This is a genomic window from Peptoniphilus sp. oral taxon 386 str. F0131 (assembly GCF_000090945.1).
GTDB classification, from domain to species: domain Bacteria; phylum Bacillota; class Clostridia; order Tissierellales; family Peptoniphilaceae; genus Anaerosphaera; species Anaerosphaera mikwangii.
Genome location: NZ_GL349422.1, coordinates 709,040 through 766,710, shown reverse-complemented (window position 1 = coordinate 766,710; position 57,671 = coordinate 709,040). Strand labels below are relative to the sequence as shown.

The 57,671-nt window shown below is 30.7% G+C and carries 65 protein-coding genes and 1 other annotated feature; of the genes, 6 read left to right on the top strand and 59 right to left on the bottom strand.

Going from position 1 to position 57,671, the window contains the following annotated elements; all coding sequences use genetic code 11:
• Positions 1-76 precede the first annotated feature (76 nt).
• On the top strand, positions 77-664 hold the full coding sequence (locus tag HMPREF0629_RS03690) for a TlpA disulfide reductase family protein (protein ID WP_009222029.1): 588 nt from the start codon (positions 77-79) through the stop codon (positions 662-664).
• A gap of 234 nt (positions 665-898) precedes the next feature.
• Here the strand turns inward: HMPREF0629_RS03690 and gpmA are convergent, their stop codons facing one another.
• From gpmA to HMPREF0629_RS03635, 12 genes are all read right to left on the bottom strand, one after another.
• On the bottom strand, positions 899-1,594 hold the full coding sequence (gpmA, locus tag HMPREF0629_RS03685) for a 2,3-diphosphoglycerate-dependent phosphoglycerate mutase (protein WP_009222028.1): 696 nt from the start codon (positions 1,592-1,594) through the stop codon (positions 899-901).
• 231 nt (positions 1,595-1,825) lie between these two features.
• The gene (locus HMPREF0629_RS03680; RefSeq protein WP_039856572.1) at positions 1,826-2,782 is read right to left on the bottom strand and encodes an ABC transporter ATP-binding protein; all 957 of its coding nucleotides are present in this window, start codon (positions 2,780-2,782) and stop codon (positions 1,826-1,828) included.
• Positions 2,775-3,782, bottom strand: coding sequence for an ABC transporter ATP-binding protein (locus HMPREF0629_RS03675; protein WP_036729264.1), 1,008 nt, complete (start codon positions 3,780-3,782; stop codon positions 2,775-2,777). Before HMPREF0629_RS03675 ends, HMPREF0629_RS03680 begins: the two co-directional genes overlap by 8 nt.
• Positions 3,783-3,790: 8 nt before the next feature.
• On the bottom strand, positions 3,791-4,750 hold the full coding sequence (locus HMPREF0629_RS03670) for an ABC transporter permease (protein WP_009222027.1): 960 nt from the start codon (positions 4,748-4,750) through the stop codon (positions 3,791-3,793).
• A complete protein-coding gene (locus tag HMPREF0629_RS03665; protein WP_009222026.1) occupies positions 4,750-5,676 on the bottom strand; it encodes an ABC transporter permease in 927 nt (308 codons plus the stop codon). Before HMPREF0629_RS03665 ends, HMPREF0629_RS03670 begins: the two co-directional genes overlap by 1 nt.
• A gap of 56 nt (positions 5,677-5,732) precedes the next feature.
• Positions 5,733-7,547, bottom strand: coding sequence for a peptide ABC transporter substrate-binding protein (locus HMPREF0629_RS03660; RefSeq protein ID WP_009222025.1), 1,815 nt, complete (start codon positions 7,545-7,547; stop codon positions 5,733-5,735).
• Between the two features lie 539 nt (positions 7,548-8,086).
• Positions 8,087-8,239 carry a YvrJ family protein gene (locus HMPREF0629_RS07745; protein ID WP_009222024.1) on the bottom strand — a complete coding sequence of 51 codons (153 nt, stop codon included), beginning with the start codon at positions 8,237-8,239 and terminating at the stop codon, positions 8,087-8,089.
• A 25-nt stretch (positions 8,240-8,264) separates the two neighbouring features.
• A complete protein-coding gene (locus HMPREF0629_RS03655) occupies positions 8,265-8,486 on the bottom strand; it encodes a DUF2922 domain-containing protein (protein ID WP_009222023.1) in 222 nt (73 codons plus the stop codon).
• Positions 8,487-8,507: 21 nt separating this feature from the next.
• The gene (locus HMPREF0629_RS03650; protein ID WP_009222022.1) at positions 8,508-8,732 is read right to left on the bottom strand and encodes a DUF1659 domain-containing protein; all 225 of its coding nucleotides are present in this window, start codon (positions 8,730-8,732) and stop codon (positions 8,508-8,510) included.
• Between the two features lie 108 nt (positions 8,733-8,840).
• Positions 8,841-9,614, bottom strand: coding sequence for an ABC transporter ATP-binding protein (locus HMPREF0629_RS03645; protein ID WP_009222021.1), 774 nt, complete (start codon positions 9,612-9,614; stop codon positions 8,841-8,843).
• Positions 9,615-9,617: 3 nt separating this feature from the next.
• The gene (locus tag HMPREF0629_RS03640; RefSeq protein WP_039856570.1) at positions 9,618-10,508 is read right to left on the bottom strand and encodes an ABC transporter permease; all 891 of its coding nucleotides are present in this window, start codon (positions 10,506-10,508) and stop codon (positions 9,618-9,620) included.
• A gap of 10 nt (positions 10,509-10,518) precedes the next feature.
• Positions 10,519-11,496, bottom strand: a complete 978-nt coding sequence (locus HMPREF0629_RS03635; RefSeq protein WP_039856569.1) for an ABC transporter substrate-binding protein — start codon at positions 11,494-11,496, stop codon at positions 10,519-10,521.
• Between the two features lie 56 nt (positions 11,497-11,552).
• Positions 11,553-11,778: a binding site (T-box leader), on the bottom strand.
• 142 nt (positions 11,779-11,920) lie between these two features.
• On the opposite strand from HMPREF0629_RS03635, the gene HMPREF0629_RS03630 reads away from it, so the two are divergent.
• Positions 11,921-12,337, top strand: a complete 417-nt coding sequence (locus HMPREF0629_RS03630; RefSeq protein ID WP_009222020.1) for a DNA starvation/stationary phase protection protein — start codon at positions 11,921-11,923, stop codon at positions 12,335-12,337.
• A gap of 49 nt (positions 12,338-12,386) precedes the next feature.
• Here the strand turns inward: HMPREF0629_RS03630 and nadE are convergent, their stop codons facing one another.
• From nadE to hflX, 3 genes are read right to left on the bottom strand one after another with little or no spacing between them, the layout of a single operon-like run.
• Positions 12,387-13,094 carry an NAD(+) synthase gene (nadE, locus tag HMPREF0629_RS03625; RefSeq protein ID WP_039856566.1) on the bottom strand — a complete coding sequence of 236 codons (708 nt, stop codon included), beginning with the start codon at positions 13,092-13,094 and terminating at the stop codon, positions 12,387-12,389.
• Positions 13,095-13,104: 10 nt separating this feature from the next.
• Positions 13,105-13,740 (bottom strand): YigZ family protein, encoded by a 636-nt coding sequence (locus HMPREF0629_RS03620; RefSeq protein ID WP_009222018.1) that lies wholly within the window; start codon positions 13,738-13,740, stop codon positions 13,105-13,107.
• Positions 13,733-15,034: a GTPase HflX gene (hflX, locus tag HMPREF0629_RS03615; RefSeq protein ID WP_009222017.1), complete on the bottom strand. Its 1,302-nt coding sequence runs from the start codon at positions 15,032-15,034 to the stop codon at positions 13,733-13,735. The genes HMPREF0629_RS03620 and hflX overlap by 8 nt, the downstream gene beginning before the upstream one ends.
• Before the next feature lie 115 nt (positions 15,035-15,149).
• Here hflX and HMPREF0629_RS03610 point away from each other — a divergent pair, with 115 nt between their 5' ends.
• Positions 15,150-17,999: a transglycosylase domain-containing protein gene (locus tag HMPREF0629_RS03610; protein ID WP_009222016.1), complete on the top strand. Its 2,850-nt coding sequence runs from the start codon at positions 15,150-15,152 to the stop codon at positions 17,997-17,999.
• Between the two features lie 3 nt (positions 18,000-18,002).
• Positions 18,003-18,158 carry a hypothetical protein gene (locus tag HMPREF0629_RS07995; RefSeq protein ID WP_009222015.1) on the top strand — a complete coding sequence of 52 codons (156 nt, stop codon included), beginning with the start codon at positions 18,003-18,005 and terminating at the stop codon, positions 18,156-18,158.
• Positions 18,159-18,228: 70 nt separating this feature from the next.
• Here HMPREF0629_RS07995 and HMPREF0629_RS03605 read toward each other — a convergent pair whose 3' ends face one another.
• Positions 18,229-19,593 carry an oxaloacetate decarboxylase subunit alpha gene (locus HMPREF0629_RS03605; protein ID WP_039856565.1) on the bottom strand — a complete coding sequence of 455 codons (1,365 nt, stop codon included), beginning with the start codon at positions 19,591-19,593 and terminating at the stop codon, positions 18,229-18,231.
• Between the two features lie 242 nt (positions 19,594-19,835).
• On the opposite strand from HMPREF0629_RS03605, the gene brnQ reads away from it, so the two are divergent.
• A complete protein-coding gene (gene brnQ, locus HMPREF0629_RS03600) occupies positions 19,836-21,113 on the top strand; it encodes a branched-chain amino acid transport system II carrier protein (protein WP_036729298.1) in 1,278 nt (425 codons plus the stop codon).
• Positions 21,114-21,148: 35 nt separating this feature from the next.
• Here brnQ and yqeB read toward each other — a convergent pair whose 3' ends face one another.
• Genes yqeB through HMPREF0629_RS03575 form a run of 5 tightly spaced genes read right to left on the bottom strand, consistent with a single transcriptional unit; the run spans position 21,149 to position 25,055 of the window.
• Positions 21,149-21,937, bottom strand: a complete 789-nt coding sequence (gene yqeB / locus HMPREF0629_RS03595; protein ID WP_009222012.1) for a selenium-dependent molybdenum cofactor biosynthesis protein YqeB — start codon at positions 21,935-21,937, stop codon at positions 21,149-21,151.
• The gene (locus tag HMPREF0629_RS03590; protein WP_009222011.1) at positions 21,927-22,502 is read right to left on the bottom strand and encodes an NTP transferase domain-containing protein; all 576 of its coding nucleotides are present in this window, start codon (positions 22,500-22,502) and stop codon (positions 21,927-21,929) included. Before HMPREF0629_RS03590 ends, yqeB begins: the two co-directional genes overlap by 11 nt.
• Positions 22,503-22,514: 12 nt before the next feature.
• Positions 22,515-23,213 (bottom strand): selenium cofactor biosynthesis protein YqeC, encoded by a 699-nt coding sequence (yqeC, locus tag HMPREF0629_RS03585; RefSeq protein WP_009222010.1) that lies wholly within the window; start codon positions 23,211-23,213, stop codon positions 22,515-22,517.
• The gene (locus HMPREF0629_RS03580; protein ID WP_009222009.1) at positions 23,213-24,088 is read right to left on the bottom strand and encodes a winged helix-turn-helix domain-containing protein; all 876 of its coding nucleotides are present in this window, start codon (positions 24,086-24,088) and stop codon (positions 23,213-23,215) included. The genes yqeC and HMPREF0629_RS03580 overlap by 1 nt, the downstream gene beginning before the upstream one ends.
• Positions 24,089-24,101: 13 nt before the next feature.
• The gene (locus HMPREF0629_RS03575) at positions 24,102-25,055 is read right to left on the bottom strand and encodes an XdhC family protein (protein WP_009222008.1); all 954 of its coding nucleotides are present in this window, start codon (positions 25,053-25,055) and stop codon (positions 24,102-24,104) included.
• A gap of 172 nt (positions 25,056-25,227) precedes the next feature.
• On the opposite strand from HMPREF0629_RS03575, the gene HMPREF0629_RS03570 reads away from it, so the two are divergent.
• Positions 25,228-26,052 (top strand): neutral zinc metallopeptidase, encoded by an 825-nt coding sequence (locus tag HMPREF0629_RS03570; RefSeq protein ID WP_009222007.1) that lies wholly within the window; start codon positions 25,228-25,230, stop codon positions 26,050-26,052.
• A gap of 18 nt (positions 26,053-26,070) precedes the next feature.
• Here HMPREF0629_RS03570 and HMPREF0629_RS03565 read toward each other — a convergent pair whose 3' ends face one another.
• The 38 genes from HMPREF0629_RS03565 to HMPREF0629_RS03385 form a co-directional block, all read right to left on the bottom strand.
• Positions 26,071-27,285 (bottom strand): NAD(P)/FAD-dependent oxidoreductase, encoded by a 1,215-nt coding sequence (locus HMPREF0629_RS03565; protein WP_009222006.1) that lies wholly within the window; start codon positions 27,283-27,285, stop codon positions 26,071-26,073.
• The gene (locus HMPREF0629_RS03560; protein WP_009222005.1) at positions 27,282-27,848 is read right to left on the bottom strand and encodes a class I SAM-dependent methyltransferase; all 567 of its coding nucleotides are present in this window, start codon (positions 27,846-27,848) and stop codon (positions 27,282-27,284) included. The genes HMPREF0629_RS03565 and HMPREF0629_RS03560 overlap by 4 nt, the downstream gene beginning before the upstream one ends.
• On the bottom strand, positions 27,845-28,552 hold the full coding sequence (locus HMPREF0629_RS03555; protein WP_009222004.1) for a pseudouridine synthase: 708 nt from the start codon (positions 28,550-28,552) through the stop codon (positions 27,845-27,847). Before HMPREF0629_RS03555 ends, HMPREF0629_RS03560 begins: the two co-directional genes overlap by 4 nt.
• On the bottom strand, positions 28,552-29,094 hold the full coding sequence (gene scpB, locus HMPREF0629_RS03550; RefSeq protein WP_115737012.1) for an SMC-Scp complex subunit ScpB: 543 nt from the start codon (positions 29,092-29,094) through the stop codon (positions 28,552-28,554). The genes HMPREF0629_RS03555 and scpB overlap by 1 nt, the downstream gene beginning before the upstream one ends.
• The gene (locus HMPREF0629_RS03545) at positions 29,084-29,806 is read right to left on the bottom strand and encodes a ScpA family protein (RefSeq protein ID WP_009222002.1); all 723 of its coding nucleotides are present in this window, start codon (positions 29,804-29,806) and stop codon (positions 29,084-29,086) included. The genes scpB and HMPREF0629_RS03545 overlap by 11 nt, the downstream gene beginning before the upstream one ends.
• Positions 29,791-30,426 (bottom strand): site-2 protease family protein, encoded by a 636-nt coding sequence (locus HMPREF0629_RS03540; protein WP_009222001.1) that lies wholly within the window; start codon positions 30,424-30,426, stop codon positions 29,791-29,793. Before HMPREF0629_RS03540 ends, HMPREF0629_RS03545 begins: the two co-directional genes overlap by 16 nt.
• Complete coding sequence (locus tag HMPREF0629_RS03535) at positions 30,420-31,730, bottom strand: pyrimidine-nucleoside phosphorylase (RefSeq protein ID WP_009222000.1); 1,311 nt, start codon at positions 31,728-31,730, stop codon at positions 30,420-30,422. The genes HMPREF0629_RS03540 and HMPREF0629_RS03535 overlap by 7 nt, the downstream gene beginning before the upstream one ends.
• Positions 31,730-32,533, bottom strand: coding sequence for a purine-nucleoside phosphorylase (locus tag HMPREF0629_RS03530; RefSeq protein WP_009221999.1), 804 nt, complete (start codon positions 32,531-32,533; stop codon positions 31,730-31,732). The genes HMPREF0629_RS03535 and HMPREF0629_RS03530 overlap by 1 nt, the downstream gene beginning before the upstream one ends.
• Positions 32,533-33,072 carry an NUDIX hydrolase gene (locus HMPREF0629_RS03525; protein ID WP_009221998.1) on the bottom strand — a complete coding sequence of 180 codons (540 nt, stop codon included), beginning with the start codon at positions 33,070-33,072 and terminating at the stop codon, positions 32,533-32,535. Before HMPREF0629_RS03525 ends, HMPREF0629_RS03530 begins: the two co-directional genes overlap by 1 nt.
• Position 33,073: 1 nt before the next feature.
• Complete coding sequence (gene recN / locus HMPREF0629_RS03520; protein ID WP_009221997.1) at positions 33,074-34,738, bottom strand: DNA repair protein RecN; 1,665 nt, start codon at positions 34,736-34,738, stop codon at positions 33,074-33,076.
• Between the two features lie 10 nt (positions 34,739-34,748).
• Positions 34,749-35,540, bottom strand: a complete 792-nt coding sequence (locus tag HMPREF0629_RS03515) for a TlyA family RNA methyltransferase (protein WP_009221996.1) — start codon at positions 35,538-35,540, stop codon at positions 34,749-34,751.
• A 1-nt stretch (position 35,541) separates the two neighbouring features.
• Entirely contained in the window at positions 35,542-36,399 is an 858-nt protein-coding gene (locus HMPREF0629_RS03510) for a polyprenyl synthetase family protein (RefSeq protein ID WP_039856562.1), read from the bottom strand.
• Positions 36,392-36,625, bottom strand: a complete 234-nt coding sequence (gene xseB, locus HMPREF0629_RS03505; protein WP_009221994.1) for an exodeoxyribonuclease VII small subunit — start codon at positions 36,623-36,625, stop codon at positions 36,392-36,394. The genes HMPREF0629_RS03510 and xseB overlap by 8 nt, the downstream gene beginning before the upstream one ends.
• Positions 36,618-37,880, bottom strand: a complete 1,263-nt coding sequence (gene xseA / locus HMPREF0629_RS07655; protein WP_009221993.1) for an exodeoxyribonuclease VII large subunit — start codon at positions 37,878-37,880, stop codon at positions 36,618-36,620. The genes xseB and xseA overlap by 8 nt, the downstream gene beginning before the upstream one ends.
• Before the next feature lie 36 nt (positions 37,881-37,916).
• The gene (gene nusB, locus HMPREF0629_RS03495) at positions 37,917-38,342 is read right to left on the bottom strand and encodes a transcription antitermination factor NusB (protein WP_009221992.1); all 426 of its coding nucleotides are present in this window, start codon (positions 38,340-38,342) and stop codon (positions 37,917-37,919) included.
• 2 nt (positions 38,343-38,344) lie between these two features.
• Entirely contained in the window at positions 38,345-38,725 is a 381-nt protein-coding gene (locus HMPREF0629_RS03490) for an Asp23/Gls24 family envelope stress response protein (protein WP_039856560.1), read from the bottom strand.
• A gap of 98 nt (positions 38,726-38,823) precedes the next feature.
• Positions 38,824-39,162 (bottom strand): CD1247 N-terminal domain-containing protein, encoded by a 339-nt coding sequence (locus HMPREF0629_RS03485; protein WP_009221990.1) that lies wholly within the window; start codon positions 39,160-39,162, stop codon positions 38,824-38,826.
• Positions 39,163-39,171: 9 nt separating this feature from the next.
• Positions 39,172-39,729, bottom strand: coding sequence for an elongation factor P (gene efp, locus HMPREF0629_RS03480; protein WP_009221989.1), 558 nt, complete (start codon positions 39,727-39,729; stop codon positions 39,172-39,174).
• Between the two features lie 68 nt (positions 39,730-39,797).
• A complete protein-coding gene (locus tag HMPREF0629_RS03475; RefSeq protein WP_009221988.1) occupies positions 39,798-40,763 on the bottom strand; it encodes a hypothetical protein in 966 nt (321 codons plus the stop codon).
• A complete protein-coding gene (locus HMPREF0629_RS03470; protein WP_039856558.1) occupies positions 40,760-41,224 on the bottom strand; it encodes a hypothetical protein in 465 nt (154 codons plus the stop codon). The genes HMPREF0629_RS03475 and HMPREF0629_RS03470 overlap by 4 nt, the downstream gene beginning before the upstream one ends.
• A 25-nt stretch (positions 41,225-41,249) precedes the next feature.
• On the bottom strand, positions 41,250-41,600 hold the full coding sequence (locus HMPREF0629_RS03465) for a hypothetical protein (protein ID WP_009221986.1): 351 nt from the start codon (positions 41,598-41,600) through the stop codon (positions 41,250-41,252).
• Positions 41,597-41,752: a hypothetical protein gene (locus HMPREF0629_RS08075; protein ID WP_218015360.1), complete on the bottom strand. Its 156-nt coding sequence runs from the start codon at positions 41,750-41,752 to the stop codon at positions 41,597-41,599. The genes HMPREF0629_RS03465 and HMPREF0629_RS08075 overlap by 4 nt, the downstream gene beginning before the upstream one ends.
• On the bottom strand, positions 41,719-42,024 hold the full coding sequence (locus HMPREF0629_RS03460) for a prepilin-type N-terminal cleavage/methylation domain-containing protein (RefSeq protein WP_009221984.1): 306 nt from the start codon (positions 42,022-42,024) through the stop codon (positions 41,719-41,721). Before HMPREF0629_RS03460 ends, HMPREF0629_RS08075 begins: the two co-directional genes overlap by 34 nt.
• Entirely contained in the window at positions 42,021-43,088 is a 1,068-nt protein-coding gene (locus HMPREF0629_RS03455) for a hypothetical protein (protein ID WP_009221983.1), read from the bottom strand. The genes HMPREF0629_RS03460 and HMPREF0629_RS03455 overlap by 4 nt, the downstream gene beginning before the upstream one ends.
• Positions 43,085-43,630: a GDSL-type esterase/lipase family protein gene (locus HMPREF0629_RS03450; RefSeq protein ID WP_009221982.1), complete on the bottom strand. Its 546-nt coding sequence runs from the start codon at positions 43,628-43,630 to the stop codon at positions 43,085-43,087. Before HMPREF0629_RS03450 ends, HMPREF0629_RS03455 begins: the two co-directional genes overlap by 4 nt.
• A gap of 2 nt (positions 43,631-43,632) precedes the next feature.
• On the bottom strand, positions 43,633-44,727 hold the full coding sequence (locus HMPREF0629_RS03445; RefSeq protein WP_009221981.1) for a ribonuclease E/G: 1,095 nt from the start codon (positions 44,725-44,727) through the stop codon (positions 43,633-43,635).
• The gene (gene radC, locus HMPREF0629_RS03440) at positions 44,714-45,436 is read right to left on the bottom strand and encodes a DNA repair protein RadC (RefSeq protein ID WP_009221980.1); all 723 of its coding nucleotides are present in this window, start codon (positions 45,434-45,436) and stop codon (positions 44,714-44,716) included. Before radC ends, HMPREF0629_RS03445 begins: the two co-directional genes overlap by 14 nt.
• The gene (locus HMPREF0629_RS03435) at positions 45,420-46,019 is read right to left on the bottom strand and encodes a nucleoside triphosphate pyrophosphatase (RefSeq protein ID WP_009221979.1); all 600 of its coding nucleotides are present in this window, start codon (positions 46,017-46,019) and stop codon (positions 45,420-45,422) included. The genes radC and HMPREF0629_RS03435 overlap by 17 nt, the downstream gene beginning before the upstream one ends.
• Entirely contained in the window at positions 46,016-46,528 is a 513-nt protein-coding gene (locus tag HMPREF0629_RS03430) for a Gx transporter family protein (protein ID WP_009221978.1), read from the bottom strand. The genes HMPREF0629_RS03435 and HMPREF0629_RS03430 overlap by 4 nt, the downstream gene beginning before the upstream one ends.
• Positions 46,525-46,893: a NusG domain II-containing protein gene (locus tag HMPREF0629_RS03425; protein WP_036729358.1), complete on the bottom strand. Its 369-nt coding sequence runs from the start codon at positions 46,891-46,893 to the stop codon at positions 46,525-46,527. The genes HMPREF0629_RS03430 and HMPREF0629_RS03425 overlap by 4 nt, the downstream gene beginning before the upstream one ends.
• A gap of 88 nt (positions 46,894-46,981) precedes the next feature.
• Positions 46,982-48,577, bottom strand: coding sequence for a CTP synthase (locus HMPREF0629_RS03420; RefSeq protein WP_009221976.1), 1,596 nt, complete (start codon positions 48,575-48,577; stop codon positions 46,982-46,984).
• A gap of 475 nt (positions 48,578-49,052) precedes the next feature.
• Positions 49,053-50,555: a glycoside hydrolase family 26 protein gene (locus tag HMPREF0629_RS03415; RefSeq protein ID WP_255263825.1), complete on the bottom strand. Its 1,503-nt coding sequence runs from the start codon at positions 50,553-50,555 to the stop codon at positions 49,053-49,055.
• A gap of 59 nt (positions 50,556-50,614) precedes the next feature.
• Positions 50,615-51,058: a ribose 5-phosphate isomerase B gene (gene rpiB / locus HMPREF0629_RS03410; protein ID WP_009221974.1), complete on the bottom strand. Its 444-nt coding sequence runs from the start codon at positions 51,056-51,058 to the stop codon at positions 50,615-50,617.
• A 12-nt stretch (positions 51,059-51,070) separates the two neighbouring features.
• Entirely contained in the window at positions 51,071-52,021 is a 951-nt protein-coding gene (locus HMPREF0629_RS03405; RefSeq protein WP_009221973.1) for a 2-hydroxyacid dehydrogenase family protein, read from the bottom strand.
• 12 nt (positions 52,022-52,033) lie between these two features.
• Complete coding sequence (locus HMPREF0629_RS03400) at positions 52,034-52,363, bottom strand: hypothetical protein (protein WP_009221972.1); 330 nt, start codon at positions 52,361-52,363, stop codon at positions 52,034-52,036.
• 148 nt (positions 52,364-52,511) lie between these two features.
• Positions 52,512-55,820 carry an S-layer homology domain-containing protein gene (locus HMPREF0629_RS03395; RefSeq protein WP_050747988.1) on the bottom strand — a complete coding sequence of 1,103 codons (3,309 nt, stop codon included), beginning with the start codon at positions 55,818-55,820 and terminating at the stop codon, positions 52,512-52,514.
• A gap of 11 nt (positions 55,821-55,831) precedes the next feature.
• Entirely contained in the window at positions 55,832-56,158 is a 327-nt protein-coding gene (locus HMPREF0629_RS03390) for a hypothetical protein (protein ID WP_036729374.1), read from the bottom strand.
• Positions 56,159-56,282: 124 nt separating this feature from the next.
• Complete coding sequence (locus HMPREF0629_RS03385) at positions 56,283-57,470, bottom strand: homoserine dehydrogenase (RefSeq protein ID WP_009221970.1); 1,188 nt, start codon at positions 57,468-57,470, stop codon at positions 56,283-56,285.
• Between the last annotated feature and the right edge of the window lie 201 nt (positions 57,471-57,671).

Here is a 57,671-nt window from a genome sequence, read left to right as displayed (position 1 = left end):
TTAGCCTTTAAAAACATTAAAATATTGTTAATATTGTAATTTTTGGGTATAACTATAAAAGTGAATGGAGGTATATATGAAAAAAATGAACAAAAAAATCTTTGGCATAGGTGTTCTTTCAGTTATGCTGTTAGTTAGCGGATGCAGTAACAAAACAACAAATTCTTCAAAAACTGAGAATTCAAATAAAGTAGAAATGAATTCACAATATGAAGAACTTGGATTCAGCAATTTCCAATTTAAAGGACATACTTTAACAGGAGACGATATTTCAAGCGATATATTCAAAGATTCAAAAGTAACAATGATAAATTTTTGGGGAACATTTTGCGGACCATGTAAAATGGAGCTTCCTCATCTTGCAGAATTAAGTAATGAATATTCAAAAGAAGAGTTTCAAATTTTGGGAGTAATAGCAGATACTTCTGACGGAGAAGATTTTAATATTAAAGACGCTAAAGAAATTGTCGAAAAAAGTAACGTTACTTTCCCTAATCTTTTAAACAGCAAAGAATTATCCGATAAGTACTTAAATAATGTTCAAGGTCTACCAACTACAATATTTGTAGACAAAGACGGAAACTTAATAGGAGACGTTTTAGTCGGAGCCAGAGATAAAAATACTTGGAAAGAAATTATCGACAAGGTAATATCAGAAAATTAAAACTGAAATAAAGCCCTTTCTCAACTGAATAGAGAAGGGGCTTTATTAATTAAAATCACATAAAGTTTAAGTTAATAATCAATGTATTCTTTGAATATAGCTGATCTCATCAAAAATCGAACTTTCATTTCTAATATGATACTTTTCATATTCATTTTCTATCCTGTGAAAACAATCAAATATTATTATACTATAAAAAACAGTTGCCCTACATTTAAGGACAACCGCTTTTATTTATACATCTTCCGTTAATATCTTTTTATTAATTACTTCTAATTTATCTGACAGTTCATATATTATAGGTTGTCCTGTTGCGATTTCCAATTTTGGAATTGCCTCATCAGAAATATTTTCCAAATATTTGCATAATGCACGTAATGAATTACCATGCGCAGCAACTAAAACATTCTTACCTTGCCTTAAATTCGGCGCAATGTGATCCTCATAAAACGGCATAACACGTTTTAAAGTAAGCTCTAAGTTTTCAGTTATCGGTATAAGTTTTTCATCCAACATTTTATATCTTCTATCTGATAAAAATGCTTTTGCTTGCTCTACTTCCATTTCAGGTGGAGACACATTGTAACTTCTACGCCAGATATGAACCTGCTCATCTCCATACTTTTGAATTGTTTCCGCCTTATTTAATCCCTGCAACGCTCCATAATGACGCTCATTTAATCTCCAACTCTTTTCCATAGGTATCCAAAGCTGATCAGACTCTTCCAAAATATATTGACAAGTTTTTATAGCACGTTTTAATACTGATGTATATGCAATATCAAAATCAATTCCCTCCACTTTAATTAACCTGCCTGCACTTTTAGCCTCATTAACTCCGTTTTCACTTAAATCAACATCCGTCCATCCGGTAAACAGATTAGCTAAATTCCACTCACTTTGACCGTGTCTTACTAAAACTAATTTCATCTAAGCATCCTCTTTCTCTATATATTTTTTATACATGGCATTAAGATTTTTCAACTAAGATTGTAATTCTATCTGTTATTATAATACTTTCTTAAATTATATCATTAATCTTTGGATTACTCCAATTATATTAAATTCTATTAGAGATATTTTTAATATACCTACAAATAAAAGGTTCTAAACCAACGCAACTAAGATTGGCATAGAACCTTTAAAAAAGGAGATATTAAGTTATTTCACTAAGTGACATGCTACAAAGTGGTTAGGCTTTACTTCTTTAAATTCAGGTTTTTCTTTAAAACACTGTTCTGTTGCTCTTGGGCATCTTTCTGCAAACGGACAATTTTCCTTAGGATTGATCGGACTTGGTACTTCTCCCTCAAGCACAATTCTTTTTCTCTCCCTTTGAATATTCGGATCTGCTATCGGTATTGCTGAAAGCAATGCTACAGTATATGGATGCAGCGGATTGTCATATAATTCATCTGAACTTGCAACTTCCATCATATTTCCAAGATACATTACCCCCACTCTATCTGAAATATATCTTACCATTGATAAATCATGGGCTATAAACAGATATGTCAAGTTCATTTTTTCTTGTAACTCTATTAACAAATTTACTACCTGTGCCTGTATCGATACATCAAGTGCCGATATCGGTTCATCGCACACAATAAATTTCGGATTTAGAGCAAGTGCCCTCGCTATACCGACACGCTGTCTTTGACCGCCTGAAAACTCATGTGGAAAACGTGAAGCATGTTCTTCAGATAAGCCTACCAACCTCAGTAGTTCAATTACTCTTGTTCTTCTTTCACTGTCACTTTTATACGTTTGATTTATTAAAAGCGGTTCTTCGACTATACTTTCAACTGTCATACGAGGATTTAATGATGCATAAGGATCTTGAAATATAAATTGAAAATCCTTTCTCCTCTTTTGCATTTCTCGTGCTGACAATTTAAATATATCCTGCCCATCAAAATACATCTCTCCTGCAGTTGGATTATATAGTCTTAGAATTGTACGTCCTGTTGTAGATTTTCCGCAACCGGACTCTCCTACCAACCCAAAGGTTTCTCCGGGATATATGTCAAAGCTTACATTATCTACAGCCTTTAATATACCGTCCTTTACCTTGAAGTATTTTTTTATTCCTCTTGCACTTATCAAAGGCTCAGTCATTATATCCCTCCTTATTTTGTGTCGGACACATTTCATGATATAACCAGCATCTACAAAAATGTCCATTTCCATGTTCTGTTACAGGCGGCATGTGTTCATCACAAATTTTCATCGCTTCATCACATCTGTCATAGAACGGGCATCCTTTTGGAGGAATGTACAAATCCGGTGGTGTTCCATGAATTGCATGAAGCTTGTCTTTTTTATTCATGTCAAGTCTTGGAACCGATGCCAATAACTTTTTAGTATATGGATGTTTAGTATTATAGAAAATATCCTCTGTAAGTCCTTCTTCCATTATTTGTCCGGCATACATTACCTCTACTTTATTACTCATATCAGCAACTACACCAAGATCATGCGTTATTAATATAATACTCATTCCAAATTCATCTTGTAATTTTTTCATCAAATCTAAAATTTGTGCCTGCACTGTTACATCAAGAGCAGTTGTAGGCTCATCCGCTATCATTAATATCGGATTCATTACCATAGCTATAGCAAGCATTACACGCTGACGCATACCACCTGAAAATTCATGCGGATATTGATTTATTCTCTTTTCCGCTTCAGGTACACTTACCATTTCAAGTATTTCTATGGCTCTTTTTTTTGCATCTGCTTTAGATATTTTTTCGTGTTTTAACAAGCCTTCCATTATTTGAGTCCCTACTTTCATTGTAGGATTTAAAGATGTCATAGGATCTTGGAATACCATAGAAATTTTCTTTCCTCTTAGTTCTTCCATTTCCTTTTCTGTCTTTGTTATTATTTCTTCTCCTTCAAATAATATTGAGCCGCCTTTATAAAATGCCGGAGGATCCGGGAGTAACTTCATTATCGAGTTTGCTGTAACACTCTTACCACAGCCCGATTCTCCAACTATTGCTACTGTTTTTGATTTTGGAACATTAAATGATATTCCTCTTACTGCTTCTACCTCTCCAAAGAAAGTTTTGAAGGATACCTGTAAGTTTTTTACTTCTAATATGTTTTCCATTTCCTACCTCACTTTCTAAGTCTTGGGTCTAGAGCGTCTCTCAGTCCGTCACCTAATACGTTAAATCCGAACATTATAAGTGAAATCATTAATGCCGGTAATAATATTTGATATCCAAGTCCAATTGCCAATACTTCAAGTCCGCTATTGGCAAGATTACCAAGTGACGGCAATGGATCTTGTAAGCCAAGAGATACGAATGATAATGTCGCTTCAGAAAATATTGCCCTTGGTATAATTAGTGTAAGATTTACAAGTATAGGTCCAAGTGTATTGGGAAGTATGTGTTTAAACAATATCCAATTACTTGTTGCACCCATAGACCTTGCTGCCATTACATATTCTGATTCTTTTAGAGATAATACCTGTCCTCTTACTAATATTGCTGTCGGTATCCATCCGGATATACTCATTGCAAGTATCATTACGCTAAGTGATGTACCTGAACCTTTTTTTGAAAAAACTACTGACAACAGTATTACAACCAATAGATACGGTACTGAATATATTATTTCCGCTATACGCATCATTATTGCATCTACTTTTCCGGAGTTCATCCCTGCAACTCCTCCATACAATACCCCTATTGTTATATTTACAAATGCCGCAAGAAAACCTATTAAAAGTGAATATCTCGCTCCATAAGTAACTCTTGTAAATAAATCTCTACCTAGCGAATCTGTTCCAAACCAATATTGTGAATTCGGTTTTACATTCATTTTTGACATATTGATTTTTTCGTAAGTCGTTCCACTAATCATTGGACCTACAATTGAAAATATAACCATTAAAATTATCAATATAAGACCTGCCATTGCAAGTTTATTATTTTTCAATCTTCTCCATACATCTGCCCAATATTTAATTGTCGGTCTTTTTATTCTTTCCGCATCAAGTAATGAACGATCTACTTTTTCAAACATTTCAGGAGAAGGTGTAAATGTATTTTCAACTATTTTTGATGTCATCAGTTATCTCCTCCCGCCAATTTGATTCTCGGATCAATTAGTACATATGCAATATCTACAAGTAGTATCATTGTAACTAATACCATTCCGTAAAATACTGTTGTACCCATTATAAGAGTGTAATCTCTGTTTGTTATACTATTTACAAAAAATCTTCCAAGTCCCGGAATTCCAAATATTTTTTCTATTACGAATGATCCCATTAATAAATCCGCCGTTATTGTTCCAAGAACAGATACTATCGGAAGAATTGAATTTCTAACTCCATGCTTTATTAATACGGCCGCTTTTGATATACCTTTACTCTTAGCTGTCTTCATATAGTCTTGTCCCAATACTTCAAGCATTGATGAACGCATAAGTCTTGCTATTTGTGCTGTAGGCATGAGACTTAGTGCGATAGATGGAAGTATTGAATGTTTAAATGTTCCCCAACCGCTTACAGGAAGTAAACCTCCCTTTGCAATATATTGTATTAAAAGTGTGCCCATTATAAATGATGGAACAGATATTCCTATTATGGCAAATATCATCGCTATATAATCCGGTGCTTTATTTTGATATAAAGCCGCAAGCGATCCCAATAACGGACCTACTATTAATGCAAGAATTAATGCTTGAAAGCCAAGTCTTGCAGATACGGGAAAACCTCTGGATATCATTTGATTTACTGTTTCTGTCTTTGATTTCATACTGTCACCAAAATCGAATTTTAGGACATTTTTGATATATATTAGATATTGTTGTGATATAGGCTTATCCAATCCATATTTTATTTCCAAATTCTTATATACCGACGCAGGCATCTTACCTTCTCTTTGCAACGGATTACCCGGTACGGCATGCATTAGGAAAAATGTAAGTGTTATTATAAAGAAAATGGTAAATATGGACATACCTATTCTTTTTGATATATACTTTAGCATAATAAATCCTTTCTTATAAAAGTAAAGAACCCCATTAGGGGTTCTATTAACTTTTTTTATTCACCAATTTCCGCAAAAGTTAGAACCGGATATTGAAGTATAGGTTTGTAGATTCCCTTAACATTTGATTTTACAAAGTAAGGTTGTGTATAGAAGTATATCGGAACTATCGGCATATCTTCCATTAGAACTTTTTCTGCTTTCTTCATTGCATCCATACGAACCTTTTGATCGGCAGATTGTCTTGCTTCATTAATCAAAGCATCATATTCAGGATTGTCATGACCTGAGTCATTCATTGCTCCGCCTTTTATAAATAAGTCAAGCATTGTCATCGGATCTGAATAATCTCCTACCCAACCTGCACGGCTTATTTCAAAATCATGAGCATGTTCACGAGCTATTTTTACATTAAAGTCTACATTTTCAAGTCCCAATTCTACTCCAAGAGTTTCTTTCCACATTTGTTGAACTGCTTGGGCTATTTTCTTATGACTTTCAGAAGTATTATAAAGTATAACTGTTTCGTCAAGATCTTCTACTTTTAATCCTAATTCATCTAAACCTTTTTGTAAAAACTCTTTAGCCTTTTCAGGATTATATTCCACTAATACTCCGTTTTCTTCTCTGAAGTCTTTTCCTTGATCATCTAATAATCCATAAGGTACAAATCCTGTTGCTGCAATTTGTCCACCCTTTGTAATATTATTTACAAGTGATTCTCTGTCAAGTGCATATACAAATGCCTTTCTGATATTTACATTTGTAAAAGGATTAACCTTTGCTCCCGGAGCTTCCTTAATATTGTTTAAATTATAATAGTAAGTTCCTACTTGTTTTCCTATAACAAGTTCTTCATTTTTTTCTTCAAATTTTTGTGCTACTACTTCTTGTGGTGGATCTACTAACATAGAATACTTGCCGCTGTCATAATTTTGCCAACAAGTATTGATATCTTCAAGAATATCAAATGTTATTCCTGCAAGTTTAACATCATCAGCTTTAAACCAATTTTCATTTTTAACAAGTTCAATAATGCTGTCATGTTCCCAAGTTTTAAGTGTAAAAGCTCCATTTGATGTGTAAAGTTCTCCACCGCTCTTTGCCCAGTCAGGATTTTCTTTAACTATCTTGGAATTTACCGGATATAAAGTATAAAATGCTGTTAAGTCTGCAAAATAAGGTGTAGGATTTTCAAGAACTACTTCCAATGTCTTTTCGTCCAGTACCTTTACTCCTACTTCAGCTTTCTTTTCTTCCAACCATTTTTCATATACCATTTGTGCAACTTCATCATCAGATTTTCCTGCAACATCAAGTCCTTGTGTATCTGCATCTGTAAATTTCACTTCATGGTCTACAATATCTGTGTCCTTTCCATCATTGTCTTTTACATAATATACGCCGGGTTTTTCAACTGTATTATATGCTTCTCCGCCTTTTACATAGTAAAGTTGATAAGCATATTCTGAAGCTGTTTCAGGATCTAATACCCTTAGCCACTCATAGGCAAAGTCCTCTGCTGTAACAGGATCTCCGTTAGACCATTTCATACCGTCTTTAATTTTAAAAGTATAAGTTAATCCGTCTTCTGATATAGTAGGCATCTCAGCCATACCATCTACAAGCTTTCCTTCCTTATCATAAGAAAGAAGTCCTGTATATAAGTGATTTAAAATCCAAGATTCATGTGTTCCTTGTGCAAGTGCAGGATCAAGTGAACCGGGTTCTGAGTGGTTTACAGTATATAAAATTTGACCTTCCTCAGCTGCTCCATTATCTCCTCCTGCTGTATTTCCTTTACCGCAAGCTGTCAGCAAAAATGAAAATACAACCAATAAGCAAATTAAACTGGTTAATTTTTTCTTCATCAATATCTCCTCCTGTTTTATTTTTTACAATATTAACATACTTTTTATAAAATTTCAATTAGTAAATTCATTAAACTATTGTTTTTATTTTTACATTTTAATAAATTTTGATTTGCCTAATTGGGTCAATAACAAACAAAAATCTTACATTTTCAGCTAATTATAGCCATTTATTTATACGACATAAATTTTAGATTATAATTGTATTATAGATATTTATTATATTAAAAATATAAGTATAGTAAAAAATGTATGTATATATGGTGTACATTTTATAAATTTCAAGTGTTTTTATACTATATACTTAATTTTAATTTTAAATTATAATATAAAAAATTTGGTTATTTAAAATTTAACTATTTATACTTTTCGCAAATACACCTCTGTTTTTTTGAAATTATGCATTATTTTTTTGCGATTGTAAAATTCTATTATTTTTTATGATAAATCAGAAAAGCTTATATCGTAAATTGATTATAGTATAATTTAAGCTATATTAATGCTCTAATTTTTGTATAAAAAAAAGAGCATACGCTCATTCATTTAATAAGGTTTTCAATACTATTACTCAGCTCATTTATACTGTTTGTAAGTTCACTCATTTTAGTTTCAATTCTGATTAACAAATAGCATGACACAACTATCGGAAATCCTGTGTTTGCAATTTGTGAAATAAGTTCATCTATACCCATATTTACCTCCTTATGTGAGTAAAGCTTACTTCAATAAATCAGTTGTTGTAAGCTCTCTGTAGTGAGCATTTTCAAGTTTTAAAAGATCTCCTTCTGTCCCTTTAAATACTTTACTGTCAATTATTGCATGCTCAATACTTGTAAGATCTGATTTTGTGATATTATCTCTAACATCATCAATGCTGAATTTTAAAATTTTCCCTTTTGTATCGGAAAATCCAATTTCTAATGTCTTTTTAACAGCCATGTTTTTCCTCCTTTCTCAAAGTTATCCTTCCACTATTTCGATTTCAACTATTTTCTTTACTGCCGTTTTTTCAAACTTCACAAGTCCGGCTAACTTATCTGCCACATCAGCTATATTTTCTATTGCAGCTTCCGTATTTAGATTTTTGAATGTTTTCGACTTTACTAAATCTTTACCGTTTGCAGATTTACCGCCGTTGAAATCAATTTTCAGCTTTGCTCCAAATGCTTTTTCTGTATAAGCCATTTTCTCACCTCCTCTATTATATAAATAGAATTTTTATTATATTTTTACTATTCATTTTTTAATTATTTTCTATATACATAAAAAAATAAGCAATGCATTGCTTATTTTTTATACTGTAGTTTTCAATTCTCTCTCTATGTTTTCATTGTATAACCTATTTAATTGTTCTTCAGTTATTTCAGATGATTTTATATCTAAGACTATCTTACCTTTGTTTAACATTATTATTCTGCTTGAATATTTAATCGCATGATTTAAATTATGAGTTATCATTAGAGTTGTTATCTTTTCTCTATAAATTAAATCTGCAGTTTTATCCATTACTATTTTTGATGTCTTGGGATCTAAAGCTGCTGTATGTTCGTCAAGTAACAATAAATCCGGTTTTTTTATTGTTGCCATAAGTAAAGACAAAGACTGTCTTTGTCCCCCTGACAAATACTTGACCTGTGTATTTAATTTGTCCTCAAGTCCTAAATCCAATTCCCTCAATTTTTTTACAATTAAATCTATATTTGTATTTTTGAGCAGCCTTTTAAATGAAAGTCTATCTCCTTTTTTTAATGCTATTGACATATTTTCAAGTATGCTAAGACTTGGTGAAACACCCTTTGACGGATCTTGGTTTACTTTTCCTATGTGTAATGCTCTTTTTTGTTCACTCATTTTTTCAAGCTCCAAGTCATTTAACCGTATAGTTCCGCTATCACTTTTTACGCTTCCGCTTATTATATTAAACAATGTACTTTTTCCACATCCGTTTGCACCCAATATAGCGGTACATTTATTTTTTTCCGCCTCTACCGAAAAATTTTCAAATATCCTACTTTCCTCAGGCATACCCAAATAAAATGTCTTGTTTAAATTTTTTATTTTTAACATTTTTTACCTCTCGTTATTAACCGATTTCTTAATTCTTTTTATCCGACCTGCTGATACATTATTATACGTAATAAAAAGTATTACTATAAATGCCGTTACCATCTTTAAATCACTTGAATCAAGCCCTACATGTATTGCAAGTCCGGATATTATTCTATATATTATTGCTCCTGATATAGCTCTTGTTGTTATTTTTATTTTTCTACTGTTTTTCAGAAATGTATCTCCAATTATTATTGATGCAAGAGCTGTAACTATTATTGTCGCTCCCATTTGTGAATCTGAAAATCCTTGGTATTGTGACATCAATGCACCGCTCAAGCTGACAAGTCCGTTTGAAATCATAAGGCCGATCATCGTATACAAATCGGGATTTTTACCGAGAGATTTGACCAATGATTCATTATCTCCTGTTATAACTAACATGTATCCTCTCTCCGTCTTTAAAAAATTGTCTATTATTATTTTTATAATCAAGACTATTGCAAATAATATTAAGCCTTTTGGAATTTTTTCAAATTTTACAAATAGATTATCAAAATCAAATAGTGCAACATTGCTCTTCCCCATAATCCTCAAATTTACAGAATATAAAATTGTCATTGTCAAAATTCCAGCAAGAATTGGTGCTATTTTCAGCTTTTTATATAGTAAAAATGTAACTAATCCTGCAATTAAACCGAATATAAAACTGAAAGTCATAGAAGTATATACTCCTAAACCGCTTGTTATCATCTTTGCAAATATAAATGCTCCAAGTGGAAATGTTCCTTCAACCGACAAATCCGCTATATCTAAAATTTTAAATGTAAATACCACACCCATTGAAAGTATTGCAAATATAAGTCCAACTTCAATTGATGCAAGTAATACAGAATTTAACCCTAAAAGCATTCTATTCCTCCTACTTTATTATCTGAGCATCTTTAAAAATTTCATTATTTAAATCAAGTTTTAAGGTTTTCGCCGTTTTTTCATTTACCACTTTATGATTTATCTCATTGTACTCCACAGGAATATTTTTTATATCTTCTCCACTTAATATCCTAATTGCAATTCTAGCCGCCTGAGCGCCATGACTTTCATAATTTATTCCCTCACTCATAAGCAATCCGTTCTTTACTTGTCCTTCTTCTGATGACAAGCTTGGTATATTATTTTTTAAAAGCTGCTCTGACAAAATCGGAACTGCACTTGCAACCGTATTATCTGTTATTGCAAACAGTGCATCAATATTATTTGACATAAATGCTATTGATGCGGGAATGTCATTTACTGTATTTATGCCGACCTTTACCAGAAAAATATTCTTTTCCTTTAATGCACTTTCAAGCTTTTCAACTTGAACCTGTGAATTTTGTTCTGATGTGTTGTATATTACTCCAAAAGTTTTTATATTCGGGTATATTTTTAAAAATTCTTCAATTTGCATTTTCGGATCTACATAGTCGGAAACTCCGGTTATATTTGCATCCGGACTTTCTATTGAATTAACTATTCCCGCTCCGACAGGGTCTGTTACCGCACTAAATACTACAGGAATATCCCTTACTACATTTTTTGTTGCTTGTGCTGCAGGAGTCGCTATTGCATAAATCAAATCAACTTTTTTAGAAAGCATTTCTTGAGCCAATGTTGTTGTCAAAGACATATCTCCATTAGCACTTTTTTCTATTATCTCCACATCTACATCATTTTTTTTAAGTTCTTCAATAAACCCATTTTCTGCTGCATCCAATGAAATATGATCTACATATTTTATGATTCCTATTGTATATTTTTTTGAGTCTGAAGTTTCTTTTTCAATTCCCTTTGAACTGTTTTTCCCATTACAACCTATAAGTAACAAACTTATTAATAATAAAACTACTATCTTTTTCATTTCTTCCCTCCTGATTTTAAAAGCATTTTTCACTCAAATAAAAAAGTCCTCCGCCCATATAGGACGAAGGATCGTGGTACCACCTATTTTCATAATCAAAAGATTATCTCTCAAAGTCATATAACTTATATCCCATGATAACGGAGGCCACCGTAACAGTCTACTGAAATTCTACTGTTAAGCTTTAGAGTGAATATTATATGTATTCCTTTATATCGGCTTTCACCTTCCCCGATTCTCTAAAATAAATTCCTACATTTTTCTCTCTGTCATTGCTTTTATATTTTTTATCATTTTAATGCTTTAAACCCATATTGTCAAGTACTGATTTTAAATAAATAAATTTATTTATGTTTAGTAATCTTATTAACGGGTAGATATTGCTTGTAAGGAACAATAATAAAATTTTCACAGGGGGTAATATATGAAAAATTTAGACAAATATTTAGCAAATCTTGCTGTAGGTAATATTAAACTACACAATTTACACTGGAACGTAACAGGATTCACTTTTAAGGCTGTTCATGAATATTTAGAAGCTCTATATGATGATTTTTTTGAAAAATATGATGCTATTGCAGAATACCAAAAAATGAATGGGGTATATCCTAAGGCAAGTCTAAAAGAATATCTTGAAATTAGTGATATAAATGAACTTGAAAGCAAAGATATAGATGCTAAATCTGCTGTTGAAGAAGCATTAAAACTTTTAAAACACATGAGAGAACTTGCAGAAGTTATTTCTGACGAGTCTGATGATTTTGTTCTTTCAAATATGATGGAAGATCACATCACAGGTTACAATAAACAAATTTGGTTTATGGAAAGTATGCTTAAATAATTTTATTTTTAAAGGGAAGGTCTTGACCTTCCCTTTTGTTATAATAATTTTATTTTTCGTATTTAACTGCAAATGCTCTTTTATGTTCTGAATTTTTGTGCATTTTTTCTATTCTATCTGCAATTTCAGAATCTATTTTTTCTCCTCTGATGTGTGCATTTAATTCTCCATAACTGAATCCCATTTCATCCTCATCGGTTTGATTTTCCCAAAGCCCTGCCGACGGTTTTTTGTCTATAATTTTTTCGGGTATGCCAAGTTCTCTTGCAAGATCAAATACTTCATCTTTTAAAAATCCCACAAGCGGCAATAAATCCGCACCGCTATCACCAAATTTTGTATAATATCCTATATAAAATTCAGATGCATTTGATGATCCGCACACCAAATATCCGAGATCTTGTGCATAATAATAAAGTGTCAGCATTCTAAGCCTTGGCTTTATATTTGAACGTGCCATTCTGTTCGAACTGAAGAATGAACTTTCAAGATATGTTTTATATGTGTCCGTCAAATCCACTTTTTGAATTTTTAAATCAAGCACCTCCGCAATAAGTCTTGCATCCTCTTCATCTTCATAGGCACTTTCACATGGCATTATAATTCCAAGCGATGTATCCGGAAATGCAAGTTTACTTACCGCCGCTATTACAGCAGAATCTATTCCACCGCTCATTCCAAATATAAGTCCTTTTGCTCCTGCTTTTTCTACATTTTCCCTAAGCCATAGTACAAGTTTTTCTACTTCTCTTTTCATTTTAATCCCTCTAATATAGTATCTTTCCGTCATTAAATGGTAATTTTTCTATTCCGAGTTTTTTTATTTCTATTGCAGCCGATGTTTCATTTATGAGATCTTCTATTATTTTATTGTCATTCAAATCACGATGCAATATTATTTTAACCTTGTCAGTATAATCCTCATTTAAAACCTTGTATCCGTTTTTTATCAGATAATTTGTTATTCCTCCATGAAAAGTATAATCATATTTCAATGACAACTTTTCATATTCTCTCATCTCAACTACAAGTGATGAATCAACTGCGATTTTTGCTCCCTTTGTATATGCACGAACAAGTCCTCCCGCTCCAAGCAGTATTCCTCCAAAATATCTTGTTACCATAACTAATACATTTGTAACATCTTCTTTTTTTAATACTTCAAGCATTGGGATACCTGCCGTTCCTGACGGCTCCCCATCATCATTGTATCTCTGTATAAGTTTATTTTCACCAATTATATACGCACTGCAATTATGCGTTGCATCTCTATGAATTTTTTTAATCTCTTCAATTTTCTTTACGGCTTCTTCCTCACTTTTAACTCTAAAGCCGTAACCTATAAATTTGGATTTTTTTTCTATAAATTCATCTGTTCCGTCTCTATAAAATGTTTTATACATAATCTACCACAAACTTTTTATATTTATTATATTCTTCAATAGTCAAAATGACCTTAAAAGAAACTCCCTCATTTAAATATTCCAGTTCTTCACACTTATGATTATCAAGTATCTCCGAAAGTACAACTGAATTTTTGTAATCTATCAACATTTTTACATGCTTAAATTTCTCCGGAAGATTTTCTTCAATAAATTTAAGAAGCTTATCCATATCATCATCAAATTTTGCAGAAATATATAATCTCTTATCTGTATACTTAGGATTGATTAATATATCCGAGCCTTCAAGCTTATCCATTTTATTGAATACCGTTATAACCTTATCGCCGTCAATTTTTAAATCTTTCAGGATATTCATTGTAGTTTCGTATTGAATTTCCAAATCATCACTTGATGCATCTATAACATGCAAAATTAAATCTGAATATTTAATCTCTTCAAGAGTTGATTTAAAAGCTTCTATAAGTTTAGTCGGAAGCTTTGATACAAAACCTACAGTATCAGACAATATAAATTCAATTCCGTTTGGAAGCTTTGCTCTTCTTGAATTCGGATCAAGTGTTGCAAATAACATATCCTCAACGTATACATCCTTTGAATCCGATACTTTTAATCTATTTAATATTGTAGATTTTCCCGCATTTGTATAACCCACAAGAGAAACTGTTGATATTCGATTTTCAAGTCTTTTACTTCTCATTGTATCTCTTGTCTTTTCAGATTTTTTCAGTTTTGCCTTTATAGTTTCGATTTCACGAAGCAATCTTCTTCTATCTGTTTCTATTATCTGCTCTCCCGGTCCACGAGTTCCTATTCCTCCGCCGGTTCTTGACCATCCTTGTATTCCTATGAGCCTTGGAAGCTGATAATTTAATTGCGCAAGCTGAACTTGAAGTTTTCCTTCATATGTTGAAGCTCTAAGTGCAAAAATATCAAGTATTAAATTTGTCCTGTCTAAGACCTTTACCTTTTTATTAAAAAAGTCACAGCCCTTATTAAAAGCATCTTCCAAATTTCTAAGCTGTACTCCCGACAGCTCATCATTAAATACAACCGCATTAGCTTCAAGTTTAGGTATCATATCATTAATTTCATTTACTTTACCTGAGCCTACAAGATATTTTGGAGAAAATTTGTCTATATTTTGAGTTACTACTCCTACAACCTCCGCTCCATCAGCTTTTACAAGCTCCTCCAATTCGCGAATAGATGTCTCAAGACTATTTGGATATGCTCCTATATCAGTACCGACTATTATTACTCTTTCCTTTTCTTTATCTTTTATATTTTCCATAACTATATTATATACTAAAACCTGATATTTTAAATATTACATTTATTTTAAAAGCTTAGATATTAAAAAATAGTAATTAAAAACATTAAATGATATAATAAGAATGGAGGTATTTATGGAAAAATTTAAATCTCTCGATAAAAAAAATAAATTAAAATTACTCTTATATTCAATTTTAATTTTGATTTCTTTTTTTGTTACTCTTATAAGCGTGACAATTTTAGATATTTTAAATGATGTTCCAAAAATGGATCTTAATAATCTTTCAAACAGCTTTAACCAAACTTCAAGCATTTATGATGAAAACGGAAAGCTACTTGAAAAAATTGAATCCTTAGAATACAGAACTATTGTCCCTATTGAAAAAGTTCCTAAACATATAAAAGATGCTTTTATTTCTATAGAAGATGAAAGATTTTATAAACACATCGGAATTGATTTTCAAGGTATTGCAAGTGCATTTATCGATAATATCAAAGCTGGAAAAATTGTAAGAGGCGGCTCTACAATAACCCAACAGCTTGTCAAAAATGTATATCTTTCAAATGTAAAGACTATAAACAGAAAAGTACAAGAAGCCTACCTTGCAATAGGTGTTGATAAAAAACTTTTAAAAGACGAAATACTTGAAGCATACTTAAACAGAATTAATTTAGGTCAAGGTTCTTACGGAGTTGAGGCTGCAGCTCAAACATATTTTTCTAAAGATGTATGGGATTTAAACTTGTCTCAAAGTGCTCTAATTGCAGGCATTACAAAATCTCCCGTTGAATATCCTCCATTTAAGAGAATACCTAAAGATTCCTATAAAGATGGTGAACTTATAGGAACAATGGATATAAACGGAGAACAAATGTATCTTGTACTAAATCCAAAAGCATTTGAAAGACAAAAAACAGTCCTTAAAAAAATGTATTCTCTCGGTTGCATAACCGAAACTGAATACAATGATGCATTGAAATTTGATATAGTGAGCTCTTTAAATCCGGGAATTAAAAAATATCACAGCATGAGTAGCTATTCGACGGACTATATCAAATCCGAAGCTGCAAAACTTCTTTCAAAATATTATAGTGTTTCTCAAGATGAAGCAGAACATAAATTATTTACAGGCGGATATAGTATATACTCCTCAATTGACGAAAATATACAACACGATTTGGAAAATATATATGTGAATTTTAAAGACTATTTAAATTCAAATACAAATTCAAATCACGGTGCAAAGGCTTTATCATTTACTCTTGACGGAACTGATAATATACTCGATGCAAATGGAAATATAGTTTATTTTCAAAGATATAATTTTTTTGATGAAGAGTTTAATTTTAAAATAGACAAGGAAAACTACAATATAAATTCAAAAGGAGACTTATCAATTACAAATTCTCTATTTAATACTGCAAGTAATAAATTGGATATAATTGATATCTACGAGATAAACTCAGATGAAAATTTACAAACCTACAACATAGGTTTTTTGAATATACCAAGAGATGTGTATGAAGAAAAAGCCGATTATATAATCATAAGCAGCGGTTTTTTAAAAAACAAATCTGATTTTTATAAAATTGATGCAAATAATAATCTCATTATCTCAAAGGAATATTACTCATACGAAAGTATTCCTACTCTTCAACCTCAATCAAGTGCAATAATTCTTGATAATGAAAGCGGTTATGTAAAAGCAATTGTTGGCGGCCTTGATGTGAACAGTAAAAACTTAAAAATTTATAATAGGGCTACTAATTCAGTTCGTTCTCCGGGTTCTTTAATAAAACCTGTAGTTTATTTAACTGCTCTTGAAAATGGATATACATTGGGTTCTGTAAAAGATGATGTGCCGATTTATATAGACGGAAATATGTGGCCATCTAATGACTATCCGGGTTTTGGCGGACTTTTGACATTAAGACTTGCATTGGAAAATAACTCAAATGTAATTCCGGTTGAATTTTTACAAGAAATGGGACTTGATAAAATGAAAGATACCCTAAAAAAATTCGGAATTATAAATTCAGCTAATGCTTCTAAAGACAATTTCATATCTCTTTCTGAAAATAAATACAAGTCAGATGAAAATTTAGATTCTCTTGCTCTTGGAAATATGCAAAGAGGTATTACAAATATTGATGCCGCACAAATATACAGAACTATTGCAACGGGCGGAGATACAAAAGATGTCAGCTCGGTAATCAAAATAGAAGATGCCAATGGAACTACAATAATTAACAACTCCACAAAAAAAACAGAAAAATCCTTTGACTCTACAAATTGCTACTTACTTACCGATGCACTTAGGACTAATGTAACAAGAGGTATTGCAAAGGGAGCCGGAACTTTGAAACTTGATATAGCCGGTGAAATCGGATTAAATAAATTTAATTCCGACTTATGGTTTACAGGATATAGTCCAAAATATACAATATCAACTTGGATTGGATGCGACTCTCCTAAAATAGAGCTTGATGCGGATTCAAAACTTATATTAAATTTATTTAAGCAAATTTCTCAAGATGTGAATCAGAACCTGCCCACTACAAAATTTGTAAAGCCTGATAATATTGTCGAAAAATATATATGTCAAAAAAGTGGAAATCTTGGTACAAAATTATGTGAAGAAGTTGATGCCGGATATATTGAAAAATATAAATCAGGAACCGAACCGACAAAATATTGTGATCAACACATAAAACTTTTAATTTGCAATAAGAGTAATCGTCTTGCAAGTGAATATTGTCCAAAAGAAGATGTGGAATATAAAATATTTTTTGAAAGACAACCCGCATACATCGCTTCGGAACGTGGGGGTATATATCCTGATGACTATGAATATGTTCCAAAACTTTATTGTAACTACCATGACGAAGATTGGTATAATAAAAACAAAGAAAAGAAAAAAACTAAAAAACAACAAAAGACAACAAAGGACAAATCTTCAAAATCTTCGTCTAAGAAAGGATAAGATATGATAAAAAAATTTATATATAAAACAGCCTCAAAGGCTATAAAAAACAAAATTAAAAATATGGACAATAAAAATAAAAGGAAGTTAAATCCAAAACACATTGCAAGAATTATATTCTTAGCATCAAGAATATCTCAAAGAAATAAAAATAAATAAAAAAGACCCTTCTTATCAAGTAATTTGATCAAGAAGGGTTCTTTTAATAGAGAATATTAAACTGAATAATTTACGAAATACAACTTACAATCTTGTTTTCATATTTGTTTTCTAAAAACTTCTTTCCAACCTCCGGAAATAGAGCGTAAGTTAAAACATCTTCATCACATTTTGCAAGATAACCTATTTCATCTCTTGCCTTTTCTAAACCGTTTTCTAAATAATCTGCAGGTCTTCCTGTAATTATTTCCTTATCTCCTATGATGGATTTTCTAAACTCATCATCTATTTCAACAGGACTTCTTCCATACAGTCCTCTTAAATAATCTTTGATTTCAGTAGGAACCATTTTATATCTTTGTCCAATAATTACGTTAAATGCAGCTTGTGTTCCAACCATTTGACTCATTGGTGTTACAAGAGGCGGAAATCCCAAATCAGCTCTTACTCTCGGAACTTCAGCAAGTACCTGTTCATATTTTTCAACTTGTTTCAATTGAGTAAGCTGTGAATATAAATTAGACAACATTCCTCCCGGAACTTGATAAATCAATCCCTTAGGATCTGTAGAAAGCATCTTTACAGGAAGAGTCCCATCTGCAATATATTTTTCCTTAACTTTAACAAAATGATTTGCGATTTTTTCAAGAACTTTTACATCAAGTGAGCTCTCATATCCTGCATCTCTTACTAACATATGCAACGCTTCAGTAGACGGTTGTGATGTTCCACCTGAAAAAGGAGATATAGCAGTATCTATTACATCAACTCCCGCTTCAATTCCCTTTAGGTATGTCAAAGATCCTATACCTGTTGTTTCATGAACATGAAGTTGCAACGGAATATCCACATTCTTTTTTATCTGACTTATCAAATCATATGCAACATAAGGTGTCAAAATTCCTGACATATCTTTTATTGCAATACTGTCTGCTCCCATCTTTTCAATTTGTTTACAAAGTTCTACATAGTACTCAATTGTATGCACGTTTGAAACTGTATAACAAATTGTAGCTTGAGCCTCGGCTCCAAACTTTTTTGTCGCCCTTATTGAAGTTTCTAAATTTCTCAAATCATTTAATGCATCAAAAATTCTTATTATGTCAACGCCATTTTTTATAGAAAGCTCAATAAACTTTTCAACTACATCGTCCGGATAGTTTCTATAACCAAGCAAATTTTGTCCTCTAAGTAACATTTGAGTCTTTGTATTTTTAAAATTTTTCTTAATATCTCTTATTCGTTGCCAAGGATCTTCATTTAAAAACCTTATACAAGAATCAAATGTTGCTCCTCCCCAACATTCAACAGAATAATATCCCGCTTTGTCAATTTCAGGAAGTATCTCCTCAAAATCAGAATACCTCATTCTTGTTGCCATTAAGCTTTGATGTGCATCTCTAAGCACTGTTTCCATAAATTTAATCTTCTCCATCTTTTTCATTCCCTATTTTTATAAATTTTTTTAATTTTTAATATTCCTTAATTAGTAAAGAACTTATTTTTATATTTTAAATAGTTTTATACTCAAAGTCAATAGAATTATTTAATTTTATCTATACCATATAGACGATTTTATATGATTAAAACTTTGAATTTTTTTCAAAAATTTCTATTCCATTTTTATGATTATCTGTTATAATGTTAAGAAATATTTTTAATTATAGGGGGGTTATTATGAAAAAACTTAATAACATAACGTTAGTATCTGGTCTCGCACTTTTTTCAATGTTCTTTGGTGCCGGTAATTTAATTTTTCCGCCAACTATCGGACTTGCAACTGCATCAGATTGGATAATCGCAATGATCGGCTTTTTAACTACAGGTGTGGGTTTAGTTATGATTACAGTTGTAGCTACAACCAAGGCGGGAGGTAGCATTAATAACCTCGCCGGAAAAGTTTCACCACTTTTCGCAAAAATTTTCAGTACTGCAATAATACTATGTATAGGACCCGGACTTGCTATTCCAAGAACTGCTGCAACATCTTATGAAATTATTCAAAGTTCCTTGATGCCAAACCTAAGTCCAATACTATCTTCAATTATATTTTTTGCTATTGTATTATTCTTCGTTGTAAATCCGATGAATATTATTGATAGAATAGGAAAAATTTTAACACCGATGTTGTTAATAGTATTGTTTTTAATAATTTCCAAGGGAATAATTTCTCCTCTTGGAGTTCCTACAGGTTCTAAGTCCGGCGCATTTGCCTTTTCATTTGAAGGCGGATATCAAACAATGGACGTACTTGCCGCACTTATTTTTACTACAATGATAATAAAAGGGTTTGAAAATAAAGGCATAACAGAAGTAAATCAATTAAATACCTTAACCATAAAATCAAGTTTTATAGCAGGATTTGGATTATGTATCGTATATGGAGGTTTAGTTTATATAGGAGCTACTGTAAGTTCACTCAACCTAAATGAACTTTCAAAAGTAGAACTGTTAACTTATATAACTCATACTCTTCTTGGAACAACAGGAAATGTACTTCTTGCTCTTGCAATGCTCCTTGCTTGTATAACTACAGCTATAGGTCTTCTAAGTACATCTGCGCAATATTTTACAGAGCTTACAAAAAATAAACTAAGCTATTTGGCATTTGTAATTATATTTACATTATTCAGTGCTTACTTTGCTGTTAAAGGAGTAGAAAATATAATCGCAATATCAGCTCCGGTTCTTGTTGCACTATATCCGGTTTCTATAGTTCTTGTAATTTCAGAATTCTTTAGAAATAAAATTAAATCTAAGAATTTCTATTACGGTGCAGTACTTGGAGCATTTTATCCTACAATATTGACAATACTTTCAAGCTTTGGAGTAAGTACAGATGCAGCTTCAAAATTATTTATCGGAATACCTGATGTATATGTAGCATTTAACTGGATTCTACCGTCAATAGTATTAGCTTTTGTATTTAATCTATTTGGTAAAAAATCGAAATAAAACAAAAAACAAGCAATAATATATTTGCTTGTTTTTTATATTTTATTTAACATTATAGCTTCGAGAACTGCACCCCCTACAGCTCTTGCCTTATCAGATATTGTATTGTAATTCGTATCCGTTCTTGGATCTACATCTCCTATTTTCATTCCTGTAAATACAATTGAATTATTTCTTATAATCCCCCTAAGAACTCCTCCAAGCTTAGATCTGATTTCTTTTCCGTCTACAGTTGCAACAATTTCTCCTTCTTTTACGACATCTCCTATGTCATATCTGTTTTTTATAATTCCGTTTCCGGGTGAGTATAGCACTCTCTGTGTAGTATATCCCATTATATTCCCGGGATTTCCGGTATTTTTCTCAGCAAATCCGTCAAATATAAGTCTGCCTAAATTATGCCCTCTGTTTGTTTCAATTACAATATCAACATCTACTCCTGCACAAAATCCGGGTCCCAATGCAATTGTTCGATCTGCCATACTTTTATTTGTTCCGAGATTCTTTTTAGCAAGAATTGCATCTACCAAAAAATTCGCTTTTAATTCTCTTAATATTTCACAATTCGGATCTATTTTTATCGGAACTATATTTTTATTCCAACAATCCTCTATCTGCTCTATAGTTGAAACTTTTTTCGCAACAACATCCTCAACGCTATGTTCTCCTGCATAAATTGCATCTGATAATGCAACTGTTCTTCTTATTGCAGTAGGTCTTTCTACTTCAAGAATGACAACTTTAAATCCCGTTCTATATAACTTTTGTATAGAGCCTGTTGCAATATCTCCTCCGCCTCTTACAACTACAATATTATTTTTCATATTTCACCGCTATCCTATAATCTTCTTTATCATCAATATCAAAATATTCATATTCTCTTTCGATAAGTACTCCTTGTGAATTTTCCTTATCTATTAATTTAACTCCTCCCTCGTCAAAAGAAAGTTTTAATAATTCATCTTTGTATTTTGTAGGAAATATAACCGGAGTTCCCATTTTATTCCCATATACGGGATATGTTATGAGTTTATTATTTTTTTTGAATTTTGATACTATTTCATCTATTGTCTCAACACTTAAAAATGGTTGATCACATACAAAAAACATATATCCATCTACATTTTGAGTATTACTTATTCCTATTTTTATAGACTCGCTCTTGCCCACAATTGCATTCTTATTTTTATATGCTCTAATACCTTTTTCTTGAGAATATCTTATAATTTCCTCATCATTGCTGACTATTATTTTATCTTTAAAGTCATATTTATAAATCAAGTCAACTGTATATTCAAAAATTTTTTTATTATTTATATTTAATTTCAACTTATTTTCACCCATTCTGCGTGAAAATCCGCTTGCCATAATTATTGCACCGAGTTTCATACTACCACCAACTTATCCGTACCTAAAATTAATATCTTTATTATATTTTTCTAAATAAGATATTAAATCTCTTGCTTTATCCCTATCTTCATTACTATTACACTGGTTAAAAAATATATATTTTTCTCCAATAGCTCCTTTAAAAATTCCATCCTTACTTTGAATTATATTATTTATTACATTAAATGTAAGCTTTGACTTAAATCCAAATTTCATTTTAAATATCTCGGAATTAAATATTAAACTATCATCCACTTCTGTATCAACATATTTTATCGGAATTATTCCTATAGTTTTATTAGTCCCCGCTAAAACAACAGGTTCATGGTCTCTCCATGCTTTAAGCGGTAAACGTTTTGAACCGTCAGATTCTATTAATATATAGTCAAAATACTCGGCTATCTGATTTAACATTTTCTCATCTATGGAATTTATCTTTCCGTTTAAAATCCCATTGCCGGCAACTGCAAGGCTAAATTCTTCTCTATTATTTAAAATATTTCTAATATCTTCAAAAAACTTTTCACCTTTCTCCAAATTATCAGGAACCCCTATTTTTGTAGATGTTGTAACTAAAACTTTTCCATTATCTTTAAGTTCTCTTGCTAATTTAAAAATAGTAGTTGTCTTCCCGCCGCTGCCATTAAATGAAATTATATCTTTTTTCCCAACATCAAATAATTGTTTTAGCATTCCATCATCTCTTTTCATCAAATGTAAAAAATCTCTTCAAAATTATTTATTATATATGGCTTTGTTCTCTCTAAAAACAGTTCATACTTTTTTAAAAAAGCTTTACCCTGCGCAGTAATTTTACTTTCTCCACCACCGGAACCGCCTGATTTTCTATCTACAACCGTAAAACCAAGTTCTTTTTCCATAGTATTTATCATATTCCATGCTTTTGAATATGATATATTCATTGCACTTACAGCAGCCTTCACAGATCCTGTATCTTCAATCAATTTTAAAAGTCTTGATGTGCCGGGTCCGAAAAACTTCTCATCCCTCGCTATTGTAAGCTTTATTTGGCATCTTAGAGGTGTTTCCTCAAATACAATATCATTTTGATTTTTCAATATATCCCTATCGTCTAAATCAACAAAATTCCAATCAACTCTAATTCTTTGAAAACTCTCTATTAAAAAATTATTCTTTACATCAATTTTAGGAAATTCTTTTAACGGAAGTAATGCAACATTCCCCTGCATATTTTTATAGTATCCTATTGCAAAAGTTCCATAGCTAAGCAATTTTTTTATACTGTCTATACTGAATAAATTTGACCGTACAGATGTATATAACACTCTGTCATATTCTTTATTTATATTTTTCATAGCATATATTTCACTTTCAAATTCACTATGCTTTTTATAATTTTCATCGTATATCAGTATTGCATCGCTTTTTTCAAGTTCAGATGATATATCTGCATAATTTTCCCCAACTAATATATATACATCATCAACCCCTGCCGATTTTATCGCATATAAAATTTTTCTTATATTTGATATATTTTTTAAACTCTTAAGTGCAAGCTCACTTCCCTTTGGACTTCTTGAATTTATTAAAGCACAAGTTTTCATCTTAATCCCTCCACTATCTGTTTCTAAATTTTTCTATTATCTGAGCAGCTATGCTTATTGATATTTCTTCAGGTGTTTGTGCACCTATACTCAATCCTATCGGAGAATGTATTCTATTTATCAAAGATTCATCGTACTTTCCCCTAATACTGTTAAACATAATTTCCGCTTTTTTCCTACTTCCTATTATCCCTATATAGTAAGGTTTTTTTTCAAGCATCTTAACTAAAATTTCTCTATCCGACTTATGACCTCTTGTCAATATACAAACATAATCATTTTCTGTTATTTCTAAATTTTCTAAATCAAAATAATTTAACAGTATCCTTTTTGAATTTGGAAAGTCCTCTTCTTTTAAAAACTCCTCTCTGTCTTCAATAACTATTGTCTCCAAATTCAAATAATTTAGAATTGGAACCAATGCCTTTGAAACATGTCCCCCACCAAAAATAAAAACTTTAAATTTATCTTCAATTTTAATTTTGAAATCGCATTCTATTTTCTCATTTATTCCACTTCTTGTAAATTGACAGACTTCGTCTTCAATTTCTACTGAAAATCCGGCATTCCCCTTAGTCGAATATAATAAATTGACATCTTTATTTTTATACTCTTCTATTATTTTTAAAAAATATTCTCCTGCAAGAAAATCATCAGGTGATACATATTCAAAGTGAATTATATTTACTCCCCCACATATCATACCTATGCTCTCCGCATCATTATTTGTGAGTACGTACTTATGATTGTCACTCTTCTCATCTAAAATTAATTTTTTTGAAAATTCAATAGCTTCATATTCCGCCACTCCGCCACCAATGGTTCCAATGTCAAGTCCTCTTTCAGTAACTATCATGGAAGTTCCCTCTTCTCTCGGTGATGAACCGTTTTTATAAATTATAGTTGCAATTACAAACGGAGTCTTATAAGAAAACAACTCCGACGCTCTATTAATCAATTCAATCATTTTTTATCCCCACTTAAACATACTATTTTAAATACAATACACTACTTATAAGTATAACAAATTTGAAATTTTTTAAAAGTTTTTTTGCAAAGATATACGTTTGATTTATAATGATAGATTTTAAAATACTATTATGATATTATGATGTAAACTAATATAAGAGGAGATTATTATGAAATGGCAGGGAAGAAAAAAAAATAAAAATGTAATAAAAGGTTCAAGAGTTCTAACACCGCTTGGAGGCGTCGGGCTTTTAATTTTAATGATAATTTTCTATCTACTTGGAGGTAATCCCTTGGAAGTTTTAAATAACACCGATTCATCATCTATTTCAATTGAGGAAAATACAGAAGTAAATAAAAAGTTGGAAAATTTTTTAAGTGTAATCCTTACAGATACAACAGATATATGGAATGAAATTTTTAACCGAAACTCTCTTACTTACAGAGAACCTAAACTAGTACTATATAATAGTTCAATTCAAAGTAAATGCGGAAACTCAACATCAAATATGGGACCTTTTTATTGCCCGAAAGATGAATCAATTTATATTGATGTAAGTTTTTATAATGATTTAAAATCTAAGTACAATAAGCTCGGAGAATTTTCATTCGCATATGTTCTTGCTCATGAAGTAGGTCACCATGTCCAAAAACAGCTTGGAACGTTGGAACAAGTATGTGAACTGAAAGATCAGCTGCCCGAAAAAGAATTTAATAAATATGTTGTGAAACTTGAACTTCAAGCTGATTATTTTGCAGGTGTATTTGCACACTATGTGCAAAATGCAGGATATTTAAAAGAAGATGATATTAAAGATATTATAAATGCCACAGAGAATGTCGGAGATGATAGAGTACAACAGCAAACTGTAGAGAGTGTTATTCCTGATACATTTACCCACGGAACAAGTGAGCAAAGAATACAATGGTTTAAAAAAGGTTTAAAATATGGTGATATTAATCATGAAAATATATTTAATGATTCTGAATTATAAAAAAGGCACTGTCGTGCCTTATTTTTTTCCTGCATTTACTCCTGCTATATATCCCGTTGAATTTGCTATTTGCATATTAAAGCCACCCGTAAAAGCTTCAACATCTAAAACCTCTCCACAAAAATAAAGTCCTTTTACTTTTTTAGATTCCATAGTTGAAGGATCTATTTCTTTTACGGAAACTCCACCACTTGTAATAATAGCTGCATTTATATCCAATAGCCCCTTATAAGTAAGCGGCATTTCTTTAATGCTGTGTACAAGCTTATTTCTATCTGCTCTTGTAACTTGATTTACCGTCATGCTTTCATCTATATCGGCAATTTTTAAAATCACAGGAACTAATTTTTTTGGAAGCAACTCAAACAATGCATTTTTTATTTCCTTATTTTTAAACTTTTCAAAATCCCTCAATATTCTGCTATCAAGAGTCTCAAAATCAAGTGCAGGTTTTAAATCCAAATAGAGTTTAAATTTATTCATTCTGTTTATTTTACTTGATGTTCTTAAAACAATGGGACCTGTTATTCCAAAATGAGAAAATAACATTTCACCAAACTCCTCGCTTATTACTTTGCCATTTTGTTTTACCGACAACGATACATTTTTCAGAGATATACCTTGCAAGTCATCCAAAAATTCGTCTGATAATTCAATCGGAATCAAAGCCGGATATAATTTTTCAACATTAATATCAAAATCTCTTGCAAATTTATATCCATCTCCGGTAGAGCCTGTTGCCCTATAAGAATATCCACCTGTTGCTATAATTAATGAATCAAACTTTTCTTCAAAATTATCATTTATTATAAAATATTCTAAATTTTTTTTAACTGATTTAACCTCACTATTTAATCTGACGTCCACATTTCTATCTTTTAACATCTTTATATAGGTTGCTATTACATCAGATGATTTATCACTGCTTGGAAAAATTCTCCCTCCACGCTCACTTTTCATTTTTAGTCCATAACTGTTAAGCAGCTTTATTAAATCTAAATTTGAAAATGAATAAAATGCAGAATATAAAAACTTTTCATTTCTTGGTACTTCTTCAAAAAATTCAGAAATTTCTTTTTCATTAGTAATATTGCATCTACCCTTGCCTGTTATAAATAATTTTTTACCAAGCTTTTCATTTTTTTCAAATATTGTTACATTATTTCCCTCTGCAGCAAAATATGCCGCCATCATTCCTGAAGGGCCTCCACCTATCACAGCAATATTTTTCATTTTCTCACTCCTATTAAATATACAATCGGAGGATTGTTTTGTTGATTAAAAAATTCTCTCTTTTCAACCATATATTCTTTCTGTTCCAACTGAGAGAGAAATTTTTCAAGTGCAGCTCTCTCTTCAAAAGAACCCTCATGACCTAAATATGATACAACAATTATAATTCCGTCTTTAGAAATACTATTAAGTCCTCTTTCTATTGAAAGTATTGTGCTATCCGCCTCTGTAACTACTTTTTTGTCCGATTTAGGTAAATATCCTAAATTATATATTATAAGTGAAATAGGCTCTTTTATATAATCAAATACCTCAGTATGAGATTTATTAAATAATTTAAAATTCTCATAACCTTTGGATTTTAAAAGCTCCATTGTAGAATTAATTGCTTCTTCTTGAATATCACATGCATATAAAAAACCCTTGATACCTATCTTATCAAGAAGCTTTAAACTATCGTTACCTCTTCCGCAAGTGGCATCAAGGCAAACTTTGCCAACAATATTTGCATTTCCAATTATATCATCTACTATCTGTCTATAATTATATTTTACTAAACTCATTTTAATCTCTTTAAATAATTTATCTCATCCTCTGTTAAATACCTAAAGTTTCCTATTTCTAAATCTCCAAGTTCTATATCACCAATTGATATTCTCTTCAATTTTTTTACGGGATGATTTATCTTGTCAAACATTAATTTAACTTCATGATTTTTTCCCTCATGAATTATTACCTCTATGATTGAATCCGCTTCAAAACTCTTTAATATTTTAACTTTTGCGGGAGAAAATTTTTCAGCTCCCACTTTTATTCCTTTCCTAATCATATCAAGTTCTGTTTTTGTCGGCTTACCCTCAACCGTTGCAATGTATGTCTTATTTATTTCATTCTTAGGATGCGTTAATTTATTTGTTATTGCTCCGTCATCTGTCAATATTATAAGTCCCGTTGTATCAATATCAAGTCTTCCGATTGGATATAATCTTGTAGAGCCGTCTATTAAATCAACAACTGTTTTTCTATCTTTTTCATCTTTTACAGTGGATACTATTCCCATAGGTTTATTTAATGCAATATAGGTATTCTCTTTTATAATTTTAAGCCTTTTATCATCAAGATATACCTTATCCTTATTTTCATCTACGACATATCCAAGCTCGGTAACAATTTTACCATTCACTTTTACACGACCGTCTAAAATATACTCTTCCGATTTTCTTCTCGATGCAGCTCCCGAATGTGCCATATATTTTTGTAATCTCATTATTCCTCCAAAAAAGTCATCTTAATTTGTTCATCTTCCTCTATTTCAGGTAACTCCTCTAACGATGAAAGTCCAAATTTTTTCAAAAATTCATCTGTTGTAATGTATATATTCGGTCTACCTATTTTTTCAAGTTGCCCTGAAATTTCTATAAGTCCAAGTTCAGATAGAGCTTTAATTGTAGAATCGCATTTGACTCCTCTGATTTCTTCCACTTCAAGTTTTGTAACAGGTTGTTTATATGCAATTATAGATAATGTCTCAAGTGCTGCATTCGATAAGTTCTTTTTATTTTTTCCACTTACGAATTCACTTATATAATCATAATTTTCAGGCTTTGTACTAATTTGATAACTGTCATTTAAAATTACAAGTCTAAGTCCGCTATCAGCTTTTTCATACTTCTCTTTTATAATTTGAAGTAAACCTCTAATTTTATTTTGAGACTGTCCAATAACTTTTGACAGCTCTATTACGCTAACCGGCTCTGCCCATGCAAATAAAATTCCTTCAATTATTGAAATTATTTTTTCATCTTCCAAAATCATCTCTCCTAATAATTTCTATATCAGAATAATTTCCGGTTTGTCTTGCCGACACCCTGCCAATTTTAATAAATTCAAGCAACGATAGAAAATAAGCTATTATCTCCGCCTTAAAACTATATTCTCCCAAAAGTTCAGAAAATAAAAATTTGTCTTTACTTTCAAGATATTCAAGTATTATTTCATTTGCTCTTTGAACCGGAAATTCTTCAGGTGCTATATTGGTAACAGATGCAGTCTTATTTCTCTTTATGATATTTTGAAGTGCCTTGTGTAAATTTTTAACATTACAATTATTTAAAAATTCCAACCTGTCTATATCTGAAAAATCTTCCTGTAACTTATAAAATGCCTTAAGTTCATATTTTTCAGACTCTCTAAGTTTTTCTGAAACTTCTTTATATTTTTCATATTCAAGTATTTTTTGAACAAGTTGCTCTCTCGGATCTTCTTCGTCAATCTCTTCATCATCAAGTTTTATTTTAGGCAGTAACATTTTTGACTTTATTTCTAAAAGTGTAGATGCCATAACTAAAAAATCACTTGTGAGTTCCATATTTAATTCCTTAACAGCTGCTATATATGCTAAAAATTCACTTGTAATAATATGAATCGGTATATCATAAATATCTATTTCATTTTTTCTGATTAAATCAAGCAAAAGTTCCATCGGACCTTCATAAACTTTTAAATTTACATTATATCCCATATATTTATTCCAATTGTTACTAATTCATTTAAAACTTTCAGCACTATTGGTGCTATTATTTTATTTACAACTCCAGTCATCAATAATGCTACAAGTATAATATACAAATACTTTTCATATTTATAAAACATATATTCCAATTTAGAAGGTAACAAACTTGCAATTACCTTTGAACCGTCAAGCGGCGGAAGCGGTACAAGATTAAAAACTCCAAGCATAACATTGTACCATAAAATTTCTGCAAATAGAGGTTCAAGCCAATTTTTATTAATCGCCGCACCTACAAACAGTATGGAAAATATAAATGCCAATATAAAATTTGCTGCAACTCCCGCAAGTGAAACTATAATGGTTCCAATTTTTCTATTTATTTTAAATTTAAACGGATTTATAGGCACAGCCTTTGCCCAGCCAAATCTTAAAATAACCATCGAAATAAGCCCTATAGGATCTATATGATTTATAGGGTTAAGAGATAATCTACCATCAGTTTTAGCTGTATCATCCCCAAGTAAATATGCTGCATATCCATGCGCTATTTCGTGCGGTATTATTGCAATTAAAAGAGCTATTATAGTAAATAATACACTCTTTAAATCTAAATTTGAAAAATTTAACATTTTTGAATTTCCTCAATTATAATTTTATATGCTTTACTATTTTTTTCTCCAAGCTTATATGCTTCTTTTATTCCTGCAACAGCTTTATCTATTTGTTCTTTTCTCTCCGTATATATTGTTGCAAGCGGATCTCCTGCTTCTACATAGTCATCTATCTTCTTGTTAAGCACAATGCCTGCTCCAAGATCTATTTCAGATTCCTTAGTTTCACGCCCTGCTCCTAAATTTTTAGAGATTTCTCCTATTTCAAGAGCATCTATTTTTGTCACATACCCGGATTTTTCTGAAAAAACTTCTCTCTTTCTAGATGACAACTTGAACTTTGAAGTATCATCTACATAACTTACATCTCCACCTTGCATTTCTATAAACTCTCTAAATTTTTCAAATGCAAGTCCATTTTTGATATTTTCTTCTAATAAAATTCGAGCGCTTTTCTCATCATTGCATTTATTAGCTAATACAAGAAGCTTTGCCCCAAGGCTTAGACACAAATCTTCTAAATCTTTAGGTCCTCTTCCCTTTAATGTATCTATCGCTTCAATTACCTCTAATGAGTTTCCGACAGCAAGTCCAAGCGGTTCGTCCATATTTGTTATTACAGCTACTGTCTTTCTGTTAAATTTCTCTCCAAGGTCTACCATCATTTTTGAAAGTTCTCTGGCATCTTCCACATTTTTCATAAAAGCACCTGAGCCGACTTTTACATCAAGTACAAGGCAATCTGCTCCTACAGCTATTTTTTTACTCATAATAGAACTTGAAATAAGACTTACATTATCTACCGTTGCCGTTGTATCTCTCAGAGCATATAACTTTTTATCGGCGGGCGTTATGTCACTTGTCTGCCCACAAATTGCCATTTTAATTTTATTTGTATTATTTATAAATTTTTCAATTGAAAGGTCTATACTCATTCCGGGAATTGACTCAAGTTTATCAAGAGTTCCTCCCGTATGTCCAAGACCTCTTCCACTCATTTTTGCAAATGGAACCCCGCAGCTTGCCACAAGCGGTCCTAAAATTAAAGATGTGGTATCCCCTACACCGCCTGTTGAATGCTTATCAACTTTAATTCCATCTATCGGGCTTAGATCTATAGTATCTCCGGAATTAATCATAGCATTTGTCAAATAATACGTTTCTTCTATATTCAAACCTCTGAAATAAATTGCCATAAGCAGTGCTGATATTTGATAATCAGGTATTGTTCCATTAGTATATCCATTTATAAAATATTCTATTTCTTCTTTATTGAGCTCTAAACTCTGTTTTTTCTTCTCAATAATATCGTATATATTCATTAGATCACCTTTATCACTTCTCTTACATATTGCGCAAATTTATCTTTTATCTTATTAGACACCTCTATTACTTCTTCATGATTAAGCGGTTGTTCCAATATCCCTGCCGCCATATTTGTTATACACGAAAAACCAAGTACATCTACTCCTCTATGCCTTGCGATTATAACTTCAGGTACTGTACTCATTCCAACAGCATCCGCTCCAACTATCGCAGCAAGTTTTACTTCTGACGGAGTTTCATAACATGGGCCTGTAAACCACATGTATACTCCCTCTTTAATATCTAAGTCAATATTTTTTGCAACTTCTTTAGCTTTATCTCTAAGCTCCTTTGAATAAGTGTATGTCATATCCAAAAATCTCGGTCCCTTATCGTCTTCATTTTTACCTATTAACGGATTTACACCAGTATAATTTATATGATCTTTTATCAGCATAATATCGGAAGGTTTAAAACTCTTATTTACTCCGCCGGATGCATTTGTAACTATCAATTTTTTTATTCCAAGTTCACATAATACCTTCATAGGATAAACTGTTTTATCTATGCCTTGTCCTTCATAATAGTGAATTCTACCTTGCATCGCAACTATAAACTTATCTCCAACATTTCCAAAAATCAACTTTCCGCTGTGTCCAACTACTGTTGAATTTGGAAAACCCGGTATATCTTCATAATTTATTGCAAACTTATTTTCTATTGTATCTACAAAATCTCCAAGTCCTGAACCTAATATTATTGCAATTTCAGGATTAACTTTAATTTTACTCTTTATATATTCAACTGATTTTTCTAACATTATTCATCATTCCTCATTTCATTATAAATTAATATTCCCGCTATTGTTTTAGCGTCCATAATTTCTCCAAGTTTTATCATCTTTAAAGCCCTGTCAAACGGAACTATTTCTAAATCTATAAATTCATCCTCATCTAATTTTTGTTCCTCAAATTCAAGATTCTCAGCAGAAAAAATATACATTTTTTCTGTACAAAATCCCGGTGATGAATAAAATTCCGTCATATATTCAACTTTATCAGCATGATATCCTGTCTCTTCTTTCAATTCTCTAATTGCTCCATCAATGGGGCTCTCATTTATCTCCAAAAGTCCTGCCGGAACTTCATAAATAACCTTTTCTATCGGTTTTCTAAACTGCTTTATCATTATAATTTCATTGTTTGAAGTTACAGGAACTATTACGACTGCAGGCGGATGTTCTATTATTTCCCTTTTAGAATATTTTTTATCCGGAAGCTCAACTGTTTCTACTCTTAAAGATAATATCTTTCCATCGTAAATTCTATCAGTTTTCATCGTTCTTTCAGTTTTATCCATCTTATTTCTCCTTATTAAATAGCATTTCTCTTGCAGCCGAGATAGTTGCGTCGGAAATCATAAACCCTCCAATTAATCTTGCTAATTCCATCTCTCTCTCATTATAATTCAGCTTCCTTATTCTTGATGTGGTTTCATTAATTCTCTCAAGTTTTTCTATTAAATAATGAGTATCTGCAAGTGAAACTATTTGAGGCAAGTGTGATATTACGATAACCTGTCTGTCTTTTGCTAATTTTTTTATTTTGTTTCCAACTATCTGAGCGGTACGACCACTTATTCCCGTATCAATTTCATCAAATATCAATGTTTGTATATCATCTTTTTGTGCAATAATACTTTTAAATCCGAGCATTATCCTGCTCATTTCTCCTCCGGATGCAGTATCTGTAAGTGATTTAAAATCTTCTCCCGCATTCGTAACTATCATAAATTCAATATCATCTATTCCATCTTTTGATATTTCCTTTTCTCTGAAGTCTATTTTGAACCTTGCATTTTTAATATTTAATTCTTTTAGTTCTTCTGCTACTGTATGTTCAAGAAACTTGGATACACTTTTTCTGTTTTCAGATATTTTTCTTGCAATATCAAGCGCTTGATTATTAACAAAACTTATTTCATCCTCAAGCTTTTTTATTTCATCATCAAAATTTTCAAGGAAATGAAGTCTGTTTTCAACCTCCTCAAGGAAAGAATATATATCCGATATTTTATTTCCATATTTTTTCTTTAACGTATTTACCGTATCAATTCTATTCTCTAAAAATCTAAGTTCCTCTTCACTATATTCCAAAGAACTTAAATATTTTTCAATTGTATAGGAAATATCTTTTATCCTGTATCTGATATCTTCAAGTTCGTCATAACAATCTTGCATGTTTTTATCGTATTTTATAATAAAATTCAAATTGCCTATTACACTATCGAATAAATCTTCTATATTAGCTTGGTCATAACTGCTATTTAAAATAGCTGTTGCAGATTGCGCTTGCCTTGAAATTTCAGAAATATTATTTATAATTTTATACTTGTCATCAATAGTCTCATCTTCTTCAGACAAGTTTGCATTTTTTATTTCTTCTGCTTGATACTTTAAAAGGTCTATTTCTCTATCTCTATTCTTATTTTGTGATGATTTAATTTTAAAATCCTCTTTTAATTTATGTAATTGTTCAATTAATATTGTCAAATTATTTAAAAGTTCAATATGACTGTCATCGCCAAATGAATCTATTAATTTTCTTTGATTTATATTATTCATAAGTGAAATATTTTCATGTTGAGCAAATATATCTATTAATTTTGATGTTATTTGAATTAAAACAGAACCCGTAATCGTTCTACCGTTTATTTTAGTAATAGACGGTCTATCTATTCTTATTTCTCTAGATATCACTATCAAATCATCATTATCTATATCGTATTTTTCTAATTCAGTTTTTAAAATTCCATCATTTGAAAAAATAGCCTCTATAAATGCAAATTCTTTTCCCGATTTTATTACATCTTTACTTGCTCTTGCGCCCAATACCATTGAAAGTGCATCTATTATTATAGATTTACCTGAGCCTGTTTCTCCTGTAATTACATTTAGTCCTTTTTCAAACTCAACTCTTAAATCTTCAATTATGGCAAAATTTTTAATACTAAGTTCAAGTAACATATATATTCACCTATATTTGAGTACTTTCTTTTAAAAGCTCATCTAAATTATAATCTAAATCTTCATTTTTTGACTTCTCGCAATATATTAAAAATTCTATGTTCCCGGTAGTTCCCTTTATTGGAGAAAAGGTCAAACCGCAAATTCTAAGTTCCAATTTTTTTGCAAGGGAAATTATCTTTTCTAATACTTCTCTATGAACCGATTGATTTTTTACAATACCTTTCTTCCCAACCTTTTCTTTTCCCGCCTCAAATTGAGGTTTTATTAGTGCAACAAGTTGCCCGTTATCCTTCAATAATTCTGTTGCCTTCGGAAGGACAAGTTCTAATGAAATAAAGCTTACATCTATTGATATAAAATCAATTTCATCTTTTATAAGTTCAGTATCAAAAAGTCTTATATTTGTTTTTTCCATTGAAATAACTCTATCATCAACTCTCAAACTATAATCAAGCTGATTATATCCAACATCTATTGCATAAACCTTTTTTGCTCCATTTAAAAGCATACAATGTGTAAAACCGCCTGTTGAAGCACCTATATCTGCACAAATTTTATCGTTCAAATCTATATAGTACATTTCTATTGCTTTTTCAAGCTTAAATCCGCCTCTGCTTACATATTTCTGAGAATTTGACTTTATAGTTACATTTGATTCTTTATCTATAAGCTCTCCTGCCTTCTCAACTCTTTGTGTTCCGATAAAGACTTCTCCGCTCATAATTAATCTTTTAGCTTTTTCTCTTGATCCTGTAAGTCCGTTTTCCACCAAAAATACATCAGCACGAATTTTTCCCATATTATCTTCCTCTGTTCATAAGAATTTTTGCAAACTCCTGTAACTCTGAAGTATCATATTGAAGAGAATTAATCTGTTCCTGTGCTCTTGCTGTAAGTCCTTCTATTCTTGATACAAGCTCATCATTACTTCTAAAATTTACCATTGTATTCTTTTCTTTTTTACTGTCTGCTTCTAAATCCAATATATCATCTCTTATTTGATATGCAATTCCTATACAGTTTGCATATTCTTCAAATGTCGCTATCTCTTCATCACTTGCACCTGCAATTATTGCTCCTGATACAATTGCTGCCTTAATTAATGCGGCAGTTTTAAGTTTATACATACTTTCACAAATATCAAGATTCATATTATAGCCATATTCCATATCTATTACTTGACCGCCAATCATACCATGTACTCCTGATGCGGTAAATATATACTTCATAGCCTTAATTGCTCTTTTTAACTCATCCATTTCATCATATTTATCAAGCTCTCTTGACATAACTTCCGCAGACATATTTAAAAGTCCGTCTCCTGCAAGTATAGCTATTGCCTCTGAATATACTTTGTGATTTGTAGGCTTTCCTCTTCTTAAATCATCATTATCCATAGCCGGTAAATCGTCGTGGATTAAAGAATAAGTGTGAATCAGTTCTATCGCAGTCGCAAACGGAAGAATCTTTGTAAAATCCTCACTTCCGCTAACTGACTTATATGCTAAAAGACTAAGCAACGGCCTGACTCTTTTCCCGCCTGATGAAAGAGAATAGGACATAGATTCATATACCTTTTTTTGATATTCATCGGCAGCCGTAAAACTCCTATATATTGAATTATTAATTAATTCTATAATTTCACTGTAATTATTCATACAAATCATCACCACTTTTAAATTCTCTTTCCTCTACTTCTGTTCCCTCTTGCATAAGTACTTTTACCTTTCCCTCATACTCATTTAATATTTTTGAACAGTATTTAAAAAGTTTGAGTCCCTCTTCATATTTGCTTATTGACTCTTCAAGTGATATATTATCAGACTCCAAATCTTTAACTATATTTTCAAGTCTTGAATATGCACTTTCATAACTTTCACTCATCTATACCACTCCCAACTTTTGTCTTACTAATATTTGCAGTTGCAGTCCCATCAGCAAAGCTTATTAGAACTTCATCCCCTACACTTAAATCTTTAACAGAAGACACTATTGCCCCAAACTTATTCTTTAAATAAATTCTCTGTGTAAACTTACTGCTCCTAAGCTTTTCTCCAATATTATACAAAAGATTTTTATTGATTGAAATTTTTTTGTTAAACTTCATATCAAGATTATTAAATGTCAATTCTAAATTTTGCTTTTTATATTTCACTTTATAAATAAGCTTCCATTTACTGTTCTCTAAATCAAGTTTTTTTAAGCTTTCTAATTTATTTGCATAAAATTTTTCAAACTTAATATTTAAAATTTCGCCTAATAAATCAATTCTACTTGTATTATCTTCAACTTTTTGCTGTAAAATTTTATCCAATCTATTTTTTAAAAGACTTAATCTATTTTCTAAATCTTCCTTACTCATAGATACCATTTCCGCTGCTGCAGATGGCGTAGGTGCTCTTAAATCACTTACAAAATCACTTATAACATAATCTATTTCATGCCCTACAGCGGATATTATCGGTATACTCATAGAATAAATTTTTCTGGCAAGTTCTTCATCATTAAAACAAAAAAGTTCTTCAAGAGATCCGCCACCACGACCTATTATAATTACATCAACAGGATTTTTTTCAAAATAATTAAGCCCTTCAATAAGCTGACTTGTCGCAAAATCACCCTGTACATTTGATGGATACAACAATATATCGACAGCAGGGTTTCTTCTTGAAAGTACATTTATTATATCTCTTATGGCAGCTCCTGTCGGAGAAGTTATAACACCTACTCTTTGCGGAAAATATGGAATTTTCTTTTTCTTTGACTCATCAAAAATCCCCTCTTTATAAAGAGATTCTTTTAATGATAAATACCTTTCATATAAATCGCCAAGACCGACTATTTTCATATCTCTTACATATAAATTTATTAATCCGTCTTTTTCAAAAATTGATACAGAGCCCTTTACTATTACACTATCTCCGTTTTTCGGACTGAAATTAATCGAACAAGCTTCACTAAAATACATAATTGCATTTATCTTTGCATAATCATCTTTTAATGAAAAATATAAATTTCCATTTGTATGCTTCTTAAAATTTGATATTTCTCCTTCAACAGTTACATCCGCTAAAAGATAGTCCATGGCAATATATTTCTTTATATATTTATTAAGTTCTCTTACTTTTATTGCATTCATTCCACTACACCATTAAATGAGAACCGAGAGCAAGGCTCACTGCTGCTCTCGTTGATTTTCCACATGCATACTTCTGTAAATGCTACCTAAAATTCCGTTAATAAACTTGGAAGATTCACTTGAACCAAATTGCTTTGATATTTCAACTGCTTCATTTATTGATACCTCTTCTGGAATATCATCTCTATATAAAATTTCATATATTGCAATCCTTAATACTTCCTTATCAACTTTTGCAAGTCTGTTTAAACTCCAGCCTTCAAGATGACTTTGTATAGTTTGATCAATATTTTCTAAATTTTTTATAATTTCAGGAATTGTGGAGTTAATATAATCTTTCTCCTCTTCCGAAAATTCAAAATTTTCTAAAAAAGTATTTAATCCGTCAGAAGAAAAGTCATCTGTTATATCCATTTGATATAGAACTTGCATTTGTCCTATACGTGCTTTCTTCCTACTCATTATTAAGCCCTTGCCTTCTCTTTTTCCGTTAAAGCTATTCCGCTTACATGAATGTTTACTTCTACTACATCAAGTCCTGTCATATTTTCAACTGCTTCTTTTACTTTTTCTTGAACATTTTTACAAATTTCAACTATATTTTTTCCGTAAAGAACGGTAATAAACATATCTATAACTGCTTCTTGTTCTCCAACGCTAACTTTTACTCCACGCGCAAGATTTTTAACTCCAAGCATATCTGTTACACTTGCCTTTAATGTAGATTGCATTTCAACTACACCTTCTACACCTTCAGTTGCAACAGCTGCTATTGTAGCAATTACATCATCTGCAATTTTGACATTGCCGTCACTCATTGCATCTACTAAATATTTTTCAGACATCATAACACCTCCGTATTCTGTATTCAATTATATCAAATAATGCCTTCATATTCAATTTATAACAAAAAAGGTCTCTTATACCAAGAGACCTTAATTAATTAGTCTTCAACTTCATCACAACAATCGCAATCTCCGTTGCAGCATTCGTCCAACTCGTCATAATATGAATCATCATCAAAATCGAAATCATCATCATACAAATCGAAATCATCATCATCAGATTCATCATATACATAATCTTCTAAGCTCGATAAATCTTCTTCTATAATGTCAACATACTCTTCAAGATCTTCTTGAGCATCTCTTATTTCTTCTGCCATTTCAGAAAGAACATCAATGATTTCTACTAAAAGTTTTCCCTCTTTAGAACTTTCATCAATTCCGTATCCATCTGCTAAACCTTCTAAATAAGCTATTCTGTTCAATATATTTTCCATAATATCCTCCTATACTCTTGACATATATTCTCCGGTTCTTGTATCTATTCTTATTTTATCCCCGGTATTTACAAACAAAGGTACATTCAATGTAAAACCTGTTTCAACTGTTGCAGGCTTAGTTCCGCCTGATGAAGTATCACCCTTAACTCCCGGTTCTGTTTGTGTAACTTCCAACTCAACAAAGTTTGCAGGTGCAACTCTAAACGGCTTTCCTTGATAAAAGTTAATAACTGCAACATCATTTTCTCTCATAAAGTTAAGAGCCTCTTCTACCATATCTTCTTCCATAGGAACTTGTTCATAAGTTTCATTATCCATGAAATAATATAAGTCTCCATCTTTATATAAATATTGCATTTCTCTTGTCTCTATTACTGCTTTTTCATATTTTTCAGACGGATTAAATGTTGTATCTTTTATTCCCCCGGTAAGTACTGATTTGATTTTTGTTCTTACAAACGCAGCTCCTTTTCCAGGTTTTACATGTTGAAAATCAATTACTTCATAAACATCTCCGTCCATTTCAAATGTAACACCTTTTCTAAAATCACCTGCTGTAATCATAATTTACCTCCTAAATTTATCTCTATACTTTATTATATCAATATGCGAACTACCTATCAAGACAAATGTTATATTTCAGGCAAACTCTTTTGAATTGTATTAATCTTCGGCCTTATAAAATTTTTTATATGCTCTGAATACCTATTTACTAAATCAAAATCATACTCTGAATTCAAATTATTTTCAGAATTTCCACATGTATTTATAGTTATTCCTTTGACATTTATCTGCGCTTTGGAATCAATATAATTTATATTCCCCTTTAAATTTAAAATCCCCTGAATTTCAATGTCCTTATAAAGATAAACTGACGATAACTCCACTATGCCATAAATTTTAACAACATCTTCAATCGCAACTGTCCCGCCGATTTGTTTTAAATATATGTCATCATAGCATGAATACTTATGTAAAATATTTTCTTTAACCGTTTTTCCAAACTCGGTTTCCTCTATTTCCTCTGTATATATTATTATATTTAAACCGTCTTTTTTCATATAACAGTCTTGTGAAATTTCAATTACTCTTGCTATACTCTTGTTTGCATCGTTGAAATCAATTTCTGTTTCTTTTAAATTGTTAATTTCATCCCCCTCTAATATTCTCGGATTTAATATGGACTTTCCCATAGTGAAAAGACTGTTCACTATTTCTCCCTTTGCAAAACAACTTTCTTCTATTCCATTATATTCTATTACTGAAGTTATCAAAAATCCATTCTTAGAAAATGTTGAATCATTACAAATTTCTAATTTTTTTATTTCAATATCATCAACAGTGTATTCCGGTTTAATATTCAAAAAATCATTTTTTCCGTCATAATAAATTTTTCTGCATACCTCTTTCAATTTATCATAGTCGGAAATAGAAATATTGATCATTGATTCAGCATACATTCCCGATTGAATTGAATCTCTTTCGTTTTTATATATTATCAAATTATTATTAAATATTCCAATCATATAACTTATTGCTATAACTATAACAGCTATTACTAAAATTGTTATTAAATATGTATATCCGTTCTTTCTCATTTGATTTCTCCGAAAGTTCTATTTATAATTTCAATTTCATACTTCTTTGAAATTCCATTTAATTCATGCTCTATATTCAATTTTATAATCTCATCATTTACAGTGCTGTCTACAGACTTTATGTTCTTTGCTATAATATTTGTTCCGGTCTTACCGGTGATTAAGTTTCCTTCAAAAATACTATTTCTGACAAGCGCCTTTCTTTTTATTGAACTGTCACTAAAAACATAATACACATATCTATATTTCTTTCCTTTTTTAGCATTAAACACATTTACAAGTGCAAATCCCAAAGAATTTTTGTTTTCATTTTTAATTATATAATCTGCAGAGGCAACTTCTCTGTATATATAATTTGACGAAAAATAGGAGCTGTTTAAAAATTCATTACCGCTTGATGAGATTGTAATTGTTTTTGCCACAAGTCCAAAAATTGATGATAATACAGAAAAAATAATCATAGAAATACCTATGGCAAGAACCAATTCAATTAGAGTAAAGCCCTTTTGACGGAAATATTTCTTCGACCTCAATTTTTTCGCCCCCATCTCTATATAATATAATTTTAATTTTTGTTAAATTATCAGAAATATTATCTTCCTGTATATAATACTTATACTCTTTTGGAATTACTATGTCATAAGTACCTGTGCCATAGTATTTAGACGCTCCTACTACCTCCATTTGATTTTTAAGCATCATATACGAATCGGAAATATCCATGATCTTTTCTCTGCTTGAAATAAAGTTTATACTCGCAGGAATTAAAACAGATGCAATTATCGCAATGATTGCTATTGAAAGAATGACATCCAATAACATAAAACCTTTTTTCATTTTTTAAAATTCACCTTACCTGTAACCGGTTCAATGGTTATAAAATATTCTTTATTTCCATACCTTAAAGTTATAGTTTGTGCATTAGAATAACTTGGGGCACCGCTTTTTGTAAAAGTTATACTTTTTCTTCCGTACTTGTCATTAGCCATAGACATATCAATTTTTTGTGACAGCCTATATTTTTCTCTGAATTTGTTACATTTGATTTCATAGCTGTTATCTTCAAAAAATGTAATTTTTGATGAATTTTTTGTGAAATTGCTAAATTTCTTGAATATCTTAAATTTTCAAACAATTCATCCATGCTTTTCAGTGCTTCATAGTCCGATACAATGCTGCTTTTATATATACCAACAGATAAAATTATGATTATAATTGAAATAGTAAGTATAAGTTCAATTAAAGTAAATCCCTTTTTCATAGCATTCCCTCAAAATCACCGACTGAAAAAATTCCATTTTCACGTTCTCCTTCATTTAGCTTATAATATATTCCAACAAAATCACCGACATTCTCGATATTTATATCATTAACTTCTCCACATTTAACCTTATCTTTCAAAGAAATCTTTTCTCTTCCGTAAATTCCAAATTCACCGTCAAAATTATCCGGTGCATATAATTTAAATTTTAAATTTTTTAATTCTAACTCTTGATTGAATAAAATCAAAATTTCATTACTTCCAATTTCATTATGTAATTCATAATATATTACCAATTCATCCTTGTTATCTTTTGCAAACATACTCCCGTTATTTTTAGAAGCATATAATAATGTTGCATTTTCATAATCAATTCCCAAGTTATTTTTTATATTATTATCCAATATACTGTTTTTACCACTATTCTCATTTGAAATTTTCTCAATTTTCTTTTCGGTCAATTGCTCTTCGCTTGAAAATGAGGTTTTATTTTCTATTCTGCTCTTTAAAAATTCTTTCTTAAGATTTATACTCTCATCAATCTTTTTTTCACTCTTAATTACTTTAGGCATCTGCGTGTCCATTTTTTCATCGTTAATTTTTATATAAACGCTATATATCTCTTCATCTTCCCTCTGTATCGAAATAGAATCAACGAGATATTGTTTCGAAATTTCTAAAACTCCACTTATATTTTTTCTATCGGTTGTCAGATTTACTTCATTTGAATTTACATTCTGAATTTCAGCTATATCTTTAAGCAACAAATTTATATAATCTGAATTTCCTTCATCAAAACTCTTATGATAATTAAATCTATCTATTTTAGACATACTATCGTTTTTCTGATTTAAAAAATTAATATTCTCAATAATTTTATTTTTAGTTGAAATTTCGTTTTTAGTCTCTTCAATTTTGAAATTTATAGACTTATATTTAACAAAAACCGGAGAAATAAATACAAGATAAAAAATAAGTTCCAATAAAATTGCAATAAATATGCCTATCAAAACCTTTTCCCTCTTTGTAAAATTACTTAAGCTAAATTTGCCGATAATTTTCATAATACCACCTTTTTTAATTCCTCTCTCATAATTTTATGAGTACTTATAGTTGGATGTATTCCGTCAAAAAACAGGCTATCATAATCTTTATAATTTCCCAGTATCTTATAATAATTAATTATGTTAAATTCTCTACACCTTGCTAAATTCACTAAAAATTCTTGATATAACTCAAGCTTTCTATTTACTGATAAAAATATCGAGCTGTTGCACCAACCGTAAGTTGCATCAGAAGACAAAAAATGTGGTGTGCACAAAACTATTTTTGAACACCTGCCGGTTATACTGTCAGCTATCCTCTCAATATTTTTTTCTACATCATAAAAACTTATTTCAGATAAAAAGTCATTGATCCCCACATACAATAAAAATGTATCTTTAAAATCAACTCTATTAATTAAATTTAAAACATCAAGTGATGTTGTCCCATTTATTCCGAAATTATTTATGATTATATCCTTCCTATCGATATTTACAAATGAGTTCTCTCTTCCAACTCCAAACCCTGCAACAACTGAATCGCCAAATGCATTTATTATCATAACTATACTTCCAATTTATTCTTAAGCTTAACTCCAAGATTTTTTCTACTTATCTCCACAAGATTAAGTTTAGTAAATCCATACACCACAGTTCTTGAAAAATCCTTTTTAAATTCTCTTTGCAAAATTTTTAATATTTTCTTCTTTTCGGAATAAGTTTTCATATCTATAAAATCTATAATTATTATTCCCGAAATATTTCTTAAAATAATTTGTCTTGCAATCTCAACTGCCGCTTCCTCATTAACTTTAAATATTGTATCTTCAAAATCTAAGTTTCCGACAAAATTTGCCGTATTTACATCTATTGAAGACAAAGCTGCAGTTTCTTCAATAACAATATTGGCTCCGCTTTTAAGTTTTACTGTTTTTAAAAATAATTTTTTATAGTCTTCTAAAATTTCTCTATTATATATAATTTTAAAATCTTTATCATAGATTAAATTATATTTATTCTTATATGTATTATATAATTGTATGTCATTTATAATAACATCTTCATCAACAACATTATCTCTAAGAAAATCCTCCACACCACTTTTGCAATATATCAGTTTCGGAGTAGGTCTTAAATTTTTTTCTCTTATCAGTTTATTTCCTATATCAAATAATTCACTATATTCTTCTAATATTTCATCTGTCTGTGCATTATTTGCATTTGTTCTAAATAAAACTCCTCTTAAATTATTTTTTACAGCAAATTTCTTTAATTCGTTTTTCTTTTCAAAATTAAGATTTTTGGAAAACTTTACAAATTTTTCCATAGGAAAATAGATAATATACTTTCCGTCAACAGAAAGTTCCATTGTAAGCTTTACGAGTTTATTTTCTTCAGGTATTTTCTTTATTTGAACTAATATATCATCTCCGACTTTTATGTCTCCGTCTATATCTTCTAAATTCAAATACCCATTTTCCGTTCCTATATTTACAAATACCGCATTCATAGAATGAACAATATTTTCAACACGTCCTCTATAAATATCTCTTATTCTCGATTCTTCAAGATCCTGAATGCGATTTATTTTACCATCATAATAAATTGCGACTTTTAAATCATTATCAATGTAATATTTTCCCATTTCAAATTTTCCCATGTTCTAAAAAACTGTAATATTTTTTATTTCCTATAATTATATGATCTATAACTTCTATTCCAATCACTTTGCCCGTACCGCTTAACTTGTCGGTAAGTTCAAAGTCCTCCCTCGACGGAGTAGGATCTCCGGAAGGATGATTATGTAATAATATTATTGTATGCGCACGCTCATCAATTGCAGTTTTAAAAACTTCTCTCGGATGAACTAAGGTTGCATTTATTATTCCTTTTGAAATACACTTTATATTTTCAATTTCTTTTTTAGTATTTAAAACTACAATCCTAAATTCCTCTATTTGTAGTGAACTCATTTCGTCCATTACATAATCCACCAATATTGCGGGAGAGGATATTTTTTCTTTTTTAAACACACTTTCCCTATTAATTCTACTTGCAAGAGTAATTGCAGCTAAAATCATGGCAGCCTTGCTTTCTCCTATTCCTTTTACTTCCATAAGATCTGCCATACTTATATTTTTCAAAAAGCTGATTGCACTCGAATTTTTGTCTCTTCCAATACTTATAGTATTTAAAATTTCTTGTGAAATTTCTACAGATGTCTTAGTTTTTGTACCTGTTCTTATAATCAATGCTAACAGCTCAGCATTTGTCAAACTGTCTGCACCTAGTTTCATAAGTTTTTCTTGAGGTCTATCATCTATCGGCATATCCTTAATGCTATATGTTCTACTAAGTTTCTTCTCCATTGTGAATAACCTCCTTCAAAACAGAAATACCAAATAGCCTGCTTAAATCATCTGCAATTTTTGAAATCGGAAATCCTACAATGTTATCAAAATCTCCAATAATATAATCGACAAGAACACTTCCATATCCTTGAATTCCATAAGCGCCGGCTTTATCTACATATTCATTGGTATCTAAATATTCATTTATTTGATTATCACTTAAATTTTTAAATTTTACCTTTGAAACTGCATAATCTGTATACTTAATATTTTTACTTAAATTAAATAAACTATATCCGGTTAAAACTTCATGCTCTATCCCTGACAATTTCCTGATCATCTCAAAAGCATCTTCTCTATCTAGGGGCTTACCTAAAACACAGCTTTCAATTGAGACAATTGTATCTGCGGAAATGACAATATCATTCTTGTAATCTTTGGCAACTTCTATACCTTTTTCAAAAGAAAGTGCCATTACAAGTTGCTCAGGCGAACTATAATATAAATTATTTTCTTCAATTTCATAACTTATAACCTCAAATTTTAAAAATCTCGAAAGAATTTCCTGCCTTCTGCTTGATTTTGACGCAAGTATAATCAATTTAATCTCCCCTTAAAATTAGAATTCAAATTTTCAACTATATATCCGCTTGAAAGCCCTACAAAGTATCCGGTAAAAATCCCCAGTATTAAAAGTAAAGGTAAATAAGAAAAAATTGCAAGGCTCTTTAATATAAAGCTTGCCGCAAGAACCTGCCCTATATTATGAAATGCTGAACCAAGTAAACTGACTCCTATTAATGACACATATTTCTTCAAATATTTCAATGCTAAAATCATTATAAAACTGCTTAACATAGCACCGGTAAAAGAAAAAATAAAAGAAGAAACGGAACCTGTTACTGCAATTAATAAAATTGATTTTAAAAATGCAACTATAAGACCTTCTACAAATCCAAAAGATACAATGCTGACTAATACAACTATATTTGAAAGCCCAAGTTTTGCTCCGGGCAGCGCAACAGGAAGTGCAATTACATTTTCAAAAAGTCCTATTACAATTCCAAGCGCTACAAGAAGTGCTAAAAAAATCATTTTTCTATTTTTCAATGTAAAACCACATCCACTTCATTTTCTTCACCTTCAATAGTTACAATAAGCCTATTTGGTAAACATATTACAGATTGACCTTGCCTATTTATACTTCCCATATGAATGCAAATTTTATCCCTACAATTTGATTCTGATATCTTAACACTATTATCATATATCTCTATCTCATTGTGACCATACTTACTGTCAATATGATGAATTTCTTTCTTAACTCCCATTTCATACCTTGCAATCTCTTTCCCGTCTACTTTTATAACAGCATATAATTTGCCGTTATTTTCAATTTTTCTATGAGTAATTCCAAAAACAGAAACTGCAAGTAAAACTATAAATAATATAACTACATAGTCGCCTTTTTTCATAAACATACCTCAACTAAATTATAGCAATAATTATTAATTAAATAAAGAATAAAGAGCTGATTTCTCTAATTGAAATCAGCTCTTTATTCTATTTTTCAAGTGATGCTTTTATAAAACCGTCAAATAATGGATGAATCTTATTTGGACGCGACTTAAATTCAGGATGAAATTGACAAGCAACAAAGAACTTGTGAGAATTAAGTTCTATTATTTCAACAAGATCAAGATCTTCATTTATCCCCGAAAATATAACTCCCTCTTTTCTTATATCTCCTCTAAATCTATTGTTAAACTCATATCTATGTCTATGACGTTCAACAACTTTTTCAACTCCATAAAGCTCTCTTGCCTTTGTTCCCTCTTCTAAAGTACATTCATAATTTCCAAGTCTTAATGTACCTCCCAGATTTTCAACTGTCTTTTGATTTTCAAGAAGATCTATTATCGGATAAGTTGTTTCAGGATCTATCTCTGTACTATTTGCACCTTTAAATCCTAATTTGTTTCTTGCAATATCTATCAAAACAATTTGCATACCATAGCAAATTCCAAAATAGGGAACATTATTTTCTCTTGCATATTTACTTGCTGAAATCATCCCTTCAGTTCCTCTACTGCCAAATCCGCCGGGAACTATAATTCCGTCTACATCTTTAAATATATCTTCAACATTTCCCTTTTCAAGACTTTCAGCATTAATCCATTTTATTTTTACTCTTGCTCCATTTGCATATCCTGCATCAAATAATGCCTGTGTCACAGAAAGATAAGCATCGTGAAGCTCAGTATACTTACCTACAAGAGCAATGCAAACTTCTCTTTTTGCCTTTTTAAATTCACAGACCATTTTACTCCAACTCTTTTTAGATTGGGGTTGATTTGATAAATTAAGCTTATTTAAAATATATTCGTCAATTCCCTGTTCGTGGAAGATAATAGGTACTTCATATATTAGTTCAACCGTTTTTGATTCTATTATCGCTTCCTTAGGTACATCACAGAATAATGATATTTTTTCCTTTATTGAATCGGTAATCTCTCCATCTGATCTTGTTATTATTATATCCGCCTTAATTCCATAACTCATCAATACCTTAAATGAGTGTTGTGTAGGTTTTGTCTTAAGCTCATCGGATCCCGGAATTTTTGGAACAAGAACAGTATGCACAAACAAAACATCTTCAGCCTTATTTTCAGAGTGAATTTGTCTTATTGCCTCTAAAAACGGCTGTGATTCTATATCTCCTACTGTGCCTCCGATTTCTGTTATTATTATATCTGCACCGGATTCTTTTCCCGCTTTATAAACAGACTTTTTAATTTCATCAGTTATATGAGGTATAACCTGAACAGTTGCTCCGTTATAATCTCCACGTCTTTCTTTATTTATTACTTTTGAATATACCTTTCCCGTTGTTATACTTGCTCTTTTTGTAAGCTCTTCATCAATAAATCTTTCATAGTGTCCAAGATCAAGATCCGTTTCAGCCCCATCCTTAGTAACAAATACTTCTCCATGTTGATATGGACTCATTGTCCCCGGGTCAATATTGATATAGGGATCAAATTTTTGCATAAAAACACTGAGCCCTCTATCCTTTAAAAGCCTTCCTATACTTGCTGCGGAAATTCCTTTGCCTATTCCCGAAACAACTCCCCCTGTAACAAAAATAAATTTAGTCATTTCATCCTCCTATACTAATGAATTAAATATATCCTCACATTGACATAAAATAATTGTTATGCTTTTCACTTTAATTTACTCTCTTAATAAACTATTTTTATGAAAATTCCTCTTTAATCTCAGCCTTATTATGTAATTGAGCCAAAATTTTTAATCAATTTACTTCTTATATTTCCTCACAAATAAAAAATTGGCAAAATAACTTCGCCAATATGAAAAAAACGTATAACCCCTATTTATGAGGTGTTTTCTTTTATGATACATATATTTTTTTAGATTGTCAATAGGCTCATTATTATGCCTTCAAAAAATTTTTAAAATCAATACATAAATGCATAAACTATACCAAATTATTTATAGCAAAAGATATTTTATCTCTTAACTTTTCATTTCCAATAGGTTTTATGTATTTTGATATTAACCATGCAACAGATTCTATAAAAATATCGATAATAATATCTTTTTATTCCATAATCTATTTCCCTTTAAAATATTTTTTAAAAATATCAAGAGTTTCTTTTGGTGTGTCTATTTTATAAATTCTTGCAGGATTTTTATTTTCATCTAAATCTATTCCGTTAAACCATATAGCAACCTTAATTTTTTTATACTTATCACTTAAAACATCCAGCATATTTTCAGTCCATTTAATCTTGTCTCCACCAATACTGCTGCATGCAAACTCCGTTATCATAAACGGTTTATCATACTTCTTAATACAATCTCTATATAAGTTATCATATAAACTGTCAAACTCTTCCCACTTTTCGTCCATATAATAGGTTCCTGTATTATATAGTGTAAGCCCTAAAATGTCATATCTGCTGCTACTTGGTCTATACATACTCTCATTGTTGTACTTATAATTTGGAAAACTTCTTCCATTTGGATTAAATACATAAATTAAATACTTATTTGCTCCTGCTTCCTCAAAAATATTATATACATAATTATAAAATTCAACATATATATCACTGTCAAGCCCCGTATTCCAAGCACAATAACTGCACCAATCTCCGTTCATTTCATTTGCAAGCCTAAATATCGTAGGATATTGCTCGGAACTTATTATAAGTGCAAGCTCTTTTAAAAATTCATCTTTTTTCCCATCAAGTACATCATATATCAAATTTTTATTATTTTTTATATCAGTTTGAAATGTAAGTTCCAAATTTCGATTAGACACTTTACAATAATCTATAGCTTGTCTCACTTGAGCATTCGGAAAATTAAAACTATGATATAAAAGTGCATACTTAAATTTACTTTCAATTTTATTTTCTATATTACTCATGTCAGGACTTCTCCAAAAATCATGAACAAAAAGCCCCCAAGTTACTTTATCCGAATATAAAAAATCTTCTCTATATAAATTTGCCGTTTCAATATCCCAATGATAATGTGTAGTATTGTTTCTAACTTTCTTTATCTTATATGGCTTAATCTCAGAATTTAATTTGAAACTGTCTATCATGGACATTATAAATTTTTTATTAATTTCTCTTTCAGACTTAACCATAAAAGTAACTGCCCGCTCATCTGGCAAATTACCGATTGCAATAAAATAGTTATTCTTATCTCCATTAATTTTAGATAACTTTCTCCTATTAAATTCAATTACATTCATATTCCCAATAGAACTGCTCTTTATTCCGTCAAAAGTTATATTGTGTTCATACTTTGAATCTCTTATACCCTTTAACGTATAATACAAATATGAATCATATTTTGAATTTGAATTAAATTTTTCAACAAATATTTTTACAGATGTATCTTTAAAGTTAATCTCACTCTTATAAAAATTATCATCAAATTTCAAAACAGATTTTTTTGGAATTTGTATTGAATATCCATCAACATAATTTTTAAAAATCGATGTATTATCATTAAGCTCTACAACCTCATAATTTTCAATTGCATGAACCTTAGATGAAACACACAAAACAAATATAAATATTAAAAGAATTTTTTTTAACATCATAATAACCCCTACCTTGATTAAAGTATAGGGGTTTGCAAATTTTTTTGCAATATTAATTAATTTTCTTCTTCTATTTTCATCATCTTATTGACTCTATCCAAATGTCTTCCGCCTTCAAACTCTTCACTGAAAAAAGTATCAACAATCATTTTTGCAACATCTTCTCCTACAACACGAGCTCCCATTGCAATTATATTTGCATCGTTATGTCTTACTGTCATCTTTGCCGAATATGGTTCTGAACAAACTGCAGCTCTAACACCTTTAACTTTGTTAGCAGAAATTGATATTCCAATTCCGGTGCCGCAAATTAAAACACCTTTATCAACTTCTCCACTTGCCACTTTTTCTCCGACAAGCTTTCCATAGTCAGGATAATCAACTCTATCCTCACTATATGTTCCATAATCTACACATTCAAACCCTTTTTCTTCAAGATGTTTTTTTAAAATTTCCTTGAGAAAAAAACCTGCATGATCACTACCAAACCCTACTCTCATACTCTCCTCCTGTTATACTATTTTATTTCTTGGAACTTTTCCATTTTTAAAATCAATAAGATTATTTACAGCAATAAATCCCATTTCCTCTCTGGCTTCATAGGTGGCATTTCCAAGATGCGGTTCTAACAACACATTTTCAAATTCAAACAACTCCTTTGAAACACTCGGCTCAAACTCATACACATCAAGAGCGGCACCTGCAATTTTTTCACTTCTTATTGCATCTGCCAAAGCTTTTTCATCAACAAGCGGACCTCTTGCCGCATTGATCAAATAAGCTGATTTTTTCATCAAATCAAATTCTCTTATCGAAATCATATGTCTTAACTCAGGTGAAAATGCTGTATGCAATGACAAAAAATCCGATTCTTTTATTACATCTTCAAGCTCTTTATACACAACACCCATATTTTCAATATCATTCTTCCTATTTCTCGAATAATAAATTACGTTCATTTCAAATGAAAGAGCTCGTTTTGCAAGATTCTTTCCTATATTTCCCATTCCCACAATTCCAAGAGTCTTATTTCTAAGCTCATTGCCTAAAAAATAAGTCGGTCTCCAGCCTAAAAACTCTCCTGCCTTTAAACTTTTCTCTCCTGAAATCAGTCTTCTTGAGAGAGCTAAAATAAGTGCAAATGTAAACTCGGCAGTTGAAACCGCAGAAGATGATGTAGGAGAATTTGTAACTGTAATACCCATGTTTTTTGCCGTTTCTATATCTATATTATCAAATCCCGCACCATAATTTGCAATAATTTTTAAATTCTTTGACTTACCCATTATATCACTGTCTATCTTATCAGATAAAGGGCATAACAATCCGTCAACATTCCCAATTCTATCAATAATCTGTTCTTTTGTAAGAGGAACCAAACTGTCATTATAATCAAGTTCAAAATTCTCCTCCAAAATCCTTAAACTCCTCTTTGGAACCTTAGAAGTCACAAAAATTTTCAAGTTAAATTCCCCCTAAATTTTATTTAAAACCTCAGATTTGAAATTTTTTACTACAAGCTTTTTCTTAAAAAATTTACTTTCAACAGAAACTTCTGAATTATCATCAAGATTATTTAAAATACTTTTTCCTATATACACATTAATATTATCTATAACCTCTAAAATAAACTTGGAGCTGTCTTTAAATTCTCCTCTTCCTTCTTCAACAACAGGAACAATTTTCGCCTCGGTTCCCCCTCCGCAAGCACATCCTAAAAACTGAATATCCATAGTTGATTTTATTACAATATAATCTATCGAATTTTCATGTAAATACTTTAAAGCCAAACTATCTATTCTCATAATCTAACCTCCTTTTACATTTTATACCCAGCTTAATTTAATTACCATATTTTACTTATTATTATATAATTATAGCCGTAAATTATAATTTTTAATTTTACATAAAAACAGCCGGAAAAATAAATTTCCGACTGTTTGCTGTTTGTAATTATTTGTTTAATGCTCTTTCAATTATTGTTGCCGATTCCGCTCTTGTAACATTGTTGTTAGGTTTAAAGCTTGAATCCGGATATCCCTTTACAAGCTCTGCTTTGACAACTTTCTCAACAGATTCTTTTGCCCATTCTGATATTTTGTCATTGTCAGTAAATTTAAGTTCTGTTTTTTCTGAAAGCTTTAATACATTTGCTATTATTTTAGACATTTCTTCTCTCGTAATGTTTTTATTCGGTCCAAATTCTTCTGCTGAATATCCGTTTACTATTTTAAGTGCCGCTGCAACTTCTATATAGTTCTTTGCCCAGTGTTTTTCGATATCCTTAAATGTCACTTTTTCGTTTGATTTTAGATCAAATGCACAAACTATAGTTTTAACAAATTCTGCTCTTGTAATTTTTCCGTCAGGTTTAAATGTCATATCTTGATATCCATTTAATATTCCCTTTTCTACAAGTGAATTTATAGCATTTTCCGCCCAATGACCTTTTATGTCTTTAAGTCCTGAAGTTTCTGATTTTAATCCGTTTCCTTCTTTAAAGGTATCATTGTTTACAGCATAGATTGAATTTGACAATTGTCTGAACAGATGAGCTGTATGTGCTTTGTTTGTAACATCTTCTGCAAAGAATACAAAGTTTGTTCCGTTGTATTTATCTGCAAATCCAAGTATTTGATCTCTTACGAAACCATGATTTGGCCACCATCCTTGAATATAAAAATCACTTGAATCTTTTACTTTTGCAAATACTTTTGCACTCGGATTTGCTTTTGTAATTACTGTACCGCTTGCAATATATGAAAGGTCATCTGTATTATACATTCCTGTTAGAGGTGAACTTATATCATATTTTGCTTTTAGAAGTCCTTCGTTTCCTTCTCCGTCTTCATTCATCTTTATTGAAATAGGATACAACTTATTTTCTTTTGCCGCCGCAAGTGCTTCTCCACCTATTGCAATATAATTTTTGCCATCTATTTCTTCTTTTTTAACTTGTCCTGATGAATCAACTATTGTGTTTGCATCTATTGCATTTTTAACCAGATTAAATCCAAGATCTTTCAATACAAATCTTGTTGAATCAGTTGTAGATGCATAGTCTGAACCTGATGGAGTTATATAAATCTTAGGTGCTGTTAATTCTTTAGTTGCAACTTCATCTTTTAACGCTTCCGCTTTTACATATAGTCCGCTTACATTTGCTTTTAGATCTGATGTTTTAACAACAAAATCTCCTGCTGAGGCAGTTTTTGATTTTTGTGTTACGATTTCAACTTTAGCATTATTTGCAAGCATTTTATTTACTAATCTTGTTACGTCATTATTTGTATTTCTGATTAATGTTTTTTCTGAATCTAAACCATTTAATTGTGTTTCAGGTTTAGCAATAGCACTTGTAACTTCAGACATCTTTCCGTCAAATAATCCCTTTTGTCTAACTTCTACTCTGTCAAACCCTCTCATTGCAGGGAAATTTAATACAAGTTCTGCATACATCGCTCCCCATGCCGATTCATCTGTTCCTGTAAACAGAGCTGAATTTACAAGAGATTTTTTAACTTGGTTAAGTGGAAGTATTATTGAACCTGCCGGATATTTTACTCCCTTATATTCAACTTCTTGAGTTGATTTATAAACTTTAACTCCATTTCTTAAGAAATATTCAATCATATTGTATACTTCAAGATCATTTTTTTGATTTGCGCTGTCAAGTGGAAGTATATAATAATCAGGGAAGAAGTTGGCGTTATTTCCTCTTGGTCTTCCTATTTGTTTTCCGTTAGGATCTAAGTGCCAAGTATCTACTCCTTTATTGTCCTCGTTTTCAAGTCCTCTTTTAAAAACTGTAAGCTGATTTTTATAAAGCGCATCTTTATTATTTAGTATATAGTCAATAGATCCTATTACAGTATGCACGTGAGCTTTCATTCCGTCTTCATTTTGATCAGGTATTTCTACTGTATGTCCAAGTGTTCCGTGGATAAGAGCAAATACTCCTGTATATCCTAAGAATCCGTCATCCCATCCGTCACCGTAATCAAACATAGGAATTATAAAGCTTTCATATTTTGTATTTGCTATCGCTATATTTCCCATATGTCTTGCATGTTCTATTGCTCCCGGAGCTCCCTTTACATCTTTTGTTTGAGGATCTCTAATTCCACCCATTAATAAATCATACTCAAAGTTAGGTTCATGAGGTGGTGTACAAGGTTCAATTAAAAAGTCTTTAACAAATCCGTGTAAGTCTAAAAATGCTATCGGATCATATTTTGCAAATGTCTTTGCCAATGCTTTTGTTTCTTCTTGTGTTTGATATACATTATCTCTGTTTAAATCAAGATTATATCCATTTTCTCTCTTATTGTTTTGTTTTCCGTCCGGATTTTGAGTTATATCAAATAAAAGTATAAAATTATCAAGTATATCTTCTACTTTTAAGCTTTTTTTTGCTCCTGCATTAGTTGTGTTAAATGATATTTCATCATTATTTGCAAGTCTTTCCAAGAAATTGATTTGAGCATCAACTCCCGGTGATTCATCCGGGTGAACGTTGTTTATAAAAATAGGAACTTGATAATTGCCCATAGTTTTATTATTTATCTTATCAATAAGTCCTTGTGGATTTGTATGTGCTGCAACAAATGTATTATTTAAATAATTATCTACAGCAGCTCTATCTTTAGCTACAATTATAAAGTGCATGTCTCTGCCTTGACTGCTCTTTCCTATTGATTGATATTCAAAATATCTGTCTCCTTTTTTATTTCCACTTTCAATTATTTTATCTAAGTGAGGCTTAATTTCGTCATAGTGGTGAAATCCTTCATAGTTGTTTATTTTTAGCTGAGCTGTAACAGAGATATTTGATTCTCTATCTGTAACTTTTAATGGATATGTTCCCATTAAAGTTTCAAATGTCCATCTTGGATATGGTCTGTGATCTGTAGTATCAACACCATAAGGTAAATCGTTTTCTAAAACTGCATGAACTTTTGTGCCGTCTACTTTTACACCGGATATGCTTATCCATGGTTTTAAATCATATTTTGCAGTTTTTTCGTTAAAGCTCTTCCATTCTTTAACATCCTTGTTATCAAGCGTCCAAATTAAATTTTCAGCTTTTACTTCTTTTCCAAAATCTACATCAATTTCAACTTTACCTTTTTTAGTAACCTGAATTTCATTTTGTGAAAGCTTCATTTCTGCAGCTAGTGCAACTTTAGGAAATGATCCTAAAACAGAAAGCATCATTAAAAAGGAAAGCAATATAGATATGGTTCTCTTACTCTTCTTCATAAATATTCCTCCTAATTTCTAATAAAAAATCTCTCAAATATAATTTTGAGTTCATTTTTTTCGACTATGCACTTAAAATTATGTATAAGTTCACAGCCACCAATGTAAATTTTACATCTAACTAATATTTTTTCACCACAGGATTGAACACAAATAATATCTCTTAATCTCCCTATATCAAGAACTCTAAATTTTTTACTTTTCAAGAATTCATCTAATGTATAGGAATTTTTAAAATCACTTGAAAACAAATTATATATTGCTTTCTTGTCTCCGATATTATTTAATTCATAGAGTTTGCCAATTTGTTTTTTAGCCTCTGTAGTCCACAAACTCACATTCACCTCCATACTAGAATTATCACATAGAAGTTTTAAAACTTCAACGCTTTTATTAATCTAACCCTGATTCTTAGCTGTACTGTAAATCGGCAAACCGTTATATTATTGTTCCCTGTACAATTCAATTAATTTCATATCTTCCGACAAAATATTCTTTTTCAGGAATATTTTTTAATTGTTCAAATAATATATTTCTTTTTATTTTCTTTGTCTTTATAACAATGTTCTCTCCCATATTATTCAGATTATCTATCAAACTATCATCTATACTGAATTTATTACTTATTCGAAGATAATATATTCCTTCCATATTTTCTGACATATTTTTTAAATCTCTGTTAAATTCCAAATCAATATAATTCTTACAAAGTGCATCTATTATATCAATTACAACAGCATTTCCTGTTTGAAATGAACCTGCCCCCTGACCTGCTACTGAAAGTGAATCATAATTATCTCCAAAAATTTCAACAATATTATTTGTATCATTGATGTTAAATAAACTATCATCTCTACTTAAAATAACAGGCTCAACTATTGAAGTATATCCTTTATCGTCTAATTTTGACTCTGCTACAAGTTTAACTCTTAAATTATTATTTTTAAAATACTCTATATCAACCTTGGAAATTGAGCCTATACCATAATGTAATATATTTTCATTCTTAATCGGTGATTTAAATGCAATGGTAGATAATATTCTAAGCTTTCTGAGTGCATCTATTCCTTCAACATCATCAAACGGTTCTGCTTCTGCATATCCCAAATCTTGAGCCTGCTTTAACACATCTGAATAATCTTTATTCTCTAATTCCATATTAGATAACAAAAAGTTACTTGTTCCATTCAATATTCCTCTCACTCTATATATATCGTTAATTACACTTTGACTCTTCAATGGTGTTATTATTGGCAATGATGCCGCTACTGAAGATTCATATAAAAATGCAACATTATTTTTTTTAGCAAGTTCTGTAAATTCTTCAAAATATTCTGATACAACGGCCTTGTTTGCTGTTACCACATTTTTTTTATTTTCAATGGCACGCTTAATATACATATAACTGTTTTCTAAATCACCTGTCATTTCCACAATCAATAAAATTTCTTCATCATTTATAATATCTTCAAAGTTGTCTGTAAAAAGTTTTTTATCCAAATCTGTTTCAAAATTTAAGTTTCGTTTTAATATTTTCGTAACTACAACATCATCTGATACTATTTTTTTAATGTTTTCTCTGTTTTTATTCAAAATTTCATAGGTTCCTTTTCCTACTGTTCCAAATCCAAGTAATGCTATTTTTATCAAATTATAATCCTCCTTAAATCCAAAAGATGTTTATAATAACATTATATCAAAATATACATATTTTTCTATTTAGAATAATCTTTCATTATGCTGAATTGACAATATTATGCTGACATGGTATATTAGGTTCAAAATTGTTAAGAAGGTGTACGAATTGAATAAAATAAATTTAGCAATATTTGGTGCAACAGGTTTGGTAGG

Bases quoted from the DNA above. Each gene is read 5' to 3' on its own strand.
- HMPREF0629_RS03690 (WP_009222029.1), top strand. From the start codon at position 77: ATGAAAAAAATGAACAAAAAAATCTTTGGCATAGGTGTTCTTTCAGTT.
- gpmA (WP_009222028.1), bottom strand. From the start codon at position 1,594: ATGAAATTAGTTTTAGTAAGACACGGTCAAAGTGAGTGGAATTTAGCT.
- HMPREF0629_RS03680 (WP_039856572.1), bottom strand. From the start codon at position 2,782: ATGACTGAGCCTTTGATAAGTGCAAGAGGAATAAAAAAATACTTCAAG.
- HMPREF0629_RS03675 (WP_036729264.1), bottom strand. From the start codon at position 3,782: ATGGAAAACATATTAGAAGTAAAAAACTTACAGGTATCCTTCAAAACT.
- HMPREF0629_RS03670 (WP_009222027.1), bottom strand. From the start codon at position 4,750: ATGACATCAAAAATAGTTGAAAATACATTTACACCTTCTCCTGAAATG.
- HMPREF0629_RS03665 (WP_009222026.1), bottom strand. From the start codon at position 5,676: ATGCTAAAGTATATATCAAAAAGAATAGGTATGTCCATATTTACCATT.
- HMPREF0629_RS03660 (WP_009222025.1), bottom strand. From the start codon at position 7,547: ATGAAGAAAAAATTAACCAGTTTAATTTGCTTATTGGTTGTATTTTCA.
- HMPREF0629_RS07745 (WP_009222024.1), bottom strand. From the start codon at position 8,239: ATGGGTATAGATGAACTTATTTCACAAATTGCAAACACAGGATTTCCG.
- HMPREF0629_RS03655 (WP_009222023.1), bottom strand. From the start codon at position 8,486: ATGGCTGTTAAAAAGACATTAGAAATTGGATTTTCCGATACAAAAGGG.
- HMPREF0629_RS03650 (WP_009222022.1), bottom strand. From the start codon at position 8,732: ATGGCTTATACAGAAAAAGCATTTGGAGCAAAGCTGAAAATTGATTTC.
- HMPREF0629_RS03645 (WP_009222021.1), bottom strand. From the start codon at position 9,614: ATGTTAAAAATAAAAAATTTAAACAAGACATTTTATTTGGGTATGCCT.
- HMPREF0629_RS03640 (WP_039856570.1), bottom strand. From the start codon at position 10,508: ATGCTTTTAGGGTTAAATTCTGTATTACTTGCATCAATTGAAGTTGGA.
- HMPREF0629_RS03635 (WP_039856569.1), bottom strand. From the start codon at position 11,496: ATGAAAAAGATAGTAGTTTTATTATTAATAAGTTTGTTACTTATAGGT.
- HMPREF0629_RS03630 (WP_009222020.1), top strand. From the start codon at position 11,921: ATGAAAAATTTAGACAAATATTTAGCAAATCTTGCTGTAGGTAATATT.
- nadE (WP_039856566.1), bottom strand. From the start codon at position 13,094: ATGAAAAGAGAAGTAGAAAAACTTGTACTATGGCTTAGGGAAAATGTA.
- HMPREF0629_RS03620 (WP_009222018.1), bottom strand. From the start codon at position 13,740: ATGTATAAAACATTTTATAGAGACGGAACAGATGAATTTATAGAAAAA.
- hflX (WP_009222017.1), bottom strand. From the start codon at position 15,034: ATGGAAAATATAAAAGATAAAGAAAAGGAAAGAGTAATAATAGTCGGT.
- HMPREF0629_RS03610 (WP_009222016.1), top strand. From the start codon at position 15,150: ATGGAAAAATTTAAATCTCTCGATAAAAAAAATAAATTAAAATTACTC.
- HMPREF0629_RS07995 (WP_009222015.1), top strand. From the start codon at position 18,003: ATGATAAAAAAATTTATATATAAAACAGCCTCAAAGGCTATAAAAAAC.
- HMPREF0629_RS03605 (WP_039856565.1), bottom strand. From the start codon at position 19,593: ATGGAGAAGATTAAATTTATGGAAACAGTGCTTAGAGATGCACATCAA.
- brnQ (WP_036729298.1), top strand. From the start codon at position 19,836: ATGAAAAAACTTAATAACATAACGTTAGTATCTGGTCTCGCACTTTTT.
- yqeB (WP_009222012.1), bottom strand. From the start codon at position 21,937: ATGAAAAATAATATTGTAGTTGTAAGAGGCGGAGGAGATATTGCAACA.
- HMPREF0629_RS03590 (WP_009222011.1), bottom strand. From the start codon at position 22,502: ATGAAACTCGGTGCAATAATTATGGCAAGCGGATTTTCACGCAGAATG.
- yqeC (WP_009222010.1), bottom strand. From the start codon at position 23,213: ATGAAAAGAGATGATGGAATGCTAAAACAATTATTTGATGTTGGGAAA.
- HMPREF0629_RS03580 (WP_009222009.1), bottom strand. From the start codon at position 24,088: ATGAAAACTTGTGCTTTAATAAATTCAAGAAGTCCAAAGGGAAGTGAG.
- HMPREF0629_RS03575 (WP_009222008.1), bottom strand. From the start codon at position 25,055: ATGATTGAATTGATTAATAGAGCGTCGGAGTTGTTTTCTTATAAGACT.
- HMPREF0629_RS03570 (WP_009222007.1), top strand. From the start codon at position 25,228: ATGAAATGGCAGGGAAGAAAAAAAAATAAAAATGTAATAAAAGGTTCA.
- HMPREF0629_RS03565 (WP_009222006.1), bottom strand. From the start codon at position 27,285: ATGAAAAATATTGCTGTGATAGGTGGAGGCCCTTCAGGAATGATGGCG.
- HMPREF0629_RS03560 (WP_009222005.1), bottom strand. From the start codon at position 27,848: ATGAGTTTAGTAAAATATAATTATAGACAGATAGTAGATGATATAATT.
- HMPREF0629_RS03555 (WP_009222004.1), bottom strand. From the start codon at position 28,552: ATGAGATTACAAAAATATATGGCACATTCGGGAGCTGCATCGAGAAGA.
- HMPREF0629_RS03545 (WP_009222002.1), bottom strand. From the start codon at position 29,806: ATGGGATATAATGTAAATTTAAAAGTTTATGAAGGTCCGATGGAACTT.
- HMPREF0629_RS03540 (WP_009222001.1), bottom strand. From the start codon at position 30,426: ATGTTAAATTTTTCAAATTTAGATTTAAAGAGTGTATTATTTACTATA.
- HMPREF0629_RS03535 (WP_009222000.1), bottom strand. From the start codon at position 31,730: ATGAATATATACGATATTATTGAGAAGAAAAAACAGAGTTTAGAGCTC.
- HMPREF0629_RS03530 (WP_009221999.1), bottom strand. From the start codon at position 32,533: ATGTTAGAAAAATCAGTTGAATATATAAAGAGTAAAATTAAAGTTAAT.
- HMPREF0629_RS03525 (WP_009221998.1), bottom strand. From the start codon at position 33,072: ATGGATAAAACTGAAAGAACGATGAAAACTGATAGAATTTACGATGGA.
- recN (WP_009221997.1), bottom strand. From the start codon at position 34,738: ATGTTACTTGAACTTAGTATTAAAAATTTTGCCATAATTGAAGATTTA.
- HMPREF0629_RS03515 (WP_009221996.1), bottom strand. From the start codon at position 35,540: ATGGGAAAAATTCGTGCTGATGTATTTTTGGTGGAAAACGGACTTACA.
- HMPREF0629_RS03510 (WP_039856562.1), bottom strand. From the start codon at position 36,399: ATGAATAATTACAGTGAAATTATAGAATTAATTAATAATTCAATATAT.
- xseB (WP_009221994.1), bottom strand. From the start codon at position 36,625: ATGAGTGAAAGTTATGAAAGTGCATATTCAAGACTTGAAAATATAGTT.
- xseA (WP_009221993.1), bottom strand. From the start codon at position 37,880: ATGAATGCAATAAAAGTAAGAGAACTTAATAAATATATAAAGAAATAT.
- nusB (WP_009221992.1), bottom strand. From the start codon at position 38,342: ATGAGTAGGAAGAAAGCACGTATAGGACAAATGCAAGTTCTATATCAA.
- HMPREF0629_RS03490 (WP_039856560.1), bottom strand. From the start codon at position 38,725: ATGTCTGAAAAATATTTAGTAGATGCAATGAGTGACGGCAATGTCAAA.
- HMPREF0629_RS03485 (WP_009221990.1), bottom strand. From the start codon at position 39,162: ATGGAAAATATATTGAACAGAATAGCTTATTTAGAAGGTTTAGCAGAT.
- efp (WP_009221989.1), bottom strand. From the start codon at position 39,729: ATGATTACAGCAGGTGATTTTAGAAAAGGTGTTACATTTGAAATGGAC.
- HMPREF0629_RS03475 (WP_009221988.1), bottom strand. From the start codon at position 40,763: ATGAGAAAGAACGGATATACATATTTAATAACAATTTTAGTAATAGCT.
- HMPREF0629_RS03470 (WP_039856558.1), bottom strand. From the start codon at position 41,224: ATGATTATTTTTTCTGTATTATCATCAATTTTTGGACTTGTGGCAAAA.
- HMPREF0629_RS03465 (WP_009221986.1), bottom strand. From the start codon at position 41,600: ATGAAAAAAGGTTTTATGTTATTGGATGTCATTCTTTCAATAGCAATC.
- HMPREF0629_RS08075 (WP_218015360.1), bottom strand. From the start codon at position 41,752: ATGGCTAATGACAAGTACGGAAGAAAAAGTATAACTTTTACAAAAAGC.
- HMPREF0629_RS03460 (WP_009221984.1), bottom strand. From the start codon at position 42,024: ATGAAAAAGGGATTTACTTTAATTGAACTTATACTTACTATTTCAATT.
- HMPREF0629_RS03455 (WP_009221983.1), bottom strand. From the start codon at position 43,088: ATGAAAATTATCGGCAAATTTAGCTTAAGTAATTTTACAAAGAGGGAA.
- HMPREF0629_RS03450 (WP_009221982.1), bottom strand. From the start codon at position 43,630: ATGATAATAAATGCATTTGGCGATTCAGTTGTTGCAGGGTTTGGAGTT.
- HMPREF0629_RS03445 (WP_009221981.1), bottom strand. From the start codon at position 44,727: ATGGGAAAATTTGAAATGGGAAAATATTACATTGATAATGATTTAAAA.
- radC (WP_009221980.1), bottom strand. From the start codon at position 45,436: ATGGAGAAGAAACTTAGTAGAACATATAGCATTAAGGATATGCCGATA.
- HMPREF0629_RS03425 (WP_036729358.1), bottom strand. From the start codon at position 46,893: ATGAAAAAAGGCGACTATGTAGTTATATTATTTATAGTTTTACTTGCA.
- HMPREF0629_RS03420 (WP_009221976.1), bottom strand. From the start codon at position 48,577: ATGACTAAATTTATTTTTGTTACAGGGGGAGTTGTTTCGGGAATAGGC.
- HMPREF0629_RS03415 (WP_255263825.1), bottom strand. From the start codon at position 50,555: ATGTTAAAAAAAATTCTTTTAATATTTATATTTGTTTTGTGTGTTTCA.
- rpiB (WP_009221974.1), bottom strand. From the start codon at position 51,058: ATGAGAGTAGGGTTTGGTAGTGATCATGCAGGTTTTTTTCTCAAGGAA.
- HMPREF0629_RS03400 (WP_009221972.1), bottom strand. From the start codon at position 52,363: ATGAGAATAGATAGTTTGGCTTTAAAGTATTTACATGAAAATTCGATA.
- HMPREF0629_RS03395 (WP_050747988.1), bottom strand. From the start codon at position 55,820: ATGAAGAAGAGTAAGAGAACCATATCTATATTGCTTTCCTTTTTAATG.